This is a genomic window from Campylobacter vulpis (assembly GCF_014217995.1).
GTDB classification, from domain to species: domain Bacteria; phylum Campylobacterota; class Campylobacteria; order Campylobacterales; family Campylobacteraceae; genus Campylobacter_D; species Campylobacter_D vulpis.
Genome location: NZ_CP041617.1, coordinates 1,266,943 through 1,322,773, shown reverse-complemented (window position 1 = coordinate 1,322,773; position 55,831 = coordinate 1,266,943). Strand labels below are relative to the sequence as shown.

The 55,831-nt window shown below is 34.7% G+C and carries 63 protein-coding genes (2 of these 63 running past the window's edge); 45 read left to right on the top strand and 18 right to left on the bottom strand.

The annotated features are described in order from the left end of the window. Positions 1-595, top strand: partial view of a hypothetical protein gene (locus CVULP_RS06810; protein ID WP_099507276.1) — the 3' portion only. Its footprint begins 245 nt before the window's first position; only the last 595 of its 840 coding nucleotides appear in the window; the start codon falls outside the window, past its left edge; its stop codon occupies positions 593-595. On the opposite strand, the gene dnaG is transcribed toward CVULP_RS06810, so the two are convergent. Next, the gene (dnaG, locus tag CVULP_RS06805; protein ID WP_099507277.1) at positions 592-2,379 is read right to left on the bottom strand and encodes a DNA primase; all 1,788 of its coding nucleotides are present in this window, start codon (positions 2,377-2,379) and stop codon (positions 592-594) included. The two genes, CVULP_RS06810 and dnaG, sit on opposite strands and share 4 nt — an antisense overlap. 57 nt (positions 2,380-2,436) lie before the next feature. Here dnaG and CVULP_RS06800 point away from each other — a divergent pair, with 57 nt between their 5' ends. Genes CVULP_RS06800 through aroC form a run of 4 tightly spaced genes read left to right on the top strand, consistent with a single transcriptional unit; the run spans position 2,437 to position 5,576 of the window. Beyond that, positions 2,437-3,396, top strand: a complete 960-nt coding sequence (locus tag CVULP_RS06800) for a tetratricopeptide repeat protein (RefSeq protein ID WP_099461821.1) — start codon at positions 2,437-2,439, stop codon at positions 3,394-3,396. Continuing rightward, positions 3,383-3,841: a ribonuclease HI gene (rnhA, locus tag CVULP_RS06795; protein WP_099461829.1), complete on the top strand. Its 459-nt coding sequence runs from the start codon at positions 3,383-3,385 to the stop codon at positions 3,839-3,841. Before CVULP_RS06800 ends, rnhA begins: the two co-directional genes overlap by 14 nt. Beyond that, the gene (gene rnc, locus CVULP_RS06790) at positions 3,820-4,494 is read left to right on the top strand and encodes a ribonuclease III (protein ID WP_099507278.1); all 675 of its coding nucleotides are present in this window, start codon (positions 3,820-3,822) and stop codon (positions 4,492-4,494) included. The genes rnhA and rnc overlap by 22 nt, the downstream gene beginning before the upstream one ends. Then, the gene (gene aroC / locus CVULP_RS06785; RefSeq protein WP_099507279.1) at positions 4,491-5,576 is read left to right on the top strand and encodes a chorismate synthase; all 1,086 of its coding nucleotides are present in this window, start codon (positions 4,491-4,493) and stop codon (positions 5,574-5,576) included. Before rnc ends, aroC begins: the two co-directional genes overlap by 4 nt. On the opposite strand, the gene CVULP_RS06780 is transcribed toward aroC, so the two are convergent. From CVULP_RS06780 to CVULP_RS06730, 11 genes are all read right to left on the bottom strand, one after another. Beyond that, positions 5,573-6,193: a DUF2920 family protein gene (locus CVULP_RS06780; protein WP_213273457.1), complete on the bottom strand. Its 621-nt coding sequence runs from the start codon at positions 6,191-6,193 to the stop codon at positions 5,573-5,575. The two genes, aroC and CVULP_RS06780, sit on opposite strands and share 4 nt — an antisense overlap. Continuing rightward, entirely contained in the window at positions 6,190-6,750 is a 561-nt protein-coding gene (locus CVULP_RS06775; RefSeq protein ID WP_213274484.1) for a DUF2920 family protein, read from the bottom strand. The genes CVULP_RS06780 and CVULP_RS06775 overlap by 4 nt, the downstream gene beginning before the upstream one ends. 80 nt (positions 6,751-6,830) lie before the next feature. Then, on the bottom strand, positions 6,831-7,829 hold the full coding sequence (locus CVULP_RS06770; protein WP_099507188.1) for an SLAC1 anion channel family protein: 999 nt from the start codon (positions 7,827-7,829) through the stop codon (positions 6,831-6,833). Next, on the bottom strand, positions 7,829-8,503 hold the full coding sequence (locus CVULP_RS06765) for a cytochrome b/b6 domain-containing protein (protein ID WP_099507189.1): 675 nt from the start codon (positions 8,501-8,503) through the stop codon (positions 7,829-7,831). Before CVULP_RS06765 ends, CVULP_RS06770 begins: the two co-directional genes overlap by 1 nt. Next, positions 8,500-9,462 carry a 4Fe-4S dicluster domain-containing protein gene (locus CVULP_RS06760; RefSeq protein ID WP_099507190.1) on the bottom strand — a complete coding sequence of 321 codons (963 nt, stop codon included), beginning with the start codon at positions 9,460-9,462 and terminating at the stop codon, positions 8,500-8,502. Before CVULP_RS06760 ends, CVULP_RS06765 begins: the two co-directional genes overlap by 4 nt. Before the next feature lie 550 nt (positions 9,463-10,012). After that, a complete protein-coding gene (gene prfA / locus CVULP_RS06755) occupies positions 10,013-11,080 on the bottom strand; it encodes a peptide chain release factor 1 (RefSeq protein WP_099460896.1) in 1,068 nt (355 codons plus the stop codon). Further along, on the bottom strand, positions 11,081-11,344 hold the full coding sequence (gene rpsT, locus CVULP_RS06750) for a 30S ribosomal protein S20 (protein WP_099460897.1): 264 nt from the start codon (positions 11,342-11,344) through the stop codon (positions 11,081-11,083). A 76-nt stretch (positions 11,345-11,420) separates the two neighbouring features. Beyond that, positions 11,421-11,921 (bottom strand): phosphatidylglycerophosphatase A family protein, encoded by a 501-nt coding sequence (locus tag CVULP_RS06745; protein WP_099460898.1) that lies wholly within the window; start codon positions 11,919-11,921, stop codon positions 11,421-11,423. Position 11,922: 1 nt separating this feature from the next. After that, positions 11,923-13,080 carry a sulfate adenylyltransferase gene (locus tag CVULP_RS06740; protein WP_099460899.1) on the bottom strand — a complete coding sequence of 386 codons (1,158 nt, stop codon included), beginning with the start codon at positions 13,078-13,080 and terminating at the stop codon, positions 11,923-11,925. Then, complete coding sequence (locus CVULP_RS06735; RefSeq protein ID WP_099460949.1) at positions 13,058-13,957, bottom strand: DNA-binding transcriptional response regulator; 900 nt, start codon at positions 13,955-13,957, stop codon at positions 13,058-13,060. The genes CVULP_RS06740 and CVULP_RS06735 overlap by 23 nt, the downstream gene beginning before the upstream one ends. Continuing rightward, positions 13,957-15,072: a bifunctional 2-C-methyl-D-erythritol 4-phosphate cytidylyltransferase/2-C-methyl-D-erythritol 2,4-cyclodiphosphate synthase gene (locus CVULP_RS06730; RefSeq protein ID WP_099507191.1), complete on the bottom strand. Its 1,116-nt coding sequence runs from the start codon at positions 15,070-15,072 to the stop codon at positions 13,957-13,959. Before CVULP_RS06730 ends, CVULP_RS06735 begins: the two co-directional genes overlap by 1 nt. A gap of 92 nt (positions 15,073-15,164) precedes the next feature. Between CVULP_RS06730 and CVULP_RS06725 the strand changes: the two genes are divergently transcribed. Continuing rightward, entirely contained in the window at positions 15,165-16,262 is a 1,098-nt protein-coding gene (locus CVULP_RS06725) for an Mrp/NBP35 family ATP-binding protein (RefSeq protein WP_099507192.1), read from the top strand. Here CVULP_RS06725 and CVULP_RS06720 read toward each other — a convergent pair. The 3 genes from CVULP_RS06720 to dba all read right to left on the bottom strand — a co-directional run bounded on the left by CVULP_RS06720 (position 16,255) and on the right by dba (position 19,228). Then, positions 16,255-17,430 carry a replication-associated recombination protein A gene (locus CVULP_RS06720; protein ID WP_099507193.1) on the bottom strand — a complete coding sequence of 392 codons (1,176 nt, stop codon included), beginning with the start codon at positions 17,428-17,430 and terminating at the stop codon, positions 16,255-16,257. The genes CVULP_RS06725 and CVULP_RS06720 overlap by 8 nt on opposite strands. 102 nt (positions 17,431-17,532) lie before the next feature. Beyond that, entirely contained in the window at positions 17,533-19,050 is a 1,518-nt protein-coding gene (gene dsbI / locus CVULP_RS06715; RefSeq protein ID WP_099507194.1) for a disulfide bond formation protein DsbI, read from the bottom strand. 10 nt (positions 19,051-19,060) lie between these two features. Further along, positions 19,061-19,228, bottom strand: a complete 168-nt coding sequence (gene dba / locus CVULP_RS06710) for a disulfide bond formation protein Dba (protein ID WP_004276847.1) — start codon at positions 19,226-19,228, stop codon at positions 19,061-19,063. Between the two features lie 152 nt (positions 19,229-19,380). Here dba and CVULP_RS06705 point away from each other — a divergent pair, with 152 nt between their 5' ends. The 20 genes from CVULP_RS06705 to CVULP_RS06610 all read left to right on the top strand — a co-directional run bounded on the left by CVULP_RS06705 (position 19,381) and on the right by CVULP_RS06610 (position 39,891). Then, positions 19,381-20,913 (top strand): ABC transporter substrate-binding protein, encoded by a 1,533-nt coding sequence (locus tag CVULP_RS06705; RefSeq protein WP_099507195.1) that lies wholly within the window; start codon positions 19,381-19,383, stop codon positions 20,911-20,913. Then, on the top strand, positions 20,913-21,854 hold the full coding sequence (locus CVULP_RS06700; protein WP_099507196.1) for an ABC transporter permease: 942 nt from the start codon (positions 20,913-20,915) through the stop codon (positions 21,852-21,854). The genes CVULP_RS06705 and CVULP_RS06700 overlap by 1 nt, the downstream gene beginning before the upstream one ends. Continuing rightward, the gene (locus CVULP_RS06695; protein WP_099507197.1) at positions 21,851-22,636 is read left to right on the top strand and encodes an ABC transporter permease; all 786 of its coding nucleotides are present in this window, start codon (positions 21,851-21,853) and stop codon (positions 22,634-22,636) included. The genes CVULP_RS06700 and CVULP_RS06695 overlap by 4 nt, the downstream gene beginning before the upstream one ends. Further along, positions 22,636-23,373, top strand: a complete 738-nt coding sequence (locus CVULP_RS06690) for an ATP-binding cassette domain-containing protein (protein WP_245821562.1) — start codon at positions 22,636-22,638, stop codon at positions 23,371-23,373. Before CVULP_RS06695 ends, CVULP_RS06690 begins: the two co-directional genes overlap by 1 nt. Then, complete coding sequence (locus tag CVULP_RS06685; protein ID WP_099507198.1) at positions 23,366-24,022, top strand: ABC transporter ATP-binding protein; 657 nt, start codon at positions 23,366-23,368, stop codon at positions 24,020-24,022. Before CVULP_RS06690 ends, CVULP_RS06685 begins: the two co-directional genes overlap by 8 nt. 113 nt (positions 24,023-24,135) lie before the next feature. Continuing rightward, entirely contained in the window at positions 24,136-24,525 is a 390-nt protein-coding gene (locus tag CVULP_RS06680; RefSeq protein WP_099460908.1) for an NAD(P)H-quinone oxidoreductase subunit 3, read from the top strand. After that, positions 24,507-25,010 (top strand): NuoB/complex I 20 kDa subunit family protein, encoded by a 504-nt coding sequence (locus tag CVULP_RS06675; RefSeq protein WP_004276137.1) that lies wholly within the window; start codon positions 24,507-24,509, stop codon positions 25,008-25,010. The genes CVULP_RS06680 and CVULP_RS06675 overlap by 19 nt, the downstream gene beginning before the upstream one ends. Next, entirely contained in the window at positions 25,007-25,801 is a 795-nt protein-coding gene (locus CVULP_RS06670; RefSeq protein ID WP_180753027.1) for an NADH-quinone oxidoreductase subunit C, read from the top strand. Before CVULP_RS06675 ends, CVULP_RS06670 begins: the two co-directional genes overlap by 4 nt. After that, on the top strand, positions 25,802-27,028 hold the full coding sequence (gene nuoD, locus CVULP_RS06665) for an NADH dehydrogenase (quinone) subunit D (RefSeq protein WP_099507200.1): 1,227 nt from the start codon (positions 25,802-25,804) through the stop codon (positions 27,026-27,028). It begins immediately after the preceding gene. Further along, on the top strand, positions 27,025-27,252 hold the full coding sequence (locus CVULP_RS06660; protein ID WP_099507201.1) for an NADH-ubiquinone oxidoreductase subunit E family protein: 228 nt from the start codon (positions 27,025-27,027) through the stop codon (positions 27,250-27,252). The genes nuoD and CVULP_RS06660 overlap by 4 nt, the downstream gene beginning before the upstream one ends. After that, on the top strand, positions 27,249-27,926 hold the full coding sequence (locus CVULP_RS06655; protein WP_099460912.1) for a hypothetical protein: 678 nt from the start codon (positions 27,249-27,251) through the stop codon (positions 27,924-27,926). The genes CVULP_RS06660 and CVULP_RS06655 overlap by 4 nt, the downstream gene beginning before the upstream one ends. Further along, complete coding sequence (locus CVULP_RS06650; protein WP_099507202.1) at positions 27,926-30,385, top strand: NADH-quinone oxidoreductase subunit G; 2,460 nt, start codon at positions 27,926-27,928, stop codon at positions 30,383-30,385. Before CVULP_RS06655 ends, CVULP_RS06650 begins: the two co-directional genes overlap by 1 nt. After that, the gene (gene nuoH / locus CVULP_RS06645) at positions 30,378-31,376 is read left to right on the top strand and encodes an NADH-quinone oxidoreductase subunit NuoH (RefSeq protein WP_099507203.1); all 999 of its coding nucleotides are present in this window, start codon (positions 30,378-30,380) and stop codon (positions 31,374-31,376) included. The genes CVULP_RS06650 and nuoH overlap by 8 nt, the downstream gene beginning before the upstream one ends. An 8-nt stretch (positions 31,377-31,384) precedes the next feature. Then, complete coding sequence (gene nuoI / locus CVULP_RS06640; RefSeq protein ID WP_099507204.1) at positions 31,385-32,035, top strand: NADH-quinone oxidoreductase subunit NuoI; 651 nt, start codon at positions 31,385-31,387, stop codon at positions 32,033-32,035. Continuing rightward, positions 32,035-32,553, top strand: a complete 519-nt coding sequence (locus tag CVULP_RS06635; protein ID WP_099507205.1) for an NADH-quinone oxidoreductase subunit J — start codon at positions 32,035-32,037, stop codon at positions 32,551-32,553. Before nuoI ends, CVULP_RS06635 begins: the two co-directional genes overlap by 1 nt. Next, the gene (gene nuoK, locus CVULP_RS06630; RefSeq protein ID WP_099460917.1) at positions 32,550-32,846 is read left to right on the top strand and encodes an NADH-quinone oxidoreductase subunit NuoK; all 297 of its coding nucleotides are present in this window, start codon (positions 32,550-32,552) and stop codon (positions 32,844-32,846) included. Before CVULP_RS06635 ends, nuoK begins: the two co-directional genes overlap by 4 nt. 1 nt (position 32,847) lies before the next feature. Continuing rightward, a complete protein-coding gene (gene nuoL / locus CVULP_RS06625; protein ID WP_099507206.1) occupies positions 32,848-34,638 on the top strand; it encodes an NADH-quinone oxidoreductase subunit L in 1,791 nt (596 codons plus the stop codon). Then, positions 34,639-36,117, top strand: a complete 1,479-nt coding sequence (locus CVULP_RS06620) for an NADH-quinone oxidoreductase subunit M (protein ID WP_099507207.1) — start codon at positions 34,639-34,641, stop codon at positions 36,115-36,117. It abuts the gene before it with no gap. Further along, a complete protein-coding gene (locus tag CVULP_RS06615; protein ID WP_099460920.1) occupies positions 36,110-37,504 on the top strand; it encodes an NADH-quinone oxidoreductase subunit N in 1,395 nt (464 codons plus the stop codon). The genes CVULP_RS06620 and CVULP_RS06615 overlap by 8 nt, the downstream gene beginning before the upstream one ends. Positions 37,505-37,524: 20 nt before the next feature. Then, positions 37,525-39,891 carry a tetratricopeptide repeat protein gene (locus CVULP_RS06610; RefSeq protein WP_099507208.1) on the top strand — a complete coding sequence of 789 codons (2,367 nt, stop codon included), beginning with the start codon at positions 37,525-37,527 and terminating at the stop codon, positions 39,889-39,891. On the opposite strand, the gene miaA is transcribed toward CVULP_RS06610, so the two are convergent. Continuing rightward, the gene (gene miaA / locus CVULP_RS06605; RefSeq protein ID WP_180753029.1) at positions 39,884-40,744 is read right to left on the bottom strand and encodes a tRNA (adenosine(37)-N6)-dimethylallyltransferase MiaA; all 861 of its coding nucleotides are present in this window, start codon (positions 40,742-40,744) and stop codon (positions 39,884-39,886) included. The two genes, CVULP_RS06610 and miaA, sit on opposite strands and share 8 nt — an antisense overlap. A 65-nt stretch (positions 40,745-40,809) precedes the next feature. On the opposite strand from miaA, the gene mqnP reads away from it, so the two are divergent. From mqnP to CVULP_RS06510, 19 genes are all read left to right on the top strand, one after another. Next, positions 40,810-41,685: a menaquinone biosynthesis prenyltransferase MqnP gene (gene mqnP, locus CVULP_RS06600; protein WP_099507210.1), complete on the top strand. Its 876-nt coding sequence runs from the start codon at positions 40,810-40,812 to the stop codon at positions 41,683-41,685. Beyond that, on the top strand, positions 41,676-42,179 hold the full coding sequence (locus CVULP_RS06595; RefSeq protein WP_099460924.1) for a hypothetical protein: 504 nt from the start codon (positions 41,676-41,678) through the stop codon (positions 42,177-42,179). The genes mqnP and CVULP_RS06595 overlap by 10 nt, the downstream gene beginning before the upstream one ends. Then, a complete protein-coding gene (locus CVULP_RS06590; protein WP_027303918.1) occupies positions 42,172-42,681 on the top strand; it encodes a DUF6115 domain-containing protein in 510 nt (169 codons plus the stop codon). Before CVULP_RS06595 ends, CVULP_RS06590 begins: the two co-directional genes overlap by 8 nt. Next, positions 42,681-43,643: a GTP 3',8-cyclase MoaA gene (gene moaA / locus CVULP_RS06585; protein ID WP_099507211.1), complete on the top strand. Its 963-nt coding sequence runs from the start codon at positions 42,681-42,683 to the stop codon at positions 43,641-43,643. Before CVULP_RS06590 ends, moaA begins: the two co-directional genes overlap by 1 nt. Further along, positions 43,644-44,387 carry a 7-carboxy-7-deazaguanine synthase QueE gene (locus CVULP_RS06580; protein WP_099460927.1) on the top strand — a complete coding sequence of 248 codons (744 nt, stop codon included), beginning with the start codon at positions 43,644-43,646 and terminating at the stop codon, positions 44,385-44,387. It begins immediately after the preceding gene. Further along, positions 44,384-44,965: a 6-pyruvoyl trahydropterin synthase family protein gene (locus CVULP_RS06575; protein ID WP_099460928.1), complete on the top strand. Its 582-nt coding sequence runs from the start codon at positions 44,384-44,386 to the stop codon at positions 44,963-44,965. The genes CVULP_RS06580 and CVULP_RS06575 overlap by 4 nt, the downstream gene beginning before the upstream one ends. After that, positions 44,965-45,147, top strand: coding sequence for a cytochrome C (locus tag CVULP_RS06570; protein WP_099460929.1), 183 nt, complete (start codon positions 44,965-44,967; stop codon positions 45,145-45,147). The genes CVULP_RS06575 and CVULP_RS06570 overlap by 1 nt, the downstream gene beginning before the upstream one ends. Next, entirely contained in the window at positions 45,147-45,563 is a 417-nt protein-coding gene (locus tag CVULP_RS06565) for a hypothetical protein (RefSeq protein ID WP_099460930.1), read from the top strand. The genes CVULP_RS06570 and CVULP_RS06565 overlap by 1 nt, the downstream gene beginning before the upstream one ends. Continuing rightward, complete coding sequence (locus CVULP_RS06560; protein WP_099460931.1) at positions 45,544-46,197, top strand: 16S rRNA (uracil(1498)-N(3))-methyltransferase; 654 nt, start codon at positions 45,544-45,546, stop codon at positions 46,195-46,197. The genes CVULP_RS06565 and CVULP_RS06560 overlap by 20 nt, the downstream gene beginning before the upstream one ends. Positions 46,198-46,275: 78 nt before the next feature. After that, on the top strand, positions 46,276-46,476 hold the full coding sequence (rpmE, locus tag CVULP_RS06555) for a 50S ribosomal protein L31 (RefSeq protein WP_004276113.1): 201 nt from the start codon (positions 46,276-46,278) through the stop codon (positions 46,474-46,476). A gap of 1 nt (position 46,477) precedes the next feature. Then, complete coding sequence (gene rsmI, locus CVULP_RS06550) at positions 46,478-47,311, top strand: 16S rRNA (cytidine(1402)-2'-O)-methyltransferase (protein ID WP_099460932.1); 834 nt, start codon at positions 46,478-46,480, stop codon at positions 47,309-47,311. Beyond that, positions 47,312-48,001: a 23S rRNA (guanosine(2251)-2'-O)-methyltransferase RlmB gene (gene rlmB, locus CVULP_RS06545; protein WP_099460933.1), complete on the top strand. Its 690-nt coding sequence runs from the start codon at positions 47,312-47,314 to the stop codon at positions 47,999-48,001. Beyond that, positions 47,988-48,911, top strand: a complete 924-nt coding sequence (locus CVULP_RS06540) for a RodZ family helix-turn-helix domain-containing protein (RefSeq protein ID WP_099460934.1) — start codon at positions 47,988-47,990, stop codon at positions 48,909-48,911. Before rlmB ends, CVULP_RS06540 begins: the two co-directional genes overlap by 14 nt. Before the next feature lies 1 nt (position 48,912). Then, the gene (locus CVULP_RS06535) at positions 48,913-49,716 is read left to right on the top strand and encodes a hypothetical protein (RefSeq protein WP_099507212.1); all 804 of its coding nucleotides are present in this window, start codon (positions 48,913-48,915) and stop codon (positions 49,714-49,716) included. Between the two features lie 2 nt (positions 49,717-49,718). Continuing rightward, the gene (locus CVULP_RS06530; protein ID WP_099507213.1) at positions 49,719-50,921 is read left to right on the top strand and encodes an LL-diaminopimelate aminotransferase; all 1,203 of its coding nucleotides are present in this window, start codon (positions 49,719-49,721) and stop codon (positions 50,919-50,921) included. Positions 50,922-50,923: 2 nt separating this feature from the next. Further along, positions 50,924-52,168, top strand: coding sequence for a homoserine dehydrogenase (locus tag CVULP_RS06525; RefSeq protein WP_099507214.1), 1,245 nt, complete (start codon positions 50,924-50,926; stop codon positions 52,166-52,168). After that, positions 52,168-52,506 (top strand): YraN family protein, encoded by a 339-nt coding sequence (locus tag CVULP_RS06520; RefSeq protein WP_099507215.1) that lies wholly within the window; start codon positions 52,168-52,170, stop codon positions 52,504-52,506. Before CVULP_RS06525 ends, CVULP_RS06520 begins: the two co-directional genes overlap by 1 nt. 53 nt (positions 52,507-52,559) lie before the next feature. After that, complete coding sequence (gene trxA, locus CVULP_RS06515; RefSeq protein ID WP_099460939.1) at positions 52,560-52,874, top strand: thioredoxin; 315 nt, start codon at positions 52,560-52,562, stop codon at positions 52,872-52,874. 236 nt (positions 52,875-53,110) lie between these two features. Continuing rightward, entirely contained in the window at positions 53,111-53,776 is a 666-nt protein-coding gene (locus CVULP_RS06510; RefSeq protein ID WP_180753028.1) for a Crp/Fnr family transcriptional regulator, read from the top strand. A 42-nt stretch (positions 53,777-53,818) separates the two neighbouring features. Here the strand turns inward: CVULP_RS06510 and CVULP_RS06505 are convergent, their stop codons facing one another. Further along, positions 53,819-55,738, bottom strand: a complete 1,920-nt coding sequence (locus CVULP_RS06505) for a penicillin-binding protein 1A (protein ID WP_099460940.1) — start codon at positions 55,736-55,738, stop codon at positions 53,819-53,821. Further along, positions 55,735-55,831, bottom strand: the 3' end of a protein-coding gene (maf, locus tag CVULP_RS06500) for a septum formation inhibitor Maf (protein ID WP_099460941.1). 449 nt of this gene lie beyond the right edge of the window; the window shows 97 of its 546 coding nt (coding positions 450-546); the start codon falls outside the window, past its right edge — the gene reads right to left on this strand; the stop codon is at positions 55,735-55,737. The genes CVULP_RS06505 and maf overlap by 4 nt, the downstream gene beginning before the upstream one ends.

The following is a 55,831-nucleotide window of genomic DNA, read 5'->3' as shown; positions in this document are numbered from 1 at the left end:
CTCTATCAGGCTTAATGGCGAGGCAAATGCCTTTGTGGCGGAGTGGTTTGAAAAGGTGAGCAATGTGCTTTTTAACCCCTCCTCTTTAAATCAAGGGGAAAAATCAAGCAATATCACCATAAATTTTAATCAAAATACCCTACTTGAAACTATGGGAAATTTAGCCCTTAAAGATGAAAATAACCTAGAAAATGCAAATTTAGAGGAAAAGCTAAATTTCGCCTTAGAAAAGGACATTAACAAGGACGGAAATGTCAATGAGCTTGATGTCAAAAAAGAAAGTTTAAGTGAAATTTTAAGAGGCTTAAAAGAGGCAAGTGGAGGTGGGGCAAATGCGACTAAGATGATTGACCCGCAAAAAAATGAGCAAAATGATGATGACGAGGCTAAAATAAAAGAAAAAGATGAGGAAAAAACACCCTTAGAAAAAGCCTTAGAAGAGGGCTTTGCCTCACTGAGTGCGGAGGAAAAAGCAAAGCTTGAAAGCTCTCACCCGCAGAAATTTAAAGAATTTCAATTAGAGCAAAGTTTCACAAAGGATTTAAAAGCACAAATTGCGCGTGGAGAAAGTCCTCTTGTGGATAAGCTTGTCTAAAAAGGCGAACTTTCTAAGCCAAGATCTAGGGGGCTGATGTTTGTTTGTGCGAAAATTTTATGCCAAGTTTTAAGGCGTGTTTCTAAAATTTGCATATCTTTTTCGCTTTTGATAAAACTTAAAGCCTCTTTGTAAAATTCCAAAAGTGCCTTTTCATCAAGCTGTTTTTTAAGCTTTTGAGCGTTTTTATCTAAAAGGCTTAAAAGCTGTTTTTTAAGCCCTAGATGAGGCTTTGTGATGGTGAGGGTGTTAAAAAAGGCAAGGTTGATTTTACAAAGTAAGCATAAGAAGTCATTAAGATGAGTGATAGCATTTAAATTTCTAAGTTCAAGTTCCCTAATGTCGCTATCCTCAAGCCCAAAACCTGCCAAAACTTTTTCGCAAAGTTCCTTATGCTTAAAACAAGCTTTATCACTCATCTTTAAAAACAAAGTTTTCGCCTCGCTTGAAATTCTAAGAAAGCTTAAAAGCTCTAATTCGCCTAAATGCACCCTGCTTTTTTGCGTGTCTAAAAGGGGAGTTTTGGGGCTATTTTTGACATTTTTATTTAAAAGCACTAAATTTTCTTTCACGCCCAAAAGTTTCGCCACTAAGCCGGTATAAGAATTTGCCACTAAAGGTTCAAGCAAAAAGGTGTATTTTTGCACGGATTCTAGGGCTTTTTGTTTATCTAGAGCAGAACTCATTTCGCCTTTTAAAAGCTCTCTTATGTAAAACTCTCCAAGCTCCATAGCCCTTTCTAAAAGGGCGTGAAGTTTTTTAGCTTCATCATTTGCCACAAGCTCGGCAGGATCCTTTCCGCCCTCAAGTAAGACAACTTTACCATCGATTTTATTCACACTTAGTAAAAAAGCGGAGCGAAAAGCTGCTTTGCGACCTGCCTCATCATTATCAAAACACAGCAAAACCCTCGCTTCATAACGGCGGATAAGGGGGAGATGATGCTCTGTTAAAGCTGTGCCAAGCACTGCTACGGCATTTGTAAAACCTGCCTTATGAAAGGCTATGGCGTCCATATAACCCTCGCAAATAATTATCTCTTTTTGCCTCGCTATGCTTTCTTTAGCAAGATGAAAGGCGTAAAAAATGCGTGCTTTGTCAAAAAGCGCACTTTGGGGAGAATTGACATATTTAGCGGCATTATTTGCGTTTAAAGTCCTACCTCCAAAGCCTACTAATAAGCCTTTATAATCATAAATGGGAAAGGTGATTCTATGGATAAAACTTGCATAAAATCCTCCCCTTTCATCTTTTTTAATCGCTCCTACATAAAGGGCGTCTTCGTTTGAAATTTGCTCGTTTTTAAGTAGTCTTAAGCTCTCTTCATTTCCCACTGCATAGCCAAGTTCGAATTTTTTAATGTCCTCATCGCTTAATTTTCTTTGATAAAGATAGTCTAAAACCTCCCTATGTTTAGCTAAACTTTGCTTATAAAAGGCGTTTAAAAGGGGTAAGATGTGCTTGATTTCTCTTTTATTTTCTTCTTTTTCTTTGGTATAAGTGAGGGTAAAATTACTTAGTTGTGCGACTTTTTCTACTGCTTCAGCGAAATTGACCCGCTCAAAGTCCATTACAAATTTAAAGACATCGCCCCCTGCCCCACAAGCAAAACAATGAAAAAAATTTTTTTGGGTATTAATGTGCATTGATGGGTTTTTATCATCGTGAAAAGGACACACGCATACATAAGAAGCCCCACTTCTACGCACATCAAGAAAATGTGAGATAATGTTTAAAATGTCCGCTCTTTGGCTTAAAAGCTCTATGCTATCTTTTGCTATCATAATGCAAATTATACAAAGATTTAGTATAATTTGCTAATTTCATTTTGCGGATATTTTATGGACTTTTTCTTTGTGGAATACAGAGACCCCATAGTTGGGCTAATTTTTCTTACCTTACTTATCTTAATCGTGGCTTTAGCACACTATGCGTGGAGGATTTTTGCAGATAAAGATGAGGAGCAAAAACTAGAAAAATTTATTAAAAAATTTGAGCTTGAAAATGCTCATAAAGAGCTTTTAAGAAGTGAGAATTTGAGCTTTTCAAACCTTAGCTTTTTGGCTGAAATTTTTACTAAGAGTGGGGAATTTGAAAAATCAAGTGGAATTTATTTAATCGCCTTAGAAAAAACAAGGGATAAAGACGAACAAGAAGCTATTTTTCTAGCCTTAGCGAAAGTTTATTTTAAGGCGGGATTTTTAGAAAAATGCACAGAGGTGCTTTTAAATGCCCTTAAAATTCGCCCCCGCAACAAAGAAGCCTTAAAACTGCTTAAAATAAGCTATCTTAAGCTTAAAAAATATAAAGAAAATTTAGAGCTTTTGGAGTGTTTGTTTGAGTTGGGAGAGGACATTAAGGAAGAGGCGGAATTTATCAAAGCTTTAGCACTTGAAAATAAAGAAAATGCAAAAGAGCAAATTATAAAGCTTGATGACAATGCCCCCTTAAAACGCTATATGTTTGAAAAATATGGCATTTTTAAAAAACAAGAATTCGCACAAATTTGTGATGTGCTTTATAAGAGTAAAGAGCCTATCAATACGGACGATGAGGAGTATTATGAGTATTTTTATATGCTAGGTTTAGTGGAGAAAAAAGAGGGCTTTACTTTTAAAAATTCCCATTTTAAGATGTATCACATTTTAAGGCAAAATCATTTTAAAACAAGGCTTGAATTTTCTTATATGTGTTTAGAGTGCAAGAGCATTATGCCGCTTTTTTTCTACCACTGCCCTGTGTGCTATGAATTTAATCGTTGTAAAATTTTATATGAGGTTAAAAATGATGAAATGTGTTGAAATTTATACCGATGGTTCTTGCTTAAATAACCCGGGCTTTGGGGGTTATGCTTATATCGTGCGTTATAAAGAACACGAAAAAGTGGGTGTTGGTGCTGAAGAAAACACGACTAATAATAGAATGGAGCTAAAGGCTATCATTAAGGCTTTAGAGATACTTAAAGAGCCTTGCGTGGTTAATCTTTACACAGACTCAAATTTAATGGTGCAAAGCATTAATGAGTGGCTTGATGGTTGGGTAAAGAAAAATTTCAAGGGTAGGAAAAATACCGATTTATGGCGTGAGTATTTACGCGTCTCAAAAGAGCATAAAATCGAGGCTTTTTGGATTAAAGCACACAACGGACATAAAGAAAATGAGCGTTGCGACACTTTAGCAAGAGAGGCAGCACTTAAGCTACAAAGAAAATATAAGGAAGCACAATGGCTAAACTCGAACGCTTAGAAGCAAGGCTAAATTACAAATTTAAAGATAAAAATCTTCTTATCTGTGCCCTAACGCACAAAAGTGCAAAGAAAAATTATAATAATGAAAGGCTGGAATTTTTAGGCGATGCGGTGCTTGATTTAGTTGTGGGGGAATTTTTGTTTCATAAATTTAAAAATGAAGCGGAGGGGGATTTATCCAAGCTTAGAGCCGCCCTTGTCAATGAAAAATCTTTTGCTAAAATCGCCAGCTCTCTTAATCTAGGTGCTTTTATCTTTATGAGTGTAGCCGAGCAAAATAACGGCGGTAAAAACAAGCCCTCCATACTTTCAGACGCCTTTGAAGCCTTAATCGGTGCTTTGCATTTAGAGGCTGGTTTTATCAAGGCTAAAGAAATCGCACTAAGGCTTATAGAGGAGAATTTTCCAAGCATTGATGCGAAGAGCTTATTTAAGGACTATAAAACAAAACTTCAAGAAATCACACAAGCCAAAATGGGCTTAACACCTGAATATGAAACGCTAAGAGCCTTTGGACCTGACCATCAAAAAAGCTTTGAAGTCGCCCTCAATTTAGAGGGTAAGGAAATGGCAAGAGCCATAGCAAGCAGCAAAAAAGAAGCCCAGCAAATGGCAGCAAAAATCACTTTAGAAAAGTTAGGAGCATTATGAATACTTTTGGGACAAGACTAAAAATGACAAGCTTTGGAGAATCACACGGAGAAGCCATAGGCGTGGTGCTTGATGGTATGCCCTCTAATGTGAAATTTGACGAGGAGTTTTTACAAAATGAGCTTGACAAAAGAAAGGGTGGAAGCAAATTTGCCACGCCTAGAAAGGAAAGTGATAGGGCAGAAATTTTAAGCGGAGTTTTTGAGGGTTTTACCACAGGACAGCCCATCGCTATGCTTTTTAGAAATGAAAATACACGCTCAAAAGATTATAGTGAGCTTAAAAGCCTTTTTCGTCCCTCGCACGCAGATTTTAGCTATTTTCAAAAATATGGCATAAGAGATTATAGAGGAGGAGGGCGTTCAAGTGCGAGAGAAAGCGTGGCTAGAGTGGCAGCTGGTGCGGTGGCGGCTATGCTTTTAAGAGAATTTAACATCGAGGTTTTAAGCGGAGTTTTTGGCGTGGGAGAGTGCATCTCAACACTTCAAAATAGTGAATTTGACTTTGAATTTGCAAATAAAAGTGAAATTTTTTGCCTTGATAAGGATTTAGAGGAAAATTTTAAGCAAGAAATTTTAGAAGCAAAAAAGGCAAAAGATAGCGTTGGAGCGGCTGTTTTTACAAGGATAAGTGGGGTAATGGCAGGACTTGGGGAGGTGCTTTATGATAAGCTTGATTCTAAACTCGCTCACGCTTTAATGGGAATAAATGCCGTAAAAGCCGTAGAAATAGGCTCTGGCATAAGATCAAGTCAAAAAAGAGGCTCACAAAATAATGACGCTATGCAAAATGGTAAATTTTTAAGCAATCATAGCGGAGGGATTTTGGGAGGCATTTCAAATGGCGACTTAATCGAGCTTAAGAGCTATTTTAAACCTACGCCGTCCATTTTTCTACCTCAAAAAAGTATGAATGAGAGGGGGGAAAATGCCCTTTGTGAGTTAAGCGGGAGGCACGATCCTTGCGTAGGTGTGAGAGGAAGCGTCGTTGCAAGTGCTATGGCTAGGCTTGTGATAGCTGATGCCTTACTTTTAAATGCAAGTGCAAATTTAGAGCACCTTAAAATAATTTATAAATCCTAGCGGATACGCAAGGTATAGGCATTGCCTTCGTCTTTAAAGATGAAAGTTTTATCCTCGCAAGGATAGCTTATGGAGGCATTTTGAAGGGGGAATTTGCCTCTCTCAAAGTCCTTTAAAAGAAGGGGAAGTTCTTTTAAGAAAACGCGGTGATTTGAGATACCTCCGTGGGTTAAATCCCTGATGATTTTATGGTCGATGTCCTCTTTTTTAGCTAAATGCAATTTTGCTTTAAAGCCCATTTTCTCATAAATTTCATATAAAAGCTTTTTATCTTTTGCTGTTTTAAACTCATCTTCACTACTATGATAACTCACATAATGAATATGCTCACAATGTGTTTTTTGAATTTGTAAATGAGACGGAGTTAGTAAAGAGCGTATTTCATAATGTGCCTTTGTGAAATTATTCTCATTCCAAAAAGTTTTGGTAAAACAATGGATTGAAAAATCATCTGTGTTTATAAAAAATTCCCCGTGTCCTAAAGCCCTGCCCATAAACATCTCAAAAAAGGGCAGGGGTGCACAGGCTATATCAATGACAGCGTTGGTGTGATGAGGGGCGATTTTGGCGATTAAGTGTGCTAAATAACCTCCATAGCACCCCCCTGCGTAAATCACAGGTAGCTTACCCCCCCCCCCCCGTGAGTTTTGAGATCTTTTAGGACATTGATATGATCAAGTGCTGCCATAATGCCGTAATTTTGATACTCTTCATTAGGTGGGAGGAGAGTGTAAGTAAGGGTGTTGATTCTAAAATCCTTAACTAAATTTCCCTTTTTCTTTTCTTTTTGTATGGATTCTTCTATCCGTTTTAAAATCTCACTCACGCCTAAATTCTCATAAGGCAGAGCTAAGGCTTGACAAAGCTTGATTAAATTTGCTTTATCCTCTTCAAGTATAGCGATTTGAGCACTATATTGTTGCTCTAAGTCATTACGCCGACAACAAAAGCAATGATACAGCACATTTACAGCCGCCACATCGAATTTAGAAGCGATTTGCTTTCTGGTAAAATCCATCATTCTAAGGTCCGCATTTGTCCCAAAACCACCGATGATGAAAAAGATTGCCTTAGGATTTTGCGGAGAGCTTAGGCGGTATTCAAGCTTGGAAGTTCTTTTAATACCAAGTTCCATATCATCACAAGAAGAAATAAAAAATCGCTTATCTATCATTTTTAGCCTTTAAATTTATAGGTAAATTTAACATAGCTTTTTAAACTATCATTAAGATTTGATATTTTTATTAATTTTATTTAATGTTCTTTAAAAATGTCGCCATTTGCCACAGCTCTTAAAGTCTTATAAGAAATGAAAAAGACTGCAAAAAGTGCTAAAATGAGTGCTAAAATCCCTAAAAATCCATAAAAATACTTAAATTTATAAGTAATAAATAAATCAAAACTTGCTATGCTAAAAGCACATAAAGGAAAGGTAAAAGCCCACCAAGACGGAGCAAAGCTAAGTTTGCTAAAAATTTTACCTAAAAATAATAATAAAAGCACGAAAAATAAAGCTATAAAATACACCATTAAGCTTAAAATGCCATGTGTTTCAAAAAGACTATGAAAGTCTAGCACAAAAATGCTAGGCGGAGCGATGAAAATAAAAAGCGTAGGGATAAATTTAGTCTCCAAACTTTGCTCAAAAATAAGCCTTTGCATAATCATCGCACTTAAAATAATCCAAAAAAAGCACCCTATGGAAAAGAAAAAAAGTAGCATATCTTTTGGGGCATTGATGAAAGTGCCGCTAAGTGGGACTATCAAATTTCCAACAATGGGGATAAACCACGCAGGGGAGAGTAGGGAGCTTTTCATACTTTCTCTAAACCAAAAACTCATCACATATAAGCTTAAAATAAGCTGTAAGGCACTCGCCACATAAAAACTTCCTAAAATCACCCACCAAAATCCACTTTCTTTAGAGATAAAATCACTCCAAAACGCCGTAATAATAAGCATACTTATAGGCACACTTGAGAGAAAATTAATCTTAACTTGATGTGTTAAATCTGCCTTAAAAGCTTTAAAATGATAGAGTATTTTCGCACCATAACACACAAATAAAAGCGTGAAAATGATAAAAGCTAAAAACGCAAAAATAAAGGCACTCCACGCTAAAAAAGCTTGATGATTAAAAGCCACACTAGCTTTTTTAAACGCAAGAGAAAGCCCTCCAATCCCCATAACGGAAGCAAATAAAACTATGGGAAAATTTGCAAGTTTTGAAATTTTTTCGATATTTTCTTGCATTATGACTCCTTATCCGCCATTTTAACGCCTTCTTCCCACAAACTATGCCTTTCTTTAATGTAGTTAGCATCGACCTTACCGCTAAACATAGCCCTTAAAAGAGGGCGATTTGCTTTAAAGATAAAAGCTGCTAAATGCCCTATAATCCCTAAAATAATTAAAATCATACCAAGATTATGTAGCTGTGCGCTCCAAAAATAAAGCCCCTCGCTTAAATTCCACCCCGCCAAATTTTTGGCTGTTTTAATTAATCCTGTGCTAATTAAAAGAAGTAAAACAAGCCCGATGAAAAAATAAGCTAATCTTTGCTCGGGTAAATATTTCTCACTCTTTGGCTCAACCCCTCCAAAAAGCATAGCCTTGATGATTTTAAGACTTTTTACTCCGTCGCCTTTTTTAGGAAAGATGTCAAATTCCGCTCTAGCTATGTGGAAAAATAAGTGAAACGCCACGAAAAAAATGAGGCTAAAAGCCCCTACATAGTGCATTATAAGACTGATATGATAGTCCCCACTCCACGCCATTAGGGGCAATTCGTTAATCATGTATCTTTTTGAAACGGGCATTTGAAACATGCCGCTTATAATTAGTGCAAAAGTGCTTACCGCCACACCCCAATGCACGATACGATTTTGAAGGCTTTGACGCAATATCATTTTTTTAATTTTTTTCATAACTCTTCCTTTTTTATTTTTCTAGCTTTTGCCACAGCGATAGCCCCAGCGACTACGCCTACAAGAGGTGCGGTTAAAACGCCTTTGATGAGAGTGGAGTCTTCGTTGATGAAATTATCCACCTTAACTTTCATATGCGGTCGTCCTACTTGCCCGGTATTTTCATATTTTTTAGCGATGGCTTCATCGATTTTTGCAAAATCCACAGAAGAAATGTAAAAAGTGCTCGTTCCGCCATTTTGCGTATCGCCATAGATGAATTTTCCCTGCTTTTTAGCTTTTTCGACAAGATTTAAAATTTTAGCCTTGTCGTCAAAAATTATGGCATTTTTTGGGCATTGTGTTTCACAAGCTGGTTTTTTGCCTTCTGCGAGTAAGTCCGCACACATATCACACTTAAACATAGCACCTCCACCAGCCAATTTTGGAGCGATTTTAAGATAAATTCCAACCCCAGCTTGTCTTTGAGGAATCCCCCAAGGACAGACATCACGGCACTTTGCCCCACCAAAGCAAAAATTCTCATCGATATTAACGGCGTTATTTTTATCCTTAGAAATCACCCCAAAAGGGCAGATTTTTTGACAGGTAGGATCATCGCAGTGCATACAACGGCGAGGGATAAATACTTTTTTAGAATTTACCTCCACAGCCTCCACAAAGGTCCAGTTATAAGGGCTTAAGCGAGAAATGTCATTTTGTTTTTGTGAATAATCCTCATTGATTTTACGCGGAAAATAATTAGGGATCTCTTCCACAGGCTTAGGAAAACGTGCCGCATTTTTCTCCTTACACGCACTCACGCATTTTGGCACATCAAAGCTAGTGCAGCCATCGCAACGATCTAGGTCTATAATGCTAGCCTTGCCTTTAATCTTACTAAAGTCTAAATTTGCACCCGCTCCAGCGACTAAAATGGGGCTTAATGCTAAGGATTTTAAAAACTTGCGTCTTTGCATAATACTAACCTTTTAAATATAATTTGTGGCATTGTATGCAAATTTAAATACTTTGTGTGTAACTTTATCACAAAAGAAAAAGGCTTTTAAAGGCGAGATAAAATAAAAATATTTTGCTTTATGTTTTAATGTTATTAAACTAGGTTTGCTTAGTGCAGTTGTTGCTATTTTATTTTCTGCTTGTTTTTTTGAAGACAAAGAGTGTTGAGTATTATGAAGAGTCAAAAGTGCTAAAGAGTTGGAAGCTAAAATCAAAGAAAGTGATAAAAACGCTAATTTCGCAGAAAACGATACAGAATGTGCAAACGCCAAAATGAAAAATTGCAGATAAAGAATTTAAAAAGCATTTTAAGCAAAGAGATAACAAATGATTTTTTTTCAAAATCTAGGTTATAGAACAAATTGTTAATGCCATTAGACAAACAAGAACAAGTGATAAGATTGCTGAACTTATGGTGTTTTGTTATAAGCCTTTAAAAATATAGGGGCTTAATTTTATCTAATGTTACAAAGTCTTTTTCGGTATGTAAAATGCAAATTTTTAAAGTGCTTATAGCTTCTGTTCTTTCAAAGCTTCACTTTGATGATGGGCGATTAAAGGCTCAATAAGCTCGTCAAAAAGCCCTCCCTCCATAATGGCATCAAGTCTATAAAGTGTAAGATTAATGCGGTGGTCGCTAATGCGGTTTTGCGGAAAGTTATAAGTGCGTATGCGCTCACTTCTATCCCCGCTTCCTACTTGAGATTTACGCTCTTGACTCTCTTTGGCTAGCCTTTCGTTTTCTTGCATTTCGTAAAGTCTTGCTTTTAAGATTTTCATCGCACTTTCTTTATTTTTATGTTGGGATTTTCCGTCTTGATTGACGACGACTAAGCCACTTGGTATATGAGTGATACGAACGGCTGAATCTGTGGTATTAACACTTTGTCCGCCGTGTCCTGAAGAGCGCATAACATCGATTTTAAGGTCGTTTGGATTGATTTGAATTTCGATGTCATCAACTTCTGGCATAATGGCGACTGTGATGGCTGAGGTGTGAATTCTGCCTTGTGATTCTGTTTGGGGGATTCTTTGCACTCTATGTGTGCCACTTTCAAATTTGAGCCTTGAGTAAGCTCCCACACCTTTTACAAGCATAATAAGCTCTTTAAAGCCTCCAGCACTACCTTCACTTGAGCTAACAATTTCTATCTTATAACCTCTTAAATCGGCATATCTTGCATAAGCTTTGACTAAATCTCCCACAAATAAAGATGCCTCATCTCCTCCCGTTCCTGCACGAATTTCAAGGAAGATATTTTTTTCATCATTAGGATCTTTTGGTAGAAGTAAGATTTTAATTTCTTCTTCAAAATTGATTTTTTCTTCTTCTAAATTTTTCAATTCTTCTTTGGCAAGTTCGCCAAATTCCGGGTCGTTTAAAAGAGCTTTGTTATCTTCGATTTGAGTGAGTGTATTAAAATAATCTTTCGTTTTTAAGACTATGGGTTCTAAATTTTTTTGCTCTTTGGAAAGAGAGGTCATTTTTTCTATATCATTAATAATACTTGTATCGCTAAGAAGAGTGTTTAATTCTTCATAGCGTTTGAGAAAGGGTTGTAATTTTTCCGCTAACATTTAGGCGATTTTGTTGATTAAAAGGGCGAGTCTGCTCACGCGGCGTGCGGCAGTTTGTTTTTTAAGAAAACCACGACTTACCATAGCGTGGATGCTTTTATTTGCAATTTTAAAAGCTTCGTTAGCTGCGTTTTTGTCATTATTTGCGGCAGCTTCCTTAACAGCTTTTGTGATATTTTTAAGTCTAGTTCTATAAAATCTATTTCTTTCTGTTTTTTTGATGGTTTGTCTTGCTCTTTTTTCGGCGGATTTGTGATTTGCCATAAAATTTCCTTGTCTTAAAATTAAAACTAGGATTATATAAAAGTAAAAGTTAAAATAGACTTAATTTAAGTAAAAATTAAAACAAAGTTTTTAAAGAAATATCCCAAGCGACTAAATTAAATTTAAGCAAAAAGCCGTAAATCACAGCACACAAAAGCCCCGCAAAAAGCCCCGCTAACATATCATCAAGCATTACGCCCAAGCCGCCTTTGACTTTTTTGTCTATTTTACCGATGATGGAGGGTTTTGTGATGTCAAAAAAACGAAAAAAAATAAAGGCTAAGACGAAATTTAAAAGTGAATTTTCCGCACTCGCTGCAATAGCACAAGCTAAAAAAACTCCCGCCACTTCATCAATAACGATGTGTTTATCATCGTGTTTTTGTGTCTTTTTTTCATAAGCATCAATGACGCGTATCGAAGCGATGAAAATCAAAATAGAAAGTAAAAAGAGCGTTTGTTCTCCCAAGTATCTAAGCACAAAAAAGGCAGGAATCATCGCCGCTAAAGTGCCAAAGGTCCCAGGGGCTTTTTTCGCACACCCTGAATAAAAAAAGGTTAAATAAAATTTTTGCATTTCACACCATATAAGTCATTTGATGAATTTCTAAAAGTTTTTGATAAAATTCCTCATCACTTTTATCTTCTAAAATCCCATCTGTTGGAAAGAGATTTTGGTAAAGCTGTTGCAAATTTTTAAGGCGTTGTGGAAAAAGTGCGCTTAAGATAAGGCTTGAAATTTCCTTACGCATAAAAACAGCAGGAGGGATTATACCAGCTCTTAGTAAATCTTTTAAAGAATTAGCATTATAATGCAAGTGATGATGTGTTCCGTGCGGACAAGAGCGTGTTGAAACTATCATTTTGCATTGATCACAAAAAACAAATTCAGGCAAAATAATCGTTTCTATTCCATAATCTTTAGAAAATTCATCTAGTATGCTTTTGGGTTGATTTGCATCGTAAAACATACCCAAACCACTATGATTTTGCCCTACGACAAGTTTAGTGCAGCCAAGACTTTTTGCAATAATGCTTTCGAGTCCGGGATTTAAGTGCGCATGAAAAATGTCAATATTTTTAAGTGGAAAGACAAAAATACGTTCTTTTGGGAGATAGTTTTGGATAAAAGTTTTTAAATATCTTTCTTTAAGTTCAAATTCAAAGCCATTTGCTTCATAAGACTCGATGAGAAAAACGACAACTAAATCCGCCTTATCAATGGTCCAGCGGAAAATTCTCTCATGTGCTCTATGGAGTGGGTCAAAACTTGAAACTATGGCAGTAATTTTTTGTGCATTTTGCGTATCTTTAATGCGTTGAAATTCTTGTTTATAAAAGGAGAGTTCATTGCGGTAAAGCTCTATTTCTCCATAGATATAAAAGCTATTTTCATCATTAAGTAAGCAGGTGTTTGGGTTAAAAATATTAATAAAATTTTTATCATTTTTAAATTGACCCTGATAAATAATATGTCCCACAATTTCGCCATCTAATTCAAGTTCTAGCAAATCTTTAGGTTTTAAATCTTTCAAAATATTGCAATCACTTGGAGTGAAGCTTAATGGGTATGGGAAACTTTCATTTTTAAATTTGCCTGTTTTTAAAATTTGCTTACTTTCTTTTTCGTTCATTAAGCGGGAGCAAGAGCCTAGCAAACCCTCTTTGATGAGTGAAAGTGTGCCAAATTCACTAGAGTTTATTTTAATACTTTTATTTTTTCTTGCTGATTTCATATTTTTTCCTTTTTTCCCATAAGGATTTGCGTGAAATTCCAAGTTTTTTGGAGAGTTCTGTGTCTGCAAAAACATTTTGATAGCTTAAAATAATATGCTTAATATATTCATCTATGGTTAAAATTTCATTGTCGCTAATATCTTTTTCGTTATGATTAAAATCTATACAATGAAATCCAAGTTCTTCGAAATTAAGTTCGCAAATTTTGTGCGTATGAATGATAATAGCTTTGTTTTTAACAAATTCTAAAAGTCTTTCTTTTTCGCTATCTTTTAAAATTTGAAAATGACTCAAAAAAAGGACTTTATTTTCTAAATCAAGTTTCATTACCTTATCCACAGAATTTGGCACAGATAAGTCGATATAATAAAGCTCCACATTGCACTCATTCATATAAGAAAAAGCGAAAGCATCGGCGTAATTTTGCTTGTTAGTTTGCAAGATGAGAGGAAGTTTGAGTTTCTTGTATGAAAAATGCGGTAATTTTACAGCACTAAGACGCGATTTGATGTAATTTTGATAGGTAGAATTTAGCATTAAAAGATGTCTAAAATCTTGATGATGTTTGATTTTTCTTAATAATTCCTCCATCATAAAAGGCTTTTGTATATAATCGTTTGCCCCCATTTTTAAAGGCGTAGAAACGGTATCTGTGCTAATGTAAGAAATGAGTAAAATGACAATGTTATTTTTAAATTTCTCCACGGCTTTTAAAAAATTTGGCGTGTTAGAGGAAATTAAAACAATTTCGTAGTTTTTTTGTCCTGCTAATTCATCATAGGAATTAAAAATTTCGCAACTGTATCCTAAATCACTCAGCTTCATCGCTATACTTTGTGCTAAATAAAGTTCGTTTTCTATAATTAAAACCCGCATCATTTTGTCCAGTCAAAATATTTTAAATTTACACTTGCTTGCACAGCTATACCCTCGCTTCTTCCTATAAATCCCAGTTTTTCTGTGGTGGTAGCTTTAATATTAACTCTAAATTCATCAAGGTCTAAAATTTTGGCGATATTTTTGGCTATTTTCTGTTTAAAAATACCGATTTTAGGCTTTTGTGCTAGGATTGTGATGTCAATATTGATAAGTTCAAAGCCATATTGCTTTACTTGTGTATAAATTTGAGCTAAAAGCTTCATAGAATCGGCATTTTTATATTTTAAATCCGTATCTGGAAAAAGCTCTCCTATATCTCCAAGCGAAGACGCACCCAAAAGTGCATCGCTAAGAGCGTGTGCTAAAACATCACCATCGCTATGGGCTTTTAGTCCCATCGTGTCGTGGATTTTAACCCCTCCTAAAATTAAGGCTCGTTTTTCTCCAAATTCATGCACATCAAAGCCATTTCCTGTAAAAATATCCTTACTAGGTGCTGGTAAATCAAGTTTTTTAAGATCTTCTTTAAAGGTAATTTTACGTGCATTTTCTTCACCACTTACAAACCAAATTTTACCTCCCACAGCCGCGATAGCTGTGCTATCATCTGTAAATTCTTGCCCCGTTTGAAGAGCTTTTTTAAGTAGCTTGGTGCGGGAGAGTTGCGGGGTTTGTATGAGTTTGATTTTTTCTCTTTGCAAACTTTGTTCATTTTCATAAAGTGCAGTATCACAAACCTTTAAAGCTGGGGTGATGCAGTCTGCGTTGTGGATATTTTCTAAAAGGCGGTTGAATAAATTCTTTGAGACTAAAACTCTTGCCACATCACTTACCATTACAAATTCGCTATCGACTAATTCAAGAGCATTTTTCAAAGACTGCATTCTGCTTACTCCGCCTTGCACAAATTCGTAATTTTTGGCAAATTTTTTCATATAGGAAATGTTACTAGAGGTAATAATTATTTTTTTAAAAGGACAAAAAGAGCTTAAATTTTTTGTCGCAAAAAGCCAAAGGGGGTCATCACCTAGACGAATAAATTGTTTTTTTACGCCCAAATCAAAGCGTGTAGAATCCCCAGCCGCAAGCATAATTAAGCTGATATTTGACACTTTTACTCCTTGCAAATTCTTATGTTACTATATTATACACTTTAAAATTAACCTTTTAAGAGTAAAATTTACTTTTTATTTAAGGAGAAATGATGATAGAAAAGATTAAGGAAAGACTAGCTAAGGTTAAATATCCTAATTTCGAAAAGGATATTATGAGTTATGGTTTTGTGAAAAAAATTAAGGCAGATGAGGAAAAAGCCTACATCAAACTTGAGATAGTTGCGGCAAATCCTAGCATAGCAGACACTTTGAAAAGAGATATTAATGAAGCTTTGAAAGATTTAAATTTAAAAACACTCAATGTAGAAATTTTACAACCTCAAATCGAAGAGGAAAAAAGCAATTCTAAAAGCGGGAAAAATGTCACCCCACAAGTGAAAAATTTCGTAATGGTTTCGAGTGGAAAAGGTGGCGTGGGTAAAAGCACGACTGCTTTAAATTTAGCTATTTCGATGGCAAAAATGGGCTTGAAAGTAGGGATAGTTGATGCGGATATTTACGGACCTAATATCCCTAGAATGCTAGGAGAAGTCGGCACTCAGCCTGAAGTCGTGGGAGCAAAGCTTAAGCCCATTTTAACGCACGGAATTTATATGATGAGTATGGGCGTTTTGATTGAAGAAGGACAAGGGCTTATGTGGCGTGGAGCGATGATAATGAAGGCAGTAGAGCAGCTTTTAAGCGATGTGTTGTGGCCTGAGCTTGATGTGTTATTTTTGGATATGCCTCCTGGAACTGGCGATGCGCAAATTACCTCCGCACAAAGCATTCCTATTAATGCTGGTGTGTGCGTTTCTACCCCTCAAGTTGTCTCTTTAGATGATAGCAAAAGAGCTTTAGATATGTTTAAAAAACTTCATATTCCCATAGCTGGGGTGATTGAAAATATGAGTGGCTTTTTATGTCCTGATAATGGCAAAGAATATGAAATTTTTGGCAAGGGTAATGCTAAAGCAATGGCAGATTTGTATGAGTGTGAGCTTTTAGCACAAATTCCTCTTGAGATGCTTGTAAGAGAGGGTGGCGATGAGGGTAAGCCTGTGAGCTTTTATCAAAGTGAAAGTGTGAGTGCGAAGCGTTATGCAGAGGCAGCACAGAAACTTTGGGACTTCATACAAAAAAATGGTAGCAGTGATAATGCAGCGATTCAGCCTGTGATGAATGGCAAAAGTGCTTGTTCTAGTTAGACTTTAATTTTTGTAAATTTTCCAAAAGTCTTTTCTCTTCGCCTATGCCTTTAGAATAATAAAATTTTAAGGCTTGACTGAGGTATTTTTGCTCTACATAGCCTCCAAAGTCGTGCGGATAAAGATAATCCTTACTTTGTGGGGTGTTATTGTTTAAGTAAGCTGGGATTGGTAGGGGTGGATTATTTCTTACAAAATGCAATGCCTCATTAATGGCTTTGTAGCTGGAATTTGACTTCATAGCACTAGCTAGATAAATGACGCATTGTGCTAAAATAATTCTTGCCTCTGGATAGCCTATATTTTTGACTGCTTGTAGGGTAGAAGTCGCTAAGATAAGAGCCTTACTATCGGCATTTCCTACATCTTCACTGGCAAATATCACTAAACGCCTCGCGATAAAGTCCGCGCTCTCTCCTCCGTCAATAAGCCTTGCAAGGTAGTAAAGTGCCGCATCAGTATCACTGCCCCTAAGGCTTTTTATTAAAGCACTTGCTAAAAGATAATGTGTATCCTTAGAGCTTACTCCTTCGCTATTTGTGGTATGTTTAAGTTTTTTGAGATTTTCAAGGCTAATGTGAGTTTGGTCTAAAACAAGCACAAATTCGATTAAATTAAGCATTGTCCTAGCATCACCACTTTTAAGCAAAAAGTCTTTAGCCCCCTCATCGAGCGTGAAATTAAGGCTTTCTTGCGTCTTTTTGAGTAAAATTTCTAATTCTTTTGCACCAAGGGCTTTAAATTCAAAAAGCATACTGCGACTTCTTATGCCTTGACTTAGCACAAAATAAGGATTTTCTGTGCTTGCACCGATTAAAATGAGACGATAATTTTCCATAGGGACCAAAAGCATTTCTTGTTGGGTTTTGCTAAGTCGGTGAATTTCATCGATGAAAATAAGGGGTTTATAGAGGCTATTTTTGTAATTTTCTAGGATTTTTCTTAATTCTTCAAGCTTAAAATTCCCTCCATCAAATTCATAAAAATCTAAGCCAAATTCCTTAGCCACTGCCCTAGCAAAGCTTGTTTTACCAGAGCCAGCCACGCCAAAAAAGATGCTATGGGGAAGTTTTTGCATAGAAATGAATTTTTTAAAAACTTCTACAAGTTCATATTGTCCTAAAATTTCATCTAAATTGTTGGGACGGAAATTTAATGCTAGGCTCATCTTACCCTCATAATATTTTTTAAAATTATAGCATAAATCCCTAAATTTAGGGATTTATAAAGCATTGATAAATGATTTAAAGAGGCAATAAGCCCAAAAGGCTTATTTGAGAGTGTAGAGTTTGTTTGAGCCGTCTTGGTAAGATAAGATGTAAATTTTATTATCTTTAAAGAATAGGCTTCTTGCGTTTTTAATCTCACTTGGATAAGCGATGGTTTTTACAACTTCTTCTTTTGCAACATCAATAACGGCTATAACATTATGATTTTTACTTAAAGCGTAAATTTTACCATCTTTAAACGCCATAGAGCTTACATATAAATCACCCAAAGTTTTACCCTCTTTAAGCACTGCTTTTGGACTAAATTCGCCTGAAAGAACTCTATCTTTTAGAGAAACTTTGGAGATGATGAAGTCTTTTGCGTTTTTGTTATTTGGCACTGTGGCTAAATAAAGATAATTTGCATCATTTGTCATACTAGCAACATGATGAAATTTCGCACGCACTGTATCAAGTCTGCCGCGACCTAAATCTTTGCCTTGTCCCTCAAATTTATCCGCTCCTTTAATAAAATCTGCATATTGTAAAACTTCATTGGCATTTTCATTTTTAGCAAATCTTAAGAAAGATTTATTTGAACCCATAAGTAAGAATTTGTCTTGCATATAAGGGATAATGCCTATAATAGGATCAATGGTTGCTGAAAAATAAGGATCAAGTTCAAAAGCACTTTTTATATTGAAATTTTCGTCCATAAATGCAACATCAAATTTAGAACTTGCTACAAATTCGCCGTTTATAAAATCAAGAGTATTGATAGGCTTATCAAAGCTAACATTTTGCTCACTTACAATGTTTAAATTTTCATCAATTTTTGCAAAAGGAGCATTTTGGCTGTCATTATCAAAAACAACGCCTAGTTTTTCGCTTGCAGGGGCGAAGGCATAATCAGGTGCTTTAACATCGCGTTTTCCTAAGAAAGAGATATTTTGCCATAAGCCACTCCAGCCTTTATCACTCCAAATGATGTATTTTGGATTAAGAGTAAATCTTACAGGGTCTCCTTGCCCAACATAAGGAGGCACACCCGTGCTAACAAAAGCTTGAAAAACATTTGAAGCTACGATGAAAGTGCTGATTAAAACAGCCATAAAGCTAAATTTAGTCCATTGTCTAAATTTTTCCTCTGCCATTTCTGTCTCAAATGCACTAAATTTCGGTGCAAAAGCAAAAATCACGCCCAAAATAAGCACCACAGCCCAAAAGACAACTTCAGCCCAAAAATAAGTATGAATTCCAAACACAGCCAAGCCAAAGCCTTGATCTAAGTCTCTGTGAGCGTGATTACCAAAATGGGCAAAAGATTGATAAAGTCCAAAAGCTGTCATAATCAAAAGTGCGGCTAAATACTTACCCTTAAGTCCATAACGCACGATAAAAAGAGCAATAACGCCGATGAAAATCATCGCCTCTCTTTGTCCCCAGCAAAGTGTGCAAGGACTATCCTTTAAAACATAGCCAAAAATTAAATTTGCAATTCCCACAGGCAAAAGTATGATTAAAAAGCCTGCTAAACACATTAGAGTGTAGAAATTTTTTGTTTTACCTAATTCGCACATTTTTACCTCCTTATAAATTTATAGTTGTTAAAAATGCACTGGACTTGTGCCCAACATAATAAAAAATCATAATAGCCCAAGATACCATCACTAAACCAAAAGCAAGTTTCTCTTTTTCTGGTTTTGCTAGAATCAAAATAAGGGCAATTAAAACGAGTAAAAGTTCTAAAAACTCCATTTTGTCTCCTTTGAAATAAAAAGCGTAATTCTATAGAAAGAAACATAAGAAAAAATTAAATTTTATAATTTTTTATAATTTAACCCCCCCCTAGGCTTGTAAGGAATTTTTAATTATTTTATAATCGCACAAAATTTTTTCAAGGAGTTTTTATGAAAATTATTGCGTTAATCTTATGCTTTATTTATGCCTTATGGGCAAGTCCAAAAGATACGCTTATCGTAGCTGTGGAAAATGAGGCGGTGAAAATCAACCCCGCTTATAGTGAAGACCACGATGCTGTGATAGCTTTGATTTTTTCGGGTTTAATTCGCTTTGATGAAAATATGAAAGTCCAGCCTGATTTGGCAAAATCTTGGAGCATTAGTAAGGACGGCTTGGTATATGAGTTTGAGCTTAGAGATGATGTTTTGTGGCACGATGGGATTAAATTTAGTGCTAAAGATGTCAAATTTAGCCTTGAAGCCTTTAAAAATCCTAAGAATAATACCGAAATTTATGTCAATTTTAAGGATATCAAAAGTATAGAGCTTTTGGGAGCTTATAAAATTAAAATCACACTTTCTCAACCTTTTGTCGGCTTTTTGGACTCTTTAAGTGCGGGTATGCTTCCCTCTCATTTGCTTGAAAATGAAAATTTAAATACAAGTAAATTTAATCAAAATCCAGTCGGCACAGGTGCTTTTAAGTTTGAAAAATGGAAAAAAGGCGAATATGTTAGTTTGGTCGCAAATGAAAATTTTCATTTAGAAAAAGTGAAGAGTAAAAGGTTAATTTTAAGGCATATTAACGATGCAAATGTTGTGGCTGCGGAGCTTAAAAATGGTAAAATTGATGCGGCTTTGATTGACTCTTCTTTATTAAAAAGCTTTGAGAAAGATAAAAAATTTAAGATTTTAAGAGAGAAATCGGCTGATTATAGGGCTTTGATGTTTAATTTAGAAAATGAATTTTTAAAAGATAAAAATGTCCGCCTAGCTCTTAATTATGCGATTAATAAACAAGCCATTGTTGATAATATCTTACACGGATACGGCTTCATCGCCTCACATCCTTTAGAGAATTCTTGGGCAGCACCTAAGGAAGTTAAAAGTTATGCTTATGATGTGAAAAAAACTGATGAGCTCTTGCAAAAAGCAGGTTTTAAGAAAAATGAAAAAGGCTTGTATGCAAAAAATGGCAAAATTTTAAGTTTTGACATTTATACGATGAGTAATGACCCCTTACGCGTGAGTTTGGCTGGAATTTTGCAAAGTGAGTTTAAGAAAGTTGGGATAGAAGTTAAGGTGGTAGCTAAACCTGCTGGAAGCTTTGATTATTCTAAGGTTGATAGTTTTTTAATAGGCTGGGGAAGTCCGTATGACCCTGACTTTCATACTTATAGAGTGTTTGAAAGCTCGCAAGATGCAAATAAAAGTCCTTCAGGCTGGAATTTTGGGCATTATAATGACAAAAATGCCGATGAAGCTCTAGAAAAAGCAAGAAATTCTCTAGATGTAAATGAAAGAAAGAAGCATTATGCCGAATTTATTGATGCACTTTATGAAAATCCTCCCTTTATTTTTCTTAGCTATTTAGATTTTGCTTTGGTTTATGATGCGAATTTAAAGGGGATTAAGCCTAGAATTTTAGGACATCACGGAGTGGGCTTTACTTGGAATATTTATGAATGGAGTAAAAATTAGTGTTTAAACGCCTCATTTTTGTGATATTTATCGCCTTTTTTAGCACTTTTTTATGCTTTAGTATGCTGCATTTTAGCAAGGGCAGCATAGCTTATGCAAAAGGCACAAATGCCGTAAGTTTAGAGGCGAAAGGGAGGCTTGAAAAAAGCTTTGGTTTAGATGAGCCTTTGTTGAAGCAATATGGCTCTTGGCTTTTTAAGGCTTTAAGAGGGGATTTTGGTGTGTCTTTAATTTACGGCGAGGAGATTTTTTCTTTGCTTAATGAGCGTTTTTTCAATACTCTTATTTTGAGTTTTGTTGCCCTTTTGATTTTATTCTTTTCTTCTTTGTGGCTTGGAATTTTGTGTTTGCTTTATCCAAATTCATTTTTAGAAAAGTTGATTTATATCCTTAGTATGAGTTTTTTTGCTTTACCTTCTTTTGCTTTATCTTTGGTTTTTATTTTATTTTTTGCGGTATTTTTGCAAATTTTACCAAGCTCAGGCACTGCAGATATAGGCTTTGAAGATGATATTTTAAGTCGAATTAAGCATTTAGTTTTACCCGTTTGTGTTTTAGTAATGTCTCATTTAGCCGTTTTTACACAAGTAGCGAAAACTTCGCTTTTTGAAAGTTACGAAAAGCCCTTTATTTTGAGTGCTTATGCTAGAGGACTTAGTCAAATAAGAATTGTTTTACACTTTACACTTAAACACGCCTTAAGTCCTGTGATTTCATATTTTGGAGCTTGTGCATTGAGCTTTATGATGAGTGCTTATGTAGTAGAGAGTGTTTTTGCTTATGGAGGGCTTGGGAATTTGATGATTGAAAGCATTATTTTTAAGGATTATCCTGTGGTTTTGGCTTTGGTTTTCATAAGCGTTTTGTTGGCAGGTTTTTTTACTTTTTTATCAGATTTAATTTGCTTATTTCTTAATCCTCGCTTAAAGGGTATAAATTGAAAATTTTGTATCTTTTAAGCCCCTTATTTTTAACACTTTTTCTGGCTTTTTTTGCACCCTTATTTAGCTCTTATGATCCAAATTTTGGCGATGTTACCAAACTTCTTTTTGCTCCAAATTTAGAGCACATTTTAGGCACAGATATGTTGGGTAGAGATTTATTTACACGCATACTTTACGCCCTTAAAACCTCTTTTTTTATAGGCTTATTAAGCTCTTTTTTGACCTTAGTTTTGGCACTTCTTTATGTCTTTGTGGCAAGATTATTTTTTTATACCTTTTTTATGCGTTTGCTTGATATGTTTTTGGCTCTGCCTTTTTTGCTTTTGATGATGTTTTTTTCAGGTTTTATAGAAGGAAATAATTTGAGTATGATTTTAATGATAGCTTTGACACATTGGAGTTTTGTGGCGAAACTTTTTGCGAGTGAATTAAAAAGGCTTGAAAATTTGGAATTCTATCAAGCAGCTTTAGTGCTTGGAAGCACGAAAATTAAAGCGTTTTTTAGGGATTTATTACCCCCTTGTTTTTCACTTTTAGCCGTGCTTTTTGTGCTTAATATTGTGCATGCTATTAGCACAGAGGCAACTTTGAGTTTTTTTGGACTAGGGCTTGGTTTTGAAATTGCTAGTTTAGGAAATATTTTAAACGAAGCTTCAAAGGCTGTTTTTATAGGAGCTTGGTGGCTTGTTCTTTATCCGCTTTTGGCTTTACTTATTCTTATTTTACCGCTTTTGGCTTTAAGTGGGTATTTAAGAAAATGTTGGGGTGTGAGCTTATGATTGTTTTGAGGAATTTGAATTTAAGCTACGAAAATACAAAGCTTTTAAAGGATATCTCTTTGAATTTGCAAGGAGGAAAGCATTTGGCGATTATAGGGGAAAGTGGAAGTGGAAAAAGCCTATTTGCTAGGGCTTTGATAGCTTTATTTTCTCAAAATTATCATCTAAATGCTGAGGAATTTTTGATTAATGAAAAAAACCCTACTAAACTTAAAAATAAAGCCTTGCAAGAGTTTAGAAGTGAAGTTGCCTTAATTTTTCAGGACGCACAAAATAGTTTTTATCCTTATCTAAATTTGGGCGATATTTTTCATATCGTTTTAAAAACGCATACAAATTTAAACGCAAAAGAGCGTAAAAATAAAGCTTTTGAATGTATGCAAACGCTCGGTTTAAAAGACTTAGAGCTTTTGTGGCACTCTTTTGCGTATCAACTAAGCACAGGTATGGCAAGACGCATACAATTAGCCCTAGCTCTTTCAAGCTCTCCAAAATACTTAATTTGCGATGAGATTACCACTTCATTAGATAAGCAAAATGAAGAAAAGATGATAGTGCTTTTAAAAGAATTGAAAAAAAATTTAAGCCTTATTCTTATCACACACGACTTCAGATTGCTTTCTTTATGTGATGAGGTGCTATTTTTTGAAAAAGGTAAAGCAAAGCAGTTTAAGGCACAAGAATTTTTAAATTCGCAAAATGCGTGGCTTAAAGCTTATAGGGAAATTTATGCTTGAAGTGCGTCATTTAGCTAAAAATTATCTTTTAAAACGCCATTGGTATCTTAAAAAAGAGCAAAAAGAGCTTTTTAAAAATGTTAATTTTTCTTTAAAATTGGGAGAAAATTTATTATTGTGCGGTGAGAGTGGAGTGGGAAAAAGCACTCTAGCTAGGGTGCTTTGTGGATTGGAAAAACCAAGCTTTGGAGAGGTTTTATATGAGGGAAAAAGTGTGCATTTGGGCAAAAATTTGCATTTTAAAAAAGCCGTGCAATATGTCTTTCAAGACCAAAAATTAGCCCTTAATCCTTATAGAAAAATCAAAAGTCTTGTTGATGATGTGTGGGAGAATTTTTCTTTAAAAAAAGATGAAGAATTTTTACAAGAACTTTTGAAAAATTTAAGTTTAAGGGAGGAAATTTTTAAACTTAAATCGACACAATTAAGTGGCGGAGAGGCTAGTAGAATAGGGCTTTTAAGGGCTTTGCTTTGTTCTCCTAAAATTCTCATTTTAGATGAGCTAACAAGTGCTTTAGATATCTTAAATAGCGTTAAAATTATCGAATTTTTAAAAGAATATCAAGAGAAAAACGCTATCTCTTATATTTTCATCACACATCAAGAAGAATTTTTTAAGAAATTTGACTACAAAAAATATCTTCTTTAATTTTAATTTAAGTTAAAATAGAAAATTCGCAGTTTTTTTATCTTATATAAGTTTTGATTATAGAAAAATTATGTAGAATTTTCATAAACAACTTTTAAGTTTAAGGAAAATGAATGACCCCTATGAGTGTGGAGCACCCTTATTTAGGTATTTTTATAATGCTTGTTTTAGCTAGTATGATATTTTTTGGCTTGGTTTTTTTAGCTTCTAAAATTGGCAACAATTTCGCTGCCAAAAATCGCAAAAGGCTTGGACTTGGAATTTATGAGTGTGGTCCTATCCCTGTCAAACAAGCTAATAAAATCAATTCTCAATTTTTTATTTTTGCATTAATCTTCATCTTGCTTGATATTGAGGTTGTCTTTTTGTTTCCTTGGGCTTTGATTTTTAAGGATTTAGGTTGGTTTGGACTTTTGGAGATTGTGATTTTTCTCGCACTTTTGGCGGTAGGATTTTTATATGCCTATAAAAAAGGAGGCTTTAGATGGCAGAGCATCAAGTAAATTATGCAAGTGGTTTGCCTGTGGTTTTGACAAGCGTGGATAAACTTGTGCAATGGGGCAGAAGTAATTCTTTATGGGCTTTATCGTATGGTTTGGCTTGCTGTGCGATTGAGATGATGGCAGCGGGGGGTTCAAGATATGATTTTGATCGCTTTGGGACGATTTTTAGGGCATCTCCTCGCCATAGTGAGGTGATGATAATTGCTGGCACACTTTGTAAAAAACACGCAGAATTTACGCGTCGTCTTTATGATATGATGCCTGATCCTAAATGGGTTATTTCTATGGGAAGTTGTGCAAATACAGGCGGTATGTTTAATACTTACTCCACCGTGCAAGGTGTGGATAGGATTATCCCTGTGGATATTTATGTGCCAGGCTGTGCACCGCGACCTGAGAGCTTTCAATTTGCCCTTATGATTTTGCAGAAAAAAATTCGCAAAGAAAAAGCCTCGCGTAAAATCCCTCCTAAAAGGCTTGTGTGATGAGAAAATATAGTGATAAGAAAAACGCTCAATTAAAAAATTATTATGAAGATAGATTTTACCACGCTCCACACACTCAAAAATTGCCTGTTGAAAAAAGTGTTTTTGAGGAATTTGAGCTTTTGTTAAAGCAAGAGCTTGAGCTTAAAGCTTCTTTTGTGGAGCTTGATTTTTGGGTGATAGAAATTCAAAAGGAGGATAATCTTAAGGCTTTGACCTTGCTTAAAGGTTTAGGTTTTGAAGTCTTTACGGAGGCGAGTGCCATTGATTTTGTTGCTACAAAAAAGGGTTTTGAACTTTTTTATCAACTTTTAAATTTAAAGCAGAAATTAAGAGTGCGTGTAAAAACCTTTGTCGGCGTTAAAGAAAAGGTGCAAAGTGTCGTAAGTGTGTTTAAGGGAGCTAATTGGAGTGAGAGAGAAATTTATGATATGTTTGGCATTTTTATTGTAGGACACCCAAATTTAAAGCGACTTTTAATGCCTGATGATTGGTTTGGACATCCTTTTTTAAAGAGTTATCCTTTACAAGGTGATGAATTTGCAAAATGGTATGAGATTGATAAAATTTTTGGTAAAGAATACCGCGAAGTTGTGGGCGAAGAGCAAAGAGACCCAGGCTTTGCCGATGATAAAGACACGCTTAATTTTTCAAGGCTTTATCACGAAACGCAAAAAGGTGCTTTGCAAAGCGAAAAATCTTTCAAACAAGAATATCAAGAAGAAAGTGGCGTAGCTTTCGTCAAAAAAGTTAAACGCAATCAAGCCAAAATTTTAGATAAAAGGCGTTAAATGCAAATTCCTAGTAAATTAAAACCCTATTACGAAAATATCGCTTTTGAAAGAGAAGATGCTAAGATGATTATCAATCTTGGTCCTCAGCACCCCTCCGCACACGGAAATTTACGCTTGATTTTAGAGCTTGATGGAGAGCAAGTTATTAAAGCGCGTCCTTGCATAGGTTATATGCACCGCGGTATGGAAAAAATGGCGGAAAATATGATTTATCAAGAATTTATCCCCACAACTGATAGAATGGACTATATTGCTGCTTCGGCAAATAATTATGCTTATTGTGCGGCGGTTGAAAAGCTTTGTGGGCTTGAAATTCCACGCCGTGCGGCTGTGATTAGAATGATACTTTTAGAGCTTAACCGCATTGCTTCGCATTTGCTTTGGCTTGCTACGCACGCACTAGATATTGGGGCGATGAGTGTGTTTTTATATTGTTTTAGAGAGCGTGAGTATGTGCTTGATTTGATAGAAAGATATTGTGGAGCGAGACTGACTCACTCTTCAATGCGTATTGGTGGGGTGATGCTTGATTTACCGGAGGGTTTTTTGGAGGAACTTTTGGCTTTTTGTGCGAAATTTCCAAACGATGTGAAGGATTATGAAGCTCTTTTAGACGATAATAGAATTTGGCGTTTGAGAACTGAAAATATAGGCGTTGTGAGTAAAGAACAGGCGATGAATTGGGGCTGTTCTGGCGTGATGCTTCGTGGGAGTGGGGTGCGTTATGACATACGCAAGGAAGAGCCTTATTTGCTTTATGATGAAGTGGATTTTGGTGTGCCTTACGCTACGCAAGGCGATTCTTATGCAAGATATAAGGTTTATATGCAAGAATTTAGAGAAAGCATTAAAATTCTAATGCAGTGTGCCAAGCTTTATAAGGACACGCCGCCTGAAATTTTGGCAAACCACCCTGAATATGTGAGTGCTTCAAAAGAACAGATTATGACGCAAAATTATTCTTTAATGCAGCATTTTGTTTTGATTACGCAGGGGCTTAAGCCTCCTAAGGGCGAGGTTTATGTGCCAACTGAAAGTCCTAAGGGTGAGCTTGGCTTTTTTATCCATAGTGATGGCACAAGCAGACCTTATCGTTTAAAGGCGAGAACGCCGAGCTTTTGGCATTGTGCCTTTTTTGAAGAAATGCTTGTGGGGAGTTATTTGGCTGATGTTGTGGCGATTATGGGTAATGTAAATATTGTTTTGGGCGAGATAGATAGATGAGACGCGTGGATTTGAGAAATAGCAAGGATTTTTTTGCAGATTTAGCCCGTGTCATTTACGAGGCTAAAGAAAATGAAGTTCTTATTGTGATGTTTGAGATAGGCGATTTTAGTGCGGTTGAGAGGAGCTTTTCCTTTGTGAGAGAGCAAGATTGTGAGCTTTTGAATTCTTTGAAATTTAATGAGGTAGATTGGAGCATAGTGATTAAAAAGGTTAAGCAATGAAAGCTCTTTGTTTTGTCGATATGCTTTCTTTAAAAAATCCACTTTTATGTGAGAATTTAAAGGAGGGTATTAATATATCCTGCCTTGAAGATAGGGCTTTAAAGACGAAGTTTTATAAATGTGAAATTGCAAGTGCGAGTTTTGTTTTAGCTCTTCTTTGTAAGCTTTACAAGCCTTTAGCATTTGAAAAATTAGACGAGGGTTATTTGAGTGCGGAGTCTTGTTTTGGGGAAGATGAGGCTTTAGAGGTGCTTGAGAATCTTAAAAATTATGATACTTTGATTTTTGATGAGGGCTTGAAAAAACATAAAGATTATGGGAATATTCAATATTTTTTAAATTTTTTAAGTAAGGAATTTTATTTAGAGCTTTTGGATAGTTTGGGCGTAAAATGCGACTTTAGCAAAGCTGTTTTAAGTGATTTAAAAGAGCTTGATAATTATGATGGTTTAGTGCTTTTTAATGCACCTTTAAAGGATAAAATGCTCCACGCTTCAAGGCAATTTTTATCCCTTGCTAAGTGTCAAAATGAAGCTTTAGTCGAGCTTTGTGGTGAGGATTTAAAAATAGAAACTAAGATTATTTTAGATGAAAATTTGCAAGGAACAATAGCTTTTTTAAATTATGAAAATGCGAAAGAAAATTTTGTAAAAATAAGGCTAAAGGAATTATAATGAGGGTGAAAATCAACGGAGTAGAATGCGAATTTAACGAGGGTGAAACAATTTTAAATATCGCAAGAAAAAATGACATTTTTATCCCTGCTATTTGTTATCTTTCAGGTTGTAGTGCGACTTTGGCTTGTCGTATGTGTATGGTGGAAGCTGATGGTAAAAAGGTCTATTCTTGTAATACTAAGGCTAAAGATGGTATGGTTGTGGAGAGTGATTTAAGCTCTTTATGGGAAGAGAGAAATGAGATAATGCAAGCATATTGCATTAACCATCCTTTACAATGTGGAGTTTGCGATAAATCGGGTGAGTGTGAATTGCAAAATTTTACCCACAAAGCAAGAGTTAATACCCAAAAGCATTGGATTCAAGATACACATAAGCCTCATAAAGAATGGGGTTTTATCAATTATGACCCCGCACTTTGCATAGTGTGTGAGCGTTGTGTGACCGTGTGTAAGGATAAAATCGGCGAAAGTGCCTTAAAAACAACCCCAAGGGGTGGAGCGGCTGTGGATGCGACCTTTAAGGAGAGTATGGGAAAGGACGCTTATGCGATTTGGACGAAATTTCAAAAAAGCCTCATTGCTCCAGCGACTGGAGATAAGCTTGAGTGTTCAAGCTGTGGAGAATGCACGAGCGTTTGTCCCACAGGAGCTTTAATAGGGGCGAAATTTCAATACACTTCAAATATTTGGGAGCTTAAACGAATCCCCGCTTCTAATCCACACTCAAGTGATTGCGAATTGCTTTATTATGACATTAAGCAAAGTGGTATAGCTGTGCAAAAGCCTAAAATTTATAGGGTGAGTAATGACTTTTCCTTTGCGAGTTTAAATAAGGCTGCAAGATATGGATATGATACGCAAAATGAGGCACAAAAAGATGAAAAAGCTTTCAAGCTTTTATGTGAAAAGATTCAAAATGGCGTGATTAAAAATATTAAATTTAATAGCTTTATTACCAATGAAGAGGCTTTAATTTTACAAAATTTAAAGAAAAAATTTGACCTTCGTTTGCTCAATGATGAAGCCTTAAAATTTAAGGAATTTTTAGAAGAATTTCATCAAAATGCTGGTGAGTTTTACGCGGCAAGTAGCGAGGATATTACAAAGAGTGATTTTATCGTCGTGGCCGGGACGCTTTTGCGTTATGATGCGCCAAGTCTAAGTTATAAAATCAATAATGCCTTAGTGATGAATAAAGGCTCGGGGCTTTATTTTCATCTTTTTAAAGATAAGGGCGTGGAAAAATATTCTAAAAACTTTCTTTCTTATATACATAAAAGTGGGGAGGAAGAGCAAATTCTTTATTATTTACTTCAAAAATTTAGCACAGATGAAACGCTTAAAGAACGCTTAAATTCTTTTTTTGTGGAAGAAGAAAAAGAGATTGAAGAAAGTATTAGTGAAGAAGTGAGTGAGATAATAAGCGAAACAAATGAGGCGGGTGAGATTATCGAAAAAGAAGTGAAAAAAAATATCACTAAAAAAATTAAGAAAAATATCCCTATAAAGCGTAGTTTATTTGCTAAAAATTTGGGGCTTGATGAGGATAAAATGGAGGATTTGCTCCTTAAAAAGTCGCATTTTACTTTAGTTGTGGGAAGTGATTTTTATTTCCATAAAAAGGCAAAAAAGCTTGCTCGTCTCCTTGCTCTTATCCAAAAAACAACGCCTTTTAAGGTCTTTTTAAACCCTACACATACGAATACTTTAGGTGTAGCTTTGCTTTGCGATTTGGATAAAGAAGCTCAAAATGGCGAAATTTTGGGTTATAACGAAAGGGGAGATTTTAGCTTTTCTTATGAAGAGTATTGTGATTTGGCAAGTTCAAGTCTCAATCAACAAGAAGGCACCTTTGTCAATTATGATAAAAGAATCGTTCCAACCAATGCCGCTTTAGAATTTGAGGGCTATTTTTTAAACGATGTGGCAAATGCTTTAGGTTTTGAGGAGGAATTTACGATTCATTACACGCAAAAACTTCCTATTAATAGAGGTTTTTCTCCTATTGCTTTTGATGATTTAGAAAATTTTTATACCAATGGCGGGGAGAATCAAAGAGGCTATTTGCTTGATTTATCTCAGTATAAAAAAACATCAAATTTAAACTATGAAGAGCCTGAATTTAAGGCTTTAGATTTGGATAATTCTCTTTTACTTTATAGTGCAAATCCTAGTTATCAATTTGGTCGTTTTTCAAATCGTGCAAGTGCCTTAAATGAGGCGATTTTTTTAGGACTTAGTGAAGATTTGGCGACTAAATTTGGGGTTAAGGATAGAGATTTGATTAGACTTAACTTAGAAAATGAAAGCTTAAATTTAAGCGTGAGGGTAGATAAGGATTTAGTGGGAGTGGCTTATTTGCCTTATTTTGATGAAAAGATAGATACCTTAAGCTTTTTTAAAGAAAGAATTACAAAAGCAAGTTTAGAAAAAATAGGGGGAAGTGATGAGTGAGCTAGGTTTTTTCATCTTAGAAAGTGTCATTAAATGTTTGTTTGTTTTGGCTGTTTTTGCGACTTTGGCAGGGTTTGCGACCTATGCTGAAAGAAAGGTTTTAGCATATTTTCAAAGAAGAATTGGACCTGATATGGTGGGACCTTTTGGACTCATTCAACTCGTAGCAGATATGATAAAACTTTTTACAAAAGAGGACATTATCCCATCACATTCGCAAAAACTCATCTTTGCTATCGCTCCTTTAATTGCTGCGATTTGTGCCTTTGTATCCTTGGCGGCTATTCCTATGCTTCCAGAATTTACACTTTTTGGACACACGATACGCCCTATTATTGCGGATATTAATGTAGCCTTACTTTTTGTTATCGGCACTTCAGGGCTTTGTTTTTATGCGATTTTTTTGGGCGGACTTGCAAGTCATAATAAATACTCCATCATAGGCGGTGCAAGGGCTTTGGTGGCTATTATTTCTTATGAGAGTGTGGGAGCGTTAGCTTTGATAGCTGTGGTGATGCTTGTGGGTTCTTTTTCTTTGATTGAGATTAATAATTATCAAAATGATGGCTTTTTATCCTGGCTGATTTTTAAGCAACCTTTAGCTTTCGTGCTTTTTGTCATCGCCCTTTTTATAGAAACAAATCGCACTCCGCTTTGTTTAACCGAAAATGAAGCAGACATTGTTTCAGGCTATGGCACGGAGTATTCGGGACTTCGTTGGGGTATGTTTTTCATCGGTGAATATACTTCGATGATAGCAGGAGCGATTTTAATCACGCTTTTATTTTTAGGTGGATTTAATGATTTTTATTTTATCCCGGGTTGGATTATGATGATTTTAAAATCAAGCTTCATTTTCTTTTGGTATTTTTGGGCTAGGGCGGCTTTTCCGCAACTTCGCCCTGACCAAGTGATGAGAATGTGCTATTTGATTTTAATTCCTTTAGCGGTTTTAAATCTCTTAATCACCGCCTTGTTTGTGTTAATTTAGGAGTGATGATGAAAAATTATTATTTAGTCGATGAAAAAAGGAAAAATCCTCAAAGCACTTGGGAGAAAATAACAAGAGCCTTAAAACGCAGTGTGAAATTAGAGCTTTTTGTGGGTTTGTGGGTTGTGATGCGTGAAATGCTTAAAAAGGGTAATTCCGCAACCATTAAATATCCTTTCGAAAAAGTTAAAATAGACAATCGCTACCGCGCTGTGCATAGGTTAATGCGTTTTATAGAAAGTGAAAATGAAAGATGTATAGGCTGTGGGCTTTGTGAAAAAATTTGCATTAGTAATTGCATTAGAATGGAAACTTCGATAGATAGCAATGGACGCAAAAAGGCAAATAATTATAGTATTAATTTGGGGCGTTGCATTTATTGTGGTTTTTGTGCTGAGGTGTGTCCTGAACTTGCCATTGTGCATGGGATAGAATATGAAAACGCCGCTGAGCAAAGATCTTATTTTGGCTACAAAGAGGACTTTTTAACGCCCATTGATAAGCTTAAAAATCAAGTCGAATTTGAGGGTGCAGGCAGTCTTAGAAAAGATGCAGATAATTTTGTGAAAAAAACGCCTCAGTATTATGAAATTTTACAAAAAAGAGAGCAGGATTTGTGTGATGATACAAACTGCACTTTACCTAAAGGAGAAGCGTAATGATAGAACAATTATCCTTTATAATTTTTTCTGTGCTTATTTTAGGCTTTTTTTTAGTTGCTGTTTTGAGTAAAAATATGCTACACTCTCTTTCTGCTTTAGCGGGGGGAATGGTATTTTTATCAAGTTTTTATTTTATGCTTGACGCGGAGTTTTTAGGCGTGATACAAATCATCGTTTATAGTGGGGCTGTGCTTGGAATTTATAGCTTTGCAATGATATTTTTTGACGCTTCGAAAAATTTTAAAGAAAGATTGAAATTTAAAAAAAGTTTTTTTGTTTTAATTAGTCTTAGTTTGGTGGGGCTTTTTGCAAGTTTTATGAGTTTTAAATTGAGCTCTGTAAATGTGGATTTGCCATTTATTGACACAGCCTTATTTGATTTAAATAAGCAACTTGCTTTTGCAATTTTTTCTAAATATTTATTAGCTTTTGAATTTATAGCCCTTTTGCTTTTGATTGCTCTTGTTTGTGCGATTGTTTTAACGCATAAAGAACTTATTAAGGAAAAGCAATGATAGAAAAATATCTTTTTATAGCTTTATTAATGTTTATTATAGGACTTGTAGGTATTTTAAGAAGACAAAATCTCATTATGCTTTTTATCTCAAGTGAGATTTTACTCAATGCTGCAAATTTGGCTCTTGTTGCTGGCTCAAAAGTCCATAATGATCTCAACGGGCAAGTTTTTGCCCTTTTTGTAATGGCAATCGCTGCAGCAGAAGTGGCTGTGGGCGTGGCTTTATGTGTGCTTTGGTATAGAAAAACAGGCACTTTAGAGTTAAAAAGCTTAAAAGAAGTGGAGAATTAATATGCAAAATTTAGCTTTAATTTCTCTTTTTGCACCTTTTGCGTCCTTTTTGCTTGCTAGCATTTTTGCTTTAAAGCAAAGAAGTATTTTACTTGGCTTTGCCTGTTCTTTACTTATTGCTTTAAGCACGATTTCTTCTTTGATTTTGTTTTTTGAAAATGCGAGCTTTAATCTTACGCTTTTTGAATGGTTTATAGGTGTAAATTTTGGTTTTGACATTGATGCTGTGTCTTTGAGTATGATGAGCGTTGTCGGTATAGTAGCGACTTGCGTGCATTTTTATAGTATTTTTTATATGGAAAAAGACGAGGGATTTAATAAATTTTTTGCCTATCTTGGACTTTTTGTTTTTTCTATGCTTTTTTTGGTAATGAGTGATAATTTCTTAGGACTTTTTGTCGGCTGGGAAGGCGTTGGACTTTGCTCTTGGTTACTCATTGGCTTTTGGTATCATAATGATAAATATTCTTTTGCGGCAAATGAAGCCTTTATTATGAATAGAATCGCTGATTTGGGTATGCTGCTTGGAATTTTCTGGCTTTATTTACAGGTTGGCACACTTAAATATAGCGAGGTTTTTGCTATGGTTAGTAGCCTTGAACATAATGCTTTAATACTCATTGCAAGCTGCCTTTTCATCGGTGCTATGGGAAAATCCGCACAATTTCCACTTCACACTTGGTTAGCCGATGCTATGGCGGGACCTACGCCCGTTTCAGCACTCATTCACGCTGCAACTATGGTAACAGCTGGGGTGTATTTGGTTATTAGGGCTGGGGGGATATATGACTTAGTTCCTGAAGTTGGGTATTTAATAGCTATTTTAGGTGCTTTTGTGGCACTTTTTGCCGCTTCTATGGCTTTAGTAGCTAGAGATTTAAAACGCATTATTGCTTATTCTACCCTTTCGCAGCTTGGATATATGTTTGTAGCAGCTGGACTTGGTGCTTATGCTTTGGCTTTGTTTCATTTAGCTACACACGCCTTTTTTAAATCTTTGCTGTTCTTAGGTGCTGGTAATGTGATGCACGCGATGAACGATGAGCTTGATATTAAAAAAATGGGCGGATTAGCTAAGCCTTTAAAAATCACTGCTATTTTTATGACCATTGCTTCTTTGGCTTTGGCTGGAATTTATCCTTTTGCGGGTTTTTTCTCCAAGGATTTGATTTTAGGCTATGCTTTCATTAGCTTTCATCACGGAATTTTTCTAACACTTTTAATTGCTGCTTTTATGACGGCTTTTTATAGTTTTAGACTTTTAATGCTAGTTTTTTTTACGCCTAAAAGACACAGCGCTCATCCGCACGAAGCGAGTAAAATCGCTCTTTTAGCTATGAGTCCTTTGGTGATTTTAGCTTTTGTTGCGGGTTTTTTTGAGCATAGTTTTTTAGAGTATCTTAGCACTAAGCTTGTTTTTATTGACGCACAAAATGGCTTAGTGATGATTTTAGCAAGTGTTGCTGCGGTGCTTGGTGTGTTTTTGGCGATTTTAGCATATAAATTTTCTTGGTTTAAAGAAAGTATCGAGCAAAAAAGTGTGTATAAGCTTTTACAAAATGACTATTTTATCCCGCGTTTTTATCATCAATTTTTGGTTTCAAAATACGCTTCATTGTGCGAAGTGGCAAGGAAATTTGACATAGAATTGCTTGATGGTTGTGTAAGGGCAATGAGTGCTTTCGCATTTAAACTTTCTCAAAAAATTCTTATGCCAAATAGCCTTAGTTTAATGCTTTATTTTATAGTAGGAGCTTTTGTGATTTTACTTCTTTTGGTATGGGGGGTTTAAATGTTAAATATTTTAATTTTCTTTCCTTTACTGGTCGCTTTTTTAAGCTTTTTTTTGGGGCGTGGTGGGATTAAAATTTTTAGCGTTGTGGCGAGTTTGCTTGTTTTAGGACTTAATGGACAAATTTTTTACGATTTTTTGCAGGGAGTGAGCTTTGAGAGTCATTTTAACTTAGGCTTTGCGAAATTTTTTAGTTTTCATATTGGTGTTGGTGCTATATCGTTGAGTTTAATGCTGCTTTGCTCTTTGATGATTTTTTTAAGCTTTTTGTTTTTGAGGGTTGAAAATAAGGCGATTGTGAGTGCAATTTTCATTTTAGAATTTGCGATGATGGGGCTTTTTAGTGCACAAGATGCCTTGCTTTTTTATATTTTTTGGGAATTTTCACTCTTGCCTTTGCTTTATATTTTGGGTGTTTATGGTAGGGATTTTAAGGCAGGGATTAAATTTTTCATTTATGCTTTCGCAGGTTCTATTTTAATGCTTGTAGCTATACTTTATCAGGCTTATTTGACCCAGCAAGTTTTAGGAATTTTCACCTTTGATTTAGAACTTTGGAAAAATAATGTTTCTGTAACCCCACTTTCACAGCAAATTGTGCTTTTTTTAGCCTTTTTTGTAGCTTTTGCGATTAAAGCACCTCTATTTCCTCTACACACTTGGGCGCCTAAGGTTTATGCAAATTCGCCCATTTTGGTACCTGTAATGCTTGTAGCCTTTAAAATGGCACCTTTTGGCTTTTTGCAATTTTGCCTACCACTTTTTCCTGATGCAAGTGTAGTTTTAATGCCTTTTGTGTTAATTTTATGTATGATTAGCGTTGTATATTGCGCGATGATAGCTTTTAAAACTAGAGATTTAAAAGAGCTTATTGCTTATAGTTCGATTTCTCACATTGGCATTATGGTGGCTGGAATTTTTACTTTTAGCATTTTAGGGATTAGTGGGGCGGTTTTTTATATGTTTGCTCACGGTTTGGTTACGGGAACTTTGTTTTTATTGGCACATCTTTTGGTTAAAAAATATGGCACTAGTGAGCTTAAATTTTTGCATTCTTTATCAAGTAAGGCTCCGGGTTTTTCGATTTTCTTCGCTTTGCTTTTACTTGCCAGCGTGTCTTTGCCTTTGACTATATCTTTTGTGGGAGAGTTTTTAGTGCTTTTAGCCTTAGCTAAAATTAATATTTTCTTAGCTTTGTTTGTGGGGCTTGTAGTGATTTTAGGTGCGATTTATATGTTAGCAGTATTTAGAAAAATCTTTTTTATGCAAAAAGAAAGTGAAATTGCTAGTTTTGGACTTAAAATTCGAGAAATTTTAGCTTTAATCCCTGTTATTGCTTTAATTTTTTATCTGGGCATAGCTCCAAATATTTTATTAAAACCCTTGCAAGATGAAGCTAAATCTTTGCAAGAGACGATGTATTTAAGAGCTTTAGAGCAAAAAAATGTGAATTTTTTAAGAGGAGGGCGAGATGAGTGAATTTTTAAATGGAGTTGATTTAAATATTGAATTAGCCTATCCCTTTTTATTTTTAATCGCTGTGGCTATCGTTTTATTGCTTTGTTCGGCTTTTTATCGTTTTAAGGCAAATTTTTATGCTAGTTTAAGCCTTTTAGCTTTAATGGTTAGCTTTTTTTTAGAACTTTCTAATGTCAATGCTTTTGGCTTTAATTCAAATGCTTTTTTAGGCACTTTAAATAATGACATTATCGCCTTTTATGCACAATGTGTCATTTTGCTTTTTTCTTTTTTATATCTTTTAATGGACAAAAAAGACCATATTGGCGAATTTTATGCTTTGTTTTTATTTATGATAGCCTCTTTAATGCTTATGGTTTCAAGCTCAAATTTACTTTTGATTTTCATCGGGCTTGAGGCTTCTTCTTTGGCTCTTTATACACTTATCGCAATGCAAGGAAATCGCAATGCCATCTCATCGGCACTTAAGTATTTTAGCGTTGCGGCTGTTGGGAGTGGATTTTTCGTTTTAGCTTGTGCTTTTATTTATTTTAAAACGGGTAAATTTGATTTATCTTTAAGTTTAAATAGCGGATTGAAGGACATTTGGCTTTTGAGTGCTGGGGTGCTTATTTTTGTTCTTTGTGCCATTAAACTTTCTTTAGCTCCTTTTCATTTTTGGTTGCGTGATGTGTATTATGCGAGCCATTCTAATTTGGTCGCTTTTATTTCTGTTGTGCCTAAAATAGCAATGTTTGCTGTGCTTATAAGACTTTTTGATTTTTTCAATTATGTAGAATTTGGCACTATCATTGCCGTTTTAGCTGTTTTTTCTATGATAGTCGCTTCCTTAGCAGCCTTGAGTCAAAAAGATGTGAAAAAGATGTTTGCCTATTCTTCTGTGGTGCATTCTTCTTTTGTATTAGTCGCACTTGTGCCTATGTTAAGTTTTGAATTGGGAGATGATTTAAATTTTGTATTTTGGGTAGTTTTTGGTTACTGGATTTTGTTTGCTTTTGCGAATTATGGTGTTTTTTTAATTTTAAGCACCTTGCAAAAAAGTTCTTTTGAGACTTTAAATTCTTTACTAAATGTCAAACCATTTTTAGCTTTTGCTTTGGGATTTTGTGTGCTTTCTTTGGCTGGAATTCCTCCTTTGGGACTTTTTTGGGGCAAATTTATGGTGCTAAAATCTTTGGTAGAAAATGATTTGGCATATTTAGCACTTTTTGTGGCTTTAGCTTCTGTATTAATGCTTTATAATTATTTAAAAATCATCATTCATTCTTTTTTTGTGAGAGGAAAGATTGTGGGAAAAGATCTTTATAAAGATTTAAAATGGGAGCAAAAATTAGCTCTAATGCTTTGCATTATCGTAAATGTTTTTGCATTGTTGTTGATGTTATAAGAGTTTTGATATAATTTTATATGAGAGTTTTAATTTTATTATTTTTTAGCATTTCTTTAGCATTTTCTTTTGAACTTGTTCTTAATTCTGGTCGTGAAGAGAGTGAGCCTTTTGCTGTTTTACACGCTAAAAATGATGAGCCTTTTACTTGTATGCAAAAAATTAACGAGGCAAAGCTTTTTTTTGAATGTGAAATTACGGGCGTGGTAAATAATGAATTAAAAAATCAAAATTTCGCCCTTTTTGATCTTCAATTTCAAAAAGAAGAACAAAAAATTAAAATGTTTATTTTCCCAAAAATTAATGCAAAAATGTTTAATCTTTCTCAAAATATTTACGAGGATAAAGAATTAAGCGTTTTAAATTCGCACCGCTCTAAAGGTTTTACCTTTGTCTTTTCGCATCAAATGACTTCGCATCATATGGATGATGGTTTGGATTTTGACATTGTTTTCCCTCACGAAACTTTGCCATTTGTAGGGGCTCTTGATTTAAACTCAGATCCAGTAATTATCCCGCAAAGTGCGGATATTAATACCTACTTGCGTATTAAAAGTGAATTTGAAAAAGGTAATTTTATGCAGGTGATTACCGATACACAAAACGCCATAATACGTTATAAGGGCAGTATTTTTATGAGCGAGTTTATGCTTTACAAACTTAGAGCACAAAGTGAAATTTATACGCAAAATCCAAGTATTAGAGACCAACAAAGCTTAGAAAAAATGATTGATGAGATTAAAACCTATACGAGAACTTTTACAAGTGATAAAAATTACGCAGAAATTTTACACATTATGCTTAAAACCTATATTGCACTTTCGCAGAGAAAAGATGTGGATTATACAATGTCTATTTTGGAAAATGAACTTCCTAAAAATGATTTTACCCAGCTTTCTCGTCTTGAATATGCTGATTATATTTATCATCTTAATGAAAAAGATAGGGCGATTAAAATTTATGAAGATATTTATTTTAATACAGATAATTTAGACCTTGCTTCAAGGGCAGCTATGGCTTTGGCTAGAGATTATTTATTAAATCATAATGCCTTTAAAGCTAGAGAATTTACAAATACTATTTTAAAGGCTAATGCGAGTTATTTTGGCAAAGATATCGCACGTTCATTAGAGCTTGCCAAGCTATTTTATACGATAAAAGATTATGACATCAGTTCGCAAATTTATTTGCATACTTTTTCTAAAATGCCTAGAATCGACGAACGCTATGAAGAGACCTTGAAAAATTTAGCCCTTTCTTTAGCACAAAACGCAAAACCTAACGAAGCGAAACGCTATATTGATTTGTATCTTAATGAATACCACGATGGTAAATATTTAGATTCCATCAAAAAGGCTAACGATGAAGTTTTTTTTGCGGTGGGGGATAATAATGCCACGCTTTTACACACGCGTTATAAAGATTTAATGAAAGAATATGAGCTTAAAGATGAAAGCATAGCCCGCAAAGCCTTAGATGAAGATGTTAAGCTTTATTTTAAGGAGAAAAATTACCCTGCTGTTTTAGCTTATAAAAATATCATTGAACAAAGTCAATTGCCTAATGCTACTAAACTTTTGGAAATGGCGGCTATTGAGGAATTAAAAGCAAATCTTAAAAAAGATGAGTGTATTGAGGCTGTGAAAATTTTTACACAATTTAGCATTTATGAAATAGGACAAAAAATAGAGAATAAAAAGCAAATGCTTGCTTGTTTGCAAAGAACTTCTAAGATTAATCAAGCTTTAGAATACATCGATAAAAACGCCCACGAAGATAGCATTTTTTATCATCTTCAAAAGGCACAAATTTATTTTGATAATAAACAATATGCTAAAAGTATAGCCTTAGCAAAAGAGATAAATGATTCTAAAATTCTAAAAAGTGAAGAAGAGGAATTTAAGGCATATTATTTGCAATTTGTTTCATTTTTACGCTTAAATCACTACAATGACGCTATTAAAATTTTGCAAATTTTAGAAAGTTTTCCTATGAATTTTACTATGGTTGAGGCTTATGATGAGTTAATTTCTTACGCTAGAGATAGAAATATGACGACTACGATTTTAACTTATGCACCTAAGGCGATTGATTATCAAAATTACAAGGGCATTAATCTTTTTAGTCCAAATTTGGAATTTATTTACCTAGAAACCCTACAAAAAAATGCCGAATTTGACAAAGCTTTAGAGCTTTTAAAAGATTTAGTTAAGCTTAAATTAAGTCCTAGTGATAAGGCAAGAGCACTTTATACAAGAAGTCAAATTTATGAAAGTCTAAAGGATACAAATGCCCAAAAACAAAGCCTTAAAGAATGTTTAGAGGTCAGCGGGTCGTCAAATTGGCAAAATTTATGCAGGGAGAAAAATACCCTTTTAGCTAATTGAATTTCTTGCTTAAAAATTCAAAAGCTTGAGAAAATTTAAGCGGAGTGCTTGAGAATTTTTTATTGAAAGTTCTTTGTCTTTTAGCAAGTTGTGCGGTGTGAGTATTGATAAGCTCTTCAAGTTCTTTAAGTGAAATTTCATCATTTAAATATGCTTTAGTCTCTTTTAATCCTATGGAGTTTAACGGCTTTAAATTAGCATCAAAATGCGTAAAAAGTCCTCTAGCTTCTTCAATTAAGCCCTGTTTTAACATAAGTTTTGTGCGTTTTTGTATATTTTTTTTAAGCTCTTCTTTATCCCAATGCAATTCATAAATTTCAAGCTCTTTTAAAACCCCTTCTTTTTTCGTTCTTCGCAAAAATTCGCTAGGAAGTTCTTTTGTGATTTCATAGATATTGAGCCATTTTTTAAGGCGGTAACTATCATTTTTAGCTACCTTAAATTCTGGGTCTATTTGTAGGCAAAGGGTGTAAATTTCGTCGTTGCTTAATGTTGTAGGCTTTTCTTCTATTTTGGCACTAAGTCCATTCATCATTGTTTTGAGATAAAAACTCGTGCCACCTGTGATAATGAGAGGCTTTTCTTTTTCTTTAGCAAAGGTTTTAGCTTTTTGATATTCGTCGATAAACAAGCCCACATTAAAATGCTCACAAACGCTTAAAAGATTGACACCAAAATAAGCAATTTTTTCTAAAATTTCTTTTTCTACTTTAGCACTTGCTATGTTAATTTCTTTATATACACAAAGGCTATCAAGGCTTAAAATCACAGCATCAAATTTTAAAGCAAGAGCATTTGCAAGGGCTGTTTTCCCACTAGCTGTGGTGCCTATGAGTGCAAATTCAAAAAACATAGCCATTTTTTCCTAAAAATTTATTTATTTTAAGTAAAATTATAGCAAAAATTTAAAGGCTAAAAATGAATGTATTGTGGGTAAAGATTAAAGATATTTTGGAACTTGTGGTGTTTAAGCATTCGATTTTCGCCTTGCCTTTTTTATTCTGTGCGATGATAGTTGCTTCTCAAATTAAAAATGATAGCGTTTGGTTTGGCTTTAGTGCTTTGATTTTGGGCATTATCTGTGCGGTGAGTGCTAGAAATTTCGCTATGGCTACAAATCGTTTAATGGACGAGGACATCGATAAAGATAATCCTCGCTGTAAGGATCGCCCCAATATTAGCGGTCGTATCGGCAAGATGAGTGTTTGGGGTTTTATCCTTGTTAATGCTCTTATTTTCATAATTTGTTCTTATTTTATTAATCCTCTTGCCTTTTATCTTTCCTTTCCCGTATTATTTTTACTAGCATTTTATTCAGCTTTTAAACGCTTTAGTTCTTTAGCACATTTGGTTTTGGGCTTTTGTTTAGGACTTGCACCTGTGGCGGGGAGTATTATTGTTTTGGGCGAAATTCATCTTTTTAGTGTGATTTTGTGTTTGGGTGTTACTTTTTGGACGGCTGGTTTTGATTTGCTTTATGCTTTGCAAGATATGGAGTATGATAAAAAGGTCGGTTTGTATTCTGTCCCTGCGAAATTTGGAGTAAATGCTACGCTTTTTATCTCGGCTTTTTGTCATTTTTTAGCTACGCTTTTTTGGCTTTTGTTTGTGTGGGTAGCACCGCTTGGTGGTATTGCTTTTTTGGGAGTGTTAATTTGTGGAGCTATTTTAATGGCGGAGCATTTTATCGTGCGTAAAAATTTCGATCACATTGACAGGGCGTTTTTTACCTTAAATGGCTATTTAAGTGTGGTGTTTTTCATTTTTGTTTTGGTGGATTTATTATGGAGATGAGTTTATTTCAAACAAGATTTAAGATAGAATTTGATGAATTTGATGAAAGTAAAAGTGAAATTTTAAGCGAATATGCAAATATCAATATTAATTCTAAATTAGTAAAATGGAAAAAGCTTATTTATAAGGTCGATTTTGAGGAGAGTGAGAGGGTTATTTTTGACTTACTTTTAAGCCTTAAAGAAGATATTATCCGTATAGAAAATCATCTCTTCCGCCAAGAAGAATTGCTTGCATTAAAATACAAAACGCACATTAAGGCTTTAAATTTTGAATACTTAGAATTTTTAGAAAATATGCTTGAAAGCGGTAAAGATTATTATGCGAGATTTGAATTAAATCATCAAAAAATAGCCCTATTTTTTAAAGCACAAAGTGGAAATTTGGCTAAAATTACTAAAATTAAACCAGAGGATTTAATTTCTTATAATGCTTTTGTGGTTGAAATTCAAAGAAATGTGATTAGAGAAAAAAAGGAAGCTGGTAATGGGTGAAGAATTGCTTTATTTGGTGTTTATCGTTATTTTATTTGCGGCGATTGTTGCTTATATGTATCTTAAAGACAAGGAACAAAGCCTTAAATTGTCAAAATTTGAAAGCGTTGTGGAGGATATGAGTAAGGAACTTCATTATGTTAAAAAAGAACTTTTAAGCCGCGATGCTTTTGATGAGGAGTATAATAACGAGCTTTTGAGAAATGAAATGCAAATTTTGCTAGAAAAAGAGGTCGCGAATAAAATTTTACCGATTTTAAAAAGTTTGCAAGGTATGGAGCATATCATTGAGCAGTTTCAAAATGAACAGCAAGAAAGGCTTTTAAGCTTAGAACAAAAGGCACAAAGCATCACAAAGCTTACGCCAAATTATGATGCCGAAGAGCAAAAAATCATTGATTTGTTTAAAGAGGGCAAGAGCATAGAGCAAATTGCTAAAGATTTAAGAATAGGCACGGGTAATGTCGAGCTAGTCTTGAAATTTAAAAAGATTATAAAATAATGTTAATTGATAGTTTCGGTCGTCATATTACCTATCTTCGTATTTCTGTTACGCAAAGGTGCAATTTTCGCTGTCTTTATTGTATGCCTAAAATCCCTTTTGATTATGTGCCAAAGGAAGAGCTTTTAAGCTTTGAGGAGATGTTTGTTTTTGTAAAAGAATTGATTGATAGAGGGGTGAAAAAAATTCGCATAAGTGGTGGAGAACCCTTACTTCGTAAGGATTTAAGTGTCTTTATTAAGATGATAAAAACTTATAAAAATGATATAGATTTAGCCCTAACGAGTAACGGTTTTTTGCTAAAAGACTATGCTAAAGAGCTGAAAAATGCAGGGCTTGAACGCATTAATATCTCCCTTGACACCTTAGATTCTAAAAAAGCAAAAAAACTTGCCCAAAAAGATGTTTTAAGTTCGGTTTTAGCGGGCATTGAGGAGGCGATTTCTTGCGGTTTTAAGGTGAAGCTTAATACTGTTGCACTTAAGGGCTTAAATGATGATGAGTTAATTTCTCTTTTAGAATTTGCTAAAAATAAAAAAATGCAAATTCGCTTTATAGAATTTATGGAAAATATCCACGCTTACGGAGCTTTAAGAGGACTTAAAAAAGATGAAATCATCAAACTTTTATCACAAAAATATACAATTTCTTTAATTAAAAAAGACGAATTTGCTCCCGTGAGTTTATATAGTGCAAACGGCTATGAATTTGGCATTATCGACCCGCATAGCGATGCGTTTTGTAAGAATTGCAACCGTATAAGATTAAGTGCTGAGGGACTTTTAATCCCTTGTTTGTATCACGAAGATGCACTAAGCATTAAGGAAGCAATGCGTTCAAAAGATATTGAAAAAGCCTTGCAAATTTTAGTCAAAGTGTTAGAAAATAAGCCTGAAAAAAACGAATGGAAATTAAATGATAATCAAATTTCTAAGCGTGCCTTTTATCAAACGGGGGGATAAATGCAAGTTGTTGAGAGCTTTTTAAGCATACAGGGTGAGGGAAAATTTGCTGGAAATTTGGCTGTTTTTGTGCGTTTTTCTGGGTGCAATTTTAATTGTGTGGGCTTTAATGTCAAAAAGCAAAAAGAGGGCAAGGAGCTTGTGGGTTGCGATACTTTAAGGGCTGTTTTTACAAAAGAATATCAAAATACTTATAGTAAATTCAATGCAAGAGAGCTTTTTTTAAGAGTGCTGACTTTGGCTAAGGATTTTAAACCCATTGTTGTGATAACGGGCGGAGAGCCTTTAATCCATCATAAAAAGCCGGAGTTTTTGCGTTTCATTACGCTTTTATTGGAGGCGAAATTTGAGGTGCATTTTGAAACAAATGCGAGTATTAAAATCGATTTTAAAAAATATCCTTTGTATAAAAAATGTATCTTTGCACTTGGCATAAAGCTTAGTAATAGCGGAGTTTCAAAGGAAAAAAGACTAAATTATAAAGCCTTAAAAGCTTTCAAAAAAAAAGCAAAAAAAAGCTTTTACAAATTTGTTTTGGAGGAGAAATTTTTAAACAAGGCTGAAGAGGAGATTGAGAAAATTTTAAGCGTGGTAAAAAATGAGGTTTATTGTATGCCTTTGGGAGAAAATGAAACAAAGCTTAAGAAAAATGCCCTTGCTTTGGTTAATTTTTGCTTAAAAAATGGCTATAATTACACGGATAGAATGCACATTAGACTTTGGGGAGATAAAGAGGGCGTATGATTATTAGAAAAATGCTTGAATTTGAAAATGCACATATTGTGAGATTTTGTTCCTCTAAGCGTTGTAAAACGAGCATTCACGGACATTCTTATAAGATAGAAATTTTGCTTGAGAGTCGGCATTTGGATAATGCTGGTATGGTGTATGACTTTGGACTTTTGAAAAATGAAATAAAACAAATTGTAGATAGTTTTGACCACGCCATTACGCTTTTTAGGGGTGATGATGAAAATTATCTCAATGAAATGAAAAAATATTCTAGTCGTTGGGTGCTTTTGCCTGTAAATGTGAGTGCGGAGAATTTTTGTCGTGTGTTTTTTGTCTTAATTGACGCTTTGCTAGAAAAAACAAAAATGCAAAATGGCGAAAAGGGCGTAAAACTTCAAAGTATCATCATACACGAGACAAGAACAGGCTACGCGCAAGGTTTTAGAGAGGATGCTTACAGTGAGCTTTTGCCTAAAATTTCGTTAAAGGAGATAGAATTTTCTAAGGCGATTAAGGCGGAGTGGAGTGATGAAGACTTTTATGAAAAGCTTTGTGGAACTCATATTTTTATCAATCCTAAGGAGTTATAATGAAGATTTTTAGCATTTTAATCTTATTTCTAGCTTTATTTTTGGGAGCTTGTAGTGCAGAAAAGGAGCAAGAAGTCAAAAAAAGTGTTGAAGATGAAGTGGTGCAAATTGAACAAAATGACGAAAAGACCGAGCTAAATGATAATAATCTTCCCCTACCAGTCGAAGATGAGGCGCGCTAATGCAAGGATATGAGTTTTTTTTAGCTTTACATCTTTATACACTTTATGCAAGTGCATTTTTAATCCTTTTTTATCTTGGTTTAACGCAGGGAAATTTTAAAACAGAATTTATTTTTATCCGCAGAATTCGACTTTTTCTGCCTATATTTTATCTTTTTTTAATTCTTGCTTTATTTACAGGCTTGTTGCTTTGGGCACTTAAGGGTTTTGAGGCAAATTTACGCTTTTTTATGATGCTTTTGATGTGGATTTTAATTTTAACTTTAGCTATTTTTCAGTTTATTTTATTTAAAAAAGCACGTAGTGTAAGGCGTTATGTTGGTTTTAGATGGGCTAGTTTAGCGATTTTGCTTATTGAGCTTTTGTTACTTGCAATACCCTTTATTGATGTTAGTTATGCAGTTTTTGTATCATAAAGAAGCGAAAAATCCCTGCATTTTTTTAGAAAAAGAGGCTTTTTTACACCTTAAAGTAAGAAGAGTTAAAGAGGGCGAAAGTCTAAATTTGCGTAATTTTCAAGATGACTTTTTATACACTTATAAGATTAGTGATGTAAAAAGAAATAGCTGTGTCCTAAACCTTAGCTCACAAAAAGAAATTTTAACTTTTAAAAGTGGAGTTAGTTTAGCTTTAGGTGTAATAGAGCCTAAAATTTTGGAAAAGATTTTACCCTTTTTTAATGAAATGGGACTGCAAAAACTGATTTTGGTTTATTGTGAATTTTCACAAAAAAATTTTAAAATTGATAAAAAACGCCTTGAAAAAATTCTTATTAATTCTTGTCAGCAGTGTGGAAGAGGGGATTTGATGGAGCTTGAGCTTTATGAAAATGTAGATCATTTTTTAACAATTTATCCTAAGGTTGTTTTAGTAGATTTTGAGGGAGAAAAAAAAGAATTTGATAAAGATACACTTTATTTTATCGGTGCTGAGGGAGGATTTAGCCAAAGTGAAAAAAGGAAGATTAAAGATAAGATTGCTCTAAATTCACCTTTTATTTTGAAAAGTCAAAGTGCTGCTTTGGGTGTTTTGTCGAAAATTTTGCTTTAATTTTGCTTAATTTTATCTTTCTTTTATGTTAATCAACTATAATTACAGCTTATTGTTTAAAAATTTCAAGGAAAAATAATGAAAAAAGAACTTCACCCAGAATATGTAGAATGCAAAGTGAGTTGTGCTTGTGGAAACACTTTTGTTACAAAATCTAATAAGGCTGAGTTAAGAGTGGATATTTGCTCAAATTGTCATCCTTTTTTCACGGGTAGTGAAAAAATAGTCGATGCAGCTGGACGCGTAGAGAAATTTAAGAAAAAATACGCAATGCAGTAAAATGCTTTATTTTATTCCTACTCCCATAGGAAATTTAGGCGATATTAGCTTACGCTCTTTGGAGCTTTTGAGTGCTTGTGAAATTGTATTTTGCGAAGATACTAGAGTTTGTAAGCATTTGATCGCCTTATTAAATGAAAGATTTAAAACTTGTATTAGACCCCAAAAATTTTTTTCTCTCCATACACATAATGAAAAAGAAGTGCTTGAAAGGCTTGATTTAAAGCTCTTTGAAAAAGATGTTGCATATTTAAGCGATGCAGGAATGCCCGGTATTAGTGATCCGGGTTTTGCCTTTGTTCAATTCGCTCTAAAACATAAGCTTTCTTATGAGGTTTTGCCCGGTGCAAATGCTGCTTTAGTCGCACTTGTAAGCTCAAATTTGTGTGAAAAGGAATTTATTTTTCTTGGTTTTTTGGCAAATAAGGGTAAAGAGAGACAAAAAGAGATAGAAAATTTGCTTTTAAATCCTTATCCCACTATAATTTATGAAGCTCCAACACGCATTTTAGCCTTAGTGCAAACCATCGCAAAGTTTGAGCCAGAAAGGGAACTTTTTGCAATGAAAGAGATTAGTAAAAAATTTCAAACTTCTTTTAGGGGTAAGGCTAAAGAACTTGCTAAAGAATTGAAAAGTGCAAATTTAAACGGCGAATGGGTTTTAATCGTGGCGAAATCTTTACAAAATTTTTCTTCAAATTTACTTTGCGAGAGCGATATTTTAGAGCTTGACTTGCCTTTAAAGATCAAAAGTAAGCTTTTAGCTAAGATGAGTGGAAAAAATTCTAAAGAGCTTTATCAAAAACTGCTTTTAAGTCAAAATGAGGTAAAATAAATGATAGTCTATGGAAAGCAAGTATTTTTTTATATTTTGCAAAAACATAAAGAAATGATTAACGAGCTTTATCTAGCAAAAGAGTGTGATAAAGCTACATTTTCTTTAATAGCAAAATCTGGATTTAAGATTAAAAAGCTTGATTTTAAAAGTGCTCAAGCCTTGGCTAAGGGTGGAAATCATCAAGGTTTTTTAATGGATATTAAAGAATTTGACTTTGTGCCTTTTTGTGAGCTTAAGAAGAGTGAATTAATTGTTATGCTTTATGGAATTAGTGATGTAGGAAATATCGGTGCTATCATACGCACGGCTTATGCTTTGGGTGTTGATGGCTTACTTTTTATAGGAAAAAATTTGGCACAGGAGAGCATCGTGCGTTCAAGCAGCGGAGCGGCTCTTGACTTACCTATTTGTTTAAGCAATGACGCCTTATCGGCATTAAATGAACTTAAACAAATGGAATTTAAGTTTTATGGTGCTGATGGAAAAGGTAGGGAAGTCCATCATTTTACCTTTCCAAAAGGCAAAAAAGTTTTGATAATGGGAAGTGAGGGCTTTGGACTGCCCTCAAAAATAATCCAAAAATGTGATGAGTGCGTTGGTATAGCTATGCAAAATGACTTTGATAGCCTTAATGTCAGTGCGGCTTTTGCAATACTTTGTGATAGGATAGTGCATGCAAAATTATAAAAAATTACAAGATTTAAATTTAAGAGAAGTTTCGGCAAATACGCAGATTGAAATGGCTTTTTTTGAAGCTTTGCTGGAAAAGGATTTTAAGACTTTAATCCGCTTTAATGTCAAGGGCTTTATTAAAATTTTAGAGCGTGAGTATGAGCTTGATTTTACAGAATTTAATGAGGAGCTTGAGCAGTATTTAAGTGAAAATCAACCCAATTCTTTACACATCACTAAGACGGTAACACCGCCTCTTGCCTCTTATAGTCATAAAGGGTCGATTTTGCCTATTATAGCTATTGTTTTATTTGTTTTTGTTGCGGGGGTTGGGGTTTATTATTTTGATACATTGAAAGAATTGTTAAAAAGTGAGGAGAGCTTTGCAAGTGCGGTTAGCCTAGATGTAGCAAAAGAGGCGGAGCTTAATTTAAAAAATCTTGAAAATTCCGTTGTGATTGTGGGTGAAGAAAATTTAAGTGAGATAAATGCAAGCGTTAAAGTTCAAGAGAATTTAGACGAAGAGCTTAAAGACACTAATGAAAGTTTAAAAATCACATCTTTAATTAATGAAAATAACACTAGCGAAATCAATCAAACTAAGCTAGAAGAGGCAGATTTAAATTTGCAAAAAATTTCAAAAGAAGTCGCCAAATTTAAGGTCAATAGTAAGGTTTGGGTCGGTGTGATTAATCTTAAAAGCGGTAAAAAGATGACTTGGGTTAAGGAGAGCGATTTTGAAATTCCTTTAAATGAAGATCAGCTTATTTTAACGGGCGCCACAGCCTTTGTGGTGAGTGATGAGGAGGGTAATGAAAAATCTTATCCTGCAGGAATTTCTAAGAGATTCTTGATTAAAGACGGCAAGATCACTAGCATTAGTGCTGCGGAATTTAAGCAATTAAACAAGGGTAAAGACTGGTAAGATGAGAATTTTTTGTTTAATTGTGTGCTTTGCAACGGGTGTCTTTGGAGTTTCTAGCTTAGAATTAGCACAAAATATCATAGGTGATAGTAGTAAAAATAATCAAATTTCTTTATTGTTTTCTCATCAGGAATTTAATGACAATAATGGAAATTTGGACATTGAACGCATTTCAAGAGTATTAAAAACAAATTCTTTATTAAATCTTACTCTTTCAAGTCCTCAAACCTTAAGACTTAATTTTAAAGCAAAAAGCGATGCGGTTTTGTTTTTTAAAATTATTAATGAGGCTTTAAATGAGGCTGGTTATGTTTATTTTATCCCTGTGCATTTAAGCTTGAGTGCGGGTGAGATTGATTATACCATACAACTAGAATCTCAATACATCTTAGACCCAGGCACTTTTTATCGAATTTTAAGAACAAATTCTGTTTATATAGATGATATTAAACAAAGTGCTAAAAATTATTATGAATATGAACTTGATTTTAGCGAAGCGAGACTTGAAACAAATGTGAATTTAGCCCTAAATGTAACGAAAAATTTGGAAAAGCCGTTGAGAGATTATGTTTTTGCACTTAAGGGGGCAAAGAGTATGGATATAGAAGCGAATGCGGCGGATTCTTGGTTTATTAAAATTCTATTTTTGGATAAAAATTTAAATTTAATTAGTGCGGTTAAAAATGATAAGAAAAATAATCATTTTTCAGGAACAGTTCCAAACGGCGCAGTTTATGCAATAGTCAGTGATATGTATAATTTGGACAATATCAAAAGAGGCTTAAAAATCACTTTAAAGAGATAAAAATGTTTGATGAAATTCATTTTAATACCATAGAAAGACTCCCAAATTATGTTTTCGCAGAAGTTAATGCGATTAAAATGGCGGCAAGAAGGGCAGGGGAGGACATCATAGACTTTTCTATGGGTAATCCAGATGGCAAAACCCCTCAACATATCATCGATAAGCTTTGTGAAAGTGCGAATAAGGACAAGACTTCCGGCTATTCTACTTCTATGGGGATTTATAAACTTCGTTTAGCCATTTGTAACTGGTATAAAAGAAAATATAGCGTCAATTTAGACCCAGAAAGTGAAGTTGTGGCGACTATGGGAAGTAAGGAGGGCTTTGTCAATCTTGCAAGGGCTGTGATAAATCCGGGCGATGTTGCCATAGTGCCAACTCCAGCTTATCCTATCCACACACAAGCCTTTATTATCGCGGGAGGCAATGTTACTAAAATGCCTTTATTTTATAATGATAGTTTTGAGCTTGATGAAAATGCCTTTTTTGAAAGTCTTAATAAGGCACTTTGTGAGAGTGTTCCAAGGGCACGTTATGTGGTTGTGAATTTTCCGCATAATCCTACAACAATTACTTGCGAAAAGAGTTTTTATGAAAGATTAGTTGCTATGGCTAAGAAGGAGCGTTTTTATATTATTAGTGATATTGCTTATGCAGATTTGACCTTTGATGGGTATCAAACTCCTTCTATTTTAGAGCTTGAGGGGGCTAAAGATGTAGCCGTAGAGACTTATACCCTTTCTAAATCCTATAATATGGCAGGTTGGCGTGTAGGCTTTGTCGTGGGAAATAAACGCCTTATTGCTGCCCTTAAAAAAATTAAATCTTGGTTTGATTATGGTATGTATACTCCCATACAAGTTGCTGCAACCATAGCACTTGATGGCGATCAAAAATGCGTAGAAGAGATTCGCCAAATTTATGATAAAAGGAAAGAGGTTTTACTCGATGCTTTTATTAATGCTGGCTGGAATTTGCAAAAGCCTAAGGCAAGTATGTTTATATGGGCGCGTTTGCCTGAAAATAAAAGACATTTAAAAAGCTTGGAATTTTCTAAGCAGCTTTTACAAAAAGCAAATGTTGCCGTGAGTCCGGGACTTGGATTTGGCGAGGCTGGAGATGAATTTGTAAGAATTGCTTTAATAGAAAATGAAAATCGCATACGCCAAGCTGCAAGAAATATTAAAAAATTTCTAAAAGGTTAAAAATGAAAGTAGCACTTTTAGGATATGGAGTGGTTGGCTCTGCTGTGGCTAAGGCTTTGATAGAAAATCAAGAAATCATCAAGGCAAGATGTGGAGAGGAGATAAAGCCTATCATCGCTCTTGCAAGAAGTGCTAAAAAAGATGCTCTAATTCCCATTGTTTATGATGTGGAAGAAATTTTAAAGCGGGAGGATATTGATGTATATGTCGAGCTTATGGGAGGTGTTGGGTTTGCTTATGAGCTTGTGTATAGACTTTTAAAAGAGGGCAAAAAGGTTGTAAGTGCAAATAAGGCAATGCTTGCTTATCATCGTTATGAATTTGAAAATTTAGCTGGAGAATTAGCTTTTGAGGCGAGTGTAGCAGGAGGAATTCCCATCATAAAAGCTTTAAAAGAGGGCTTAGCGGCAAATCAAATTTTAAGCATTAAGGGCATACTTAATGGCACGAGCAATTATATTTTAAGTGCAATGAGTCAAAAAGGGGCTAATTTTGAAGCTACGCTTAAAAAAGCACAAGAATTAGGCTATGCAGAGGCAAATCCTAGTTTTGACATTAGCGGAGAGGATGCTGCACATAAGCTTTTGATTTTAGCTAGTCTTGCTTATGGTATTAAGGCGTTGCCTGAAGATATTTTGTGTGAGGGTATTAGTGCAATTAACGCACTTGATATGGAATTTGCAAAGGAATTTGATTATACCATTAAGCTTTTGGGAATCGCTAAAATGCAAGATTTTAGAGTCGAACTTAGAGTGCATCCTACACTCATTCCAAAGGATACCATGATTGCTAAGGTTAATGGTGTGATGAATGCCGTTAGTATAGAGGGAGATTTGCTTGGCGAAAGTCTTTATTATGGGGCTGGAGCTGGTGGAAAGGCGACGGCTAGTGCTGTGGTGGCAAATTTAATGGAGTTTGCAAGGGGACATCATTTTGAACCTATGCTAGGTTTTAAGCAGAATTTACCCTTTGTTTTACTAGAAAAAGAAGAGATTTTTACAAAATACTATTTAAGACTTAAGGTTGAGGATAAAATCGGCGTTTTATCTAAAATCACACATTTAATGAGTGAGTGCGGCATTTCTGTGGATAGTTTTTTGCAAAAGCCTAAGATTAATGAGCCATATAGCACACTTTTTTTCACTACTCATAAAAGTTACGAAAAAAGCATAAGAGCCTTACTTAAAGCCTTAGAAAAACAAGAATTTATTAAGGCTAAACCTTTTATGATGCGTATAGAAGAATAATGGGCTTAGCTTCGCATTTAAGTGGAATTTTAGGCGAAAATAGGGCTTGTGCTTTTTTAAAAAAACATCGTTTTGAGATTTTGGAAAGAAATTTTCACTCTAAATTTGGTGAAATTGACATCATTGCCAAAAAAGATGAAATTTTGCATTTTGTTGAGGTGAAATTTACGGAAAAAGACTATGAGCCTTATGAAAGGCTTGATTTGAAAAAATATGACAAAATCTTAAAAACCATAGAATTTTACAAACTTAAAAGACAAATTTCTAACGATTTTCAACTTGATTTGATTTGCATTAAGGGTAAGGAAATAGAATTCTTTGAAAATATTAGTCTTTAAGCTAAGATTTTGTTTATTTTTTTATAATCATAGAAAATTTTAAAGGAGAAATTATGGGAAAGTATATTGAACTTACTTCGGAAAACTTTGCCACAGCAAAAGAAGGTGTGGCTTTGGTAGATTTTTGGGCGCCTTGGTGCGGACCTTGCAGAATGTTATCCCCTGTGATTGATGAACTTGCGAATGAGTTTGAGGGCAAGGCTAAGATTTGTAAGGTAAATACAGACGAGCAGGGCGATTTAGCGGCTGAGTATGGTGTCCGCTCTATACCGACTTTGATTTTCTTTAAAAATGGTGAGGTTGTAGGACAGCTTGTAGGTGCACAGTCAAAGCAAGCCATTGCCGACAAAATCAATTCTTTACTTTAACTTCTTTGTGGGGCTTTATGCCCCTCTTTTTGTTTATTTTTTAATATTTATATTATATCAAGTGCGGTGAAATTAATTTTATATAGTTTTTTATTTCTTTATCCTAATAAAAAGCTTTAGTTATAAAAATTAATAAAAACTTTTAGGTTTCAATTTTACTATGAGAAAGGGAAAATGACTTTTGGTTACTAACTTTTTTAAGTTATAATTTAGCAAGATTATCGCAAAAGGAAAATATGCAACCACTAACTAAAGACACCTTAACGCAGATAAATACCACAATATGTGGCGATAAGAAAAGCCTTGAAGTATTGCAGAATCAAGGTATTGTAAAAACATACACAAAGGGACATAGAATCTACCCTGATAGCGATGAGCTGCTAGGCTTTTTGTATGTTTTAAGTGGAAAGGTGCGCTTTTTTAGCGTATCAGGCAATGCTAAGGAAATCACCATTTTTACCATAAGCGATAAGGAAAGCTGCATCATCTCTACAAGCTGTATTTTATCAAACATTAAGGCTGATGTGGTGCTTGAGTTTATGGAAGATTCTAGCGTGTTTATCCTGCCAAATAAGATTTTTGAGACACTCACGCATAGTAATGAATCTATTATGCGTTTTAATCTCTCTTTAGTCTCTAAACGCCTAAAACAAGCCTTTGATACCATTAATGATGTAACCTTTAAAAGTCTCAAAAATCGCGTAGTAAAATTTCTACTAAATAATGCCAAAGATAACCGCGTAGAAGTAAGCCAAGAAAGCATAGCAAATAACATCGGCAGTGCTAGAGAAGCAGTTGCAAGAGTGATAAAAGAGCTAAAAACACAGGGGCTAATTGAGACAAATCGCAATGAGATTGTGCTTAAAAATGGGATTTATGAGCTAGGCGAAGAGGAAATTTAAGTTATTTGTTATAAATTTCATTGCCTAGTTTTAGTTTCTCCATTAAAACAAAATCTCATTTTGATGATGTTTTTTGTTTGGTAAAGGTGATTTAGGCGTGTAATACTCCCTTGAATTATTATAAGTCCCACGCCTGACATCGTTTGGAATATCAAATTTTCTCTTAGTTTCTGGGAAGGCTGCAATATAACGCGTTAAGAAATCTTTAAATACAGGTGCAGCTGTTCTAGCACCTCCTTCTGTGTAACGCATAGGCTTATTATTATCATTACCATACCAAATGAGTGCCTCTATCTCTGGAGTAAGCCCACAAAACCACGCATCGATGCTTTTATTTGATGTGCCTGTCTTACCTGCTATTTCGATATCTGCAACTCTAGCATTACGCCCTGTGCCTTTTTCAACGACACTTTTCATCATATCAAGGACCAAAAAAGTCTGTCCTGCTTCACTGACTTTTGTTTCTTTTGAATTAAATTGTGCGATTAAAACGCCTTTTTTATTCTTAATTTCTCTAATTAAAACAGGCTCTTTAATCACGCCATAATTACCAAACATCGTATAAAATTTAGCAAATTCTAAAGGTGATATTCCAAAACTTCCAAGCACTATGGATAAATCCGCAGGGATATTTTGGCTAAAGCCAAATTCCAAAAGTTTAGAATAGACCACATCAAGTCCTATTTCAAGGGCTAAATTGATGGTTGCTAGATTTCTTGAGGCAGTGAGAGCTTGTTTTAGGGTAATGAGTCCTTGAAAATTGCTCCCATAATTTTTAGGCTTCCAGTCTTCCTCCGCACTTTCAAAAATGCGTGAAATATCAGGAACTTCACTCATAGTCGAGTAACCAAGATTGATAGCGATTTGGTATAAAAAAGGTTTAAAGGAACTTCCGGGTTGCCTTGTGCTTTGTGTGGCTCTATTATAATGACTTTTTTCATAATCCACTCCGCCCACTAGGGCTAAAACATCTCCATTTTGATGATTTACCACAACCATAGCACCATTTAAAGTGCTTAAATTTGCGTCTTTATCGCGTTTAATGATTTCATCGTAACCAAATTTTAAGGCTTCTCTTGCCATTTTTTGCACTTCAAGGTCTAAATTGAGCGTGATTTGATAACCTCCTGTTTTTAAATCGCTAAATTGCGGACTTAATTGTTTAATGACTTCATCGACTACATAAGGTGCGACATTTTGTGTTAGGGTATCATCATACACTTTTGGCGTTTCTTTCATTGCTATTTCATAATCATTTTTAGAAATCCACCCTAAAGAATATAGTCTCGCTATAACATTATTTGCCCTTGAAATGCTTAAATCAAAATGTTTGGTAGGGTCATAAGAGCTAGGAGCTTTTGGCATACCTACAAGCATAGCAATTTCTTTAAGGCTTAATTCATTTAATTCTTTATGAAAATAACCCCTAGCCGCTGTTTTAATGCCATAATATCCGTGTCCAAAAAAGATGAAATTTAAATAGCGTTCTAAAATTTCTTCCTTACTTAGTAAGGTTTCCATTTTGTAGGCGAGTAGAGCTTCTTTAATTTTTCTATTAAGCGTTCTTTCTGGGGTTAGCTCTGTGTTTTTGATAAATTGCTGGGTGAGAGTTGAAGCACCCTCCATAGTCTGCCCACCCGTCCTTATGATTTTTAAAACTGCACGAAAAATGGCATCAATATTAACACCATTGTGTTCAAAAAAAGCAGTGTCCTCAATGGCTATTAAAGCCTCGATGAGTTTTGGAGGAAATTCTTCATATTTTGCATAAAAGCGATGTTGTTCGAAGATATTAGCGATTAGTTTGCCATTTTTATCATAAATTTGACTTGTAAGAGGAGGGCTGTATTCTTTAAAAGTATAGCCTTCTGTGTCTGCACCTACAAAAAGATAGCTTACATAAATCGCCCCACAAATGAAAATAAGAATTGCAAAAGAAAAAAAATATTTTAAAATTTTCATAAATACGCCTTTAAGCTTTGAGTATCCAGCCCTAAGGCTGTGTTTAAAGAGCCACTTTGTTTTAGGATATATTTTTGATGAAAGCCCTCGCAC

Excerpts from the sequence above, each read along its gene's own strand:
- dnaG (WP_099507277.1), bottom strand. The coding sequence starts at position 2,379 with ATGATAGCAAAAGATAGCATAGAGCTTTTAAGCCAAAGAGCGGACATT.
- CVULP_RS06800 (WP_099461821.1), top strand. The coding sequence starts at position 2,437 with ATGGACTTTTTCTTTGTGGAATACAGAGACCCCATAGTTGGGCTAATT.
- rnhA (WP_099461829.1), top strand. The coding sequence starts at position 3,383 with ATGAAATGTGTTGAAATTTATACCGATGGTTCTTGCTTAAATAACCCG.
- rnc (WP_099507278.1), top strand. The coding sequence starts at position 3,820 with ATGGCTAAACTCGAACGCTTAGAAGCAAGGCTAAATTACAAATTTAAA.
- aroC (WP_099507279.1), top strand. The coding sequence starts at position 4,491 with ATGAATACTTTTGGGACAAGACTAAAAATGACAAGCTTTGGAGAATCA.
- CVULP_RS06775 (WP_213274484.1), bottom strand. The coding sequence starts at position 6,750 with ATGATAGATAAGCGATTTTTTATTTCTTCTTGTGATGATATGGAACTT.
- CVULP_RS06770 (WP_099507188.1), bottom strand. The coding sequence starts at position 7,829 with ATGCAAGAAAATATCGAAAAAATTTCAAAACTTGCAAATTTTCCCATA.
- CVULP_RS06765 (WP_099507189.1), bottom strand. The coding sequence starts at position 8,503 with ATGAAAAAAATTAAAAAAATGATATTGCGTCAAAGCCTTCAAAATCGT.
- CVULP_RS06760 (WP_099507190.1), bottom strand. The coding sequence starts at position 9,462 with ATGCAAAGACGCAAGTTTTTAAAATCCTTAGCATTAAGCCCCATTTTA.
- prfA (WP_099460896.1), bottom strand. The coding sequence starts at position 11,080 with ATGTTAGCGGAAAAATTACAACCCTTTCTCAAACGCTATGAAGAATTA.
- rpsT (WP_099460897.1), bottom strand. The coding sequence starts at position 11,344 with ATGGCAAATCACAAATCCGCCGAAAAAAGAGCAAGACAAACCATCAAA.
- CVULP_RS06745 (WP_099460898.1), bottom strand. The coding sequence starts at position 11,921 with ATGCAAAAATTTTATTTAACCTTTTTTTATTCAGGGTGTGCGAAAAAA.
- CVULP_RS06740 (WP_099460899.1), bottom strand. The coding sequence starts at position 13,080 with ATGAAATCAGCAAGAAAAAATAAAAGTATTAAAATAAACTCTAGTGAA.
- CVULP_RS06735 (WP_099460949.1), bottom strand. The coding sequence starts at position 13,957 with ATGCGGGTTTTAATTATAGAAAACGAACTTTATTTAGCACAAAGTATA.
- CVULP_RS06725 (WP_099507192.1), top strand. The coding sequence starts at position 15,165 with ATGATAGAAAAGATTAAGGAAAGACTAGCTAAGGTTAAATATCCTAAT.
- CVULP_RS06720 (WP_099507193.1), bottom strand. The coding sequence starts at position 17,430 with ATGAGCCTAGCATTAAATTTCCGTCCCAACAATTTAGATGAAATTTTA.
- dsbI (WP_099507194.1), bottom strand. The coding sequence starts at position 19,050 with ATGTGCGAATTAGGTAAAACAAAAAATTTCTACACTCTAATGTGTTTA.
- dba (WP_004276847.1), bottom strand. The coding sequence starts at position 19,228 with ATGGAGTTTTTAGAACTTTTACTCGTTTTAATTGCCCTTATTTTGATT.
- CVULP_RS06705 (WP_099507195.1), top strand. The coding sequence starts at position 19,381 with ATGAAAATTATTGCGTTAATCTTATGCTTTATTTATGCCTTATGGGCA.
- CVULP_RS06685 (WP_099507198.1), top strand. The coding sequence starts at position 23,366 with ATGCTTGAAGTGCGTCATTTAGCTAAAAATTATCTTTTAAAACGCCAT.
- CVULP_RS06680 (WP_099460908.1), top strand. The coding sequence starts at position 24,136 with ATGACCCCTATGAGTGTGGAGCACCCTTATTTAGGTATTTTTATAATG.
- CVULP_RS06675 (WP_004276137.1), top strand. The coding sequence starts at position 24,507 with ATGGCAGAGCATCAAGTAAATTATGCAAGTGGTTTGCCTGTGGTTTTG.
- nuoD (WP_099507200.1), top strand. The coding sequence starts at position 25,802 with ATGCAAATTCCTAGTAAATTAAAACCCTATTACGAAAATATCGCTTTT.
- CVULP_RS06660 (WP_099507201.1), top strand. The coding sequence starts at position 27,025 with ATGAGACGCGTGGATTTGAGAAATAGCAAGGATTTTTTTGCAGATTTA.
- CVULP_RS06655 (WP_099460912.1), top strand. The coding sequence starts at position 27,249 with ATGAAAGCTCTTTGTTTTGTCGATATGCTTTCTTTAAAAAATCCACTT.
- CVULP_RS06650 (WP_099507202.1), top strand. The coding sequence starts at position 27,926 with ATGAGGGTGAAAATCAACGGAGTAGAATGCGAATTTAACGAGGGTGAA.
- nuoH (WP_099507203.1), top strand. The coding sequence starts at position 30,378 with ATGAGTGAGCTAGGTTTTTTCATCTTAGAAAGTGTCATTAAATGTTTG.
- nuoI (WP_099507204.1), top strand. The coding sequence starts at position 31,385 with ATGAAAAATTATTATTTAGTCGATGAAAAAAGGAAAAATCCTCAAAGC.
- CVULP_RS06635 (WP_099507205.1), top strand. The coding sequence starts at position 32,035 with ATGATAGAACAATTATCCTTTATAATTTTTTCTGTGCTTATTTTAGGC.
- nuoK (WP_099460917.1), top strand. The coding sequence starts at position 32,550 with ATGATAGAAAAATATCTTTTTATAGCTTTATTAATGTTTATTATAGGA.
- nuoL (WP_099507206.1), top strand. The coding sequence starts at position 32,848 with ATGCAAAATTTAGCTTTAATTTCTCTTTTTGCACCTTTTGCGTCCTTT.
- CVULP_RS06620 (WP_099507207.1), top strand. The coding sequence starts at position 34,639 with ATGTTAAATATTTTAATTTTCTTTCCTTTACTGGTCGCTTTTTTAAGC.
- CVULP_RS06615 (WP_099460920.1), top strand. The coding sequence starts at position 36,110 with ATGAGTGAATTTTTAAATGGAGTTGATTTAAATATTGAATTAGCCTAT.
- CVULP_RS06610 (WP_099507208.1), top strand. The coding sequence starts at position 37,525 with ATGAGAGTTTTAATTTTATTATTTTTTAGCATTTCTTTAGCATTTTCT.
- miaA (WP_180753029.1), bottom strand. The coding sequence starts at position 40,744 with ATGTTTTTTGAATTTGCACTCATAGGCACCACAGCTAGTGGGAAAACA.
- mqnP (WP_099507210.1), top strand. The coding sequence starts at position 40,810 with ATGAATGTATTGTGGGTAAAGATTAAAGATATTTTGGAACTTGTGGTG.
- CVULP_RS06595 (WP_099460924.1), top strand. The coding sequence starts at position 41,676 with ATGGAGATGAGTTTATTTCAAACAAGATTTAAGATAGAATTTGATGAA.
- CVULP_RS06590 (WP_027303918.1), top strand. The coding sequence starts at position 42,172 with ATGGGTGAAGAATTGCTTTATTTGGTGTTTATCGTTATTTTATTTGCG.
- moaA (WP_099507211.1), top strand. The coding sequence starts at position 42,681 with ATGTTAATTGATAGTTTCGGTCGTCATATTACCTATCTTCGTATTTCT.
- CVULP_RS06580 (WP_099460927.1), top strand. The coding sequence starts at position 43,644 with ATGCAAGTTGTTGAGAGCTTTTTAAGCATACAGGGTGAGGGAAAATTT.
- CVULP_RS06575 (WP_099460928.1), top strand. The coding sequence starts at position 44,384 with ATGATTATTAGAAAAATGCTTGAATTTGAAAATGCACATATTGTGAGA.
- CVULP_RS06570 (WP_099460929.1), top strand. The coding sequence starts at position 44,965 with ATGAAGATTTTTAGCATTTTAATCTTATTTCTAGCTTTATTTTTGGGA.
- CVULP_RS06565 (WP_099460930.1), top strand. The coding sequence starts at position 45,147 with ATGCAAGGATATGAGTTTTTTTTAGCTTTACATCTTTATACACTTTAT.
- CVULP_RS06560 (WP_099460931.1), top strand. The coding sequence starts at position 45,544 with ATGCAGTTTTTGTATCATAAAGAAGCGAAAAATCCCTGCATTTTTTTA.
- rpmE (WP_004276113.1), top strand. The coding sequence starts at position 46,276 with ATGAAAAAAGAACTTCACCCAGAATATGTAGAATGCAAAGTGAGTTGT.
- rsmI (WP_099460932.1), top strand. The coding sequence starts at position 46,478 with ATGCTTTATTTTATTCCTACTCCCATAGGAAATTTAGGCGATATTAGC.
- rlmB (WP_099460933.1), top strand. The coding sequence starts at position 47,312 with ATGATAGTCTATGGAAAGCAAGTATTTTTTTATATTTTGCAAAAACAT.
- CVULP_RS06540 (WP_099460934.1), top strand. The coding sequence starts at position 47,988 with ATGCAAAATTATAAAAAATTACAAGATTTAAATTTAAGAGAAGTTTCG.
- CVULP_RS06535 (WP_099507212.1), top strand. The coding sequence starts at position 48,913 with ATGAGAATTTTTTGTTTAATTGTGTGCTTTGCAACGGGTGTCTTTGGA.
- CVULP_RS06530 (WP_099507213.1), top strand. The coding sequence starts at position 49,719 with ATGTTTGATGAAATTCATTTTAATACCATAGAAAGACTCCCAAATTAT.
- CVULP_RS06525 (WP_099507214.1), top strand. The coding sequence starts at position 50,924 with ATGAAAGTAGCACTTTTAGGATATGGAGTGGTTGGCTCTGCTGTGGCT.
- CVULP_RS06520 (WP_099507215.1), top strand. The coding sequence starts at position 52,168 with ATGGGCTTAGCTTCGCATTTAAGTGGAATTTTAGGCGAAAATAGGGCT.
- trxA (WP_099460939.1), top strand. The coding sequence starts at position 52,560 with ATGGGAAAGTATATTGAACTTACTTCGGAAAACTTTGCCACAGCAAAA.
- CVULP_RS06510 (WP_180753028.1), top strand. The coding sequence starts at position 53,111 with ATGCAACCACTAACTAAAGACACCTTAACGCAGATAAATACCACAATA.
- CVULP_RS06505 (WP_099460940.1), bottom strand. The coding sequence starts at position 55,738 with ATGAAAATTTTAAAATATTTTTTTTCTTTTGCAATTCTTATTTTCATT.